The 52,827-nt window shown below is 60.1% G+C and carries 65 protein-coding genes and 4 pseudogenes; 46 read left to right on the forward strand and 23 right to left on the reverse strand.

Annotation, left to right across the window (positions count from 1 at the left end; genetic code table 11):
* Positions 1-229: 229 nt before the first annotated feature.
* The 8 genes from ACVWY5_RS07230 to ACVWY5_RS07265 all read right to left on the reverse strand — a co-directional run bounded on the left by ACVWY5_RS07230 (position 230) and on the right by ACVWY5_RS07265 (position 4,912).
* Positions 230-580, reverse strand: coding sequence for a hypothetical protein (locus ACVWY5_RS07230; RefSeq protein WP_152977397.1), 351 nt, complete (start codon positions 578-580; stop codon positions 230-232).
* A gap of 333 nt (positions 581-913) precedes the next feature.
* The gene (locus ACVWY5_RS07235) at positions 914-1,207 is read right to left on the reverse strand and encodes a hypothetical protein (protein ID WP_244481712.1); all 294 of its coding nucleotides are present in this window, start codon (positions 1,205-1,207) and stop codon (positions 914-916) included.
* A gap of 517 nt (positions 1,208-1,724) precedes the next feature.
* Positions 1,725-2,021 carry a hypothetical protein gene (locus tag ACVWY5_RS07240; protein WP_028337229.1) on the reverse strand — a complete coding sequence of 99 codons (297 nt, stop codon included), beginning with the start codon at positions 2,019-2,021 and terminating at the stop codon, positions 1,725-1,727.
* Between the two features lie 106 nt (positions 2,022-2,127).
* Positions 2,128-2,571: a low affinity iron permease family protein gene (locus ACVWY5_RS07245; protein WP_028337228.1), complete on the reverse strand. Its 444-nt coding sequence runs from the start codon at positions 2,569-2,571 to the stop codon at positions 2,128-2,130.
* A 48-nt stretch (positions 2,572-2,619) separates the two neighbouring features.
* Positions 2,620-3,711: a glycosyltransferase family 4 protein gene (locus ACVWY5_RS07250; protein ID WP_028337227.1), complete on the reverse strand. Its 1,092-nt coding sequence runs from the start codon at positions 3,709-3,711 to the stop codon at positions 2,620-2,622.
* A gap of 218 nt (positions 3,712-3,929) precedes the next feature.
* On the reverse strand, positions 3,930-4,289 hold the full coding sequence (locus tag ACVWY5_RS07255; RefSeq protein ID WP_028337226.1) for a PRC-barrel domain-containing protein: 360 nt from the start codon (positions 4,287-4,289) through the stop codon (positions 3,930-3,932).
* Positions 4,290-4,522: 233 nt separating this feature from the next.
* A complete protein-coding gene (locus ACVWY5_RS07260) occupies positions 4,523-4,681 on the reverse strand; it encodes a hypothetical protein (protein WP_431016697.1) in 159 nt (52 codons plus the stop codon).
* A gap of 36 nt (positions 4,682-4,717) precedes the next feature.
* Entirely contained in the window at positions 4,718-4,912 is a 195-nt protein-coding gene (locus ACVWY5_RS07265; RefSeq protein WP_028352355.1) for a hypothetical protein, read from the reverse strand.
* 686 nt (positions 4,913-5,598) lie between these two features.
* On the opposite strand from ACVWY5_RS07265, the gene ACVWY5_RS07270 reads away from it, so the two are divergent.
* Genes ACVWY5_RS07270 through ACVWY5_RS07300 form a run of 7 tightly spaced genes read left to right on the forward strand, consistent with a single transcriptional unit; the run spans position 5,599 to position 9,959 of the window.
* The gene (locus tag ACVWY5_RS07270; protein ID WP_028337225.1) at positions 5,599-6,576 is read left to right on the forward strand and encodes a hypothetical protein; all 978 of its coding nucleotides are present in this window, start codon (positions 5,599-5,601) and stop codon (positions 6,574-6,576) included.
* Entirely contained in the window at positions 6,563-7,105 is a 543-nt protein-coding gene (locus ACVWY5_RS07275; protein ID WP_028337224.1) for a hypothetical protein, read from the forward strand. The genes ACVWY5_RS07270 and ACVWY5_RS07275 overlap by 14 nt, the downstream gene beginning before the upstream one ends.
* Positions 7,102-7,497, forward strand: coding sequence for a phage holin family protein (locus tag ACVWY5_RS07280; RefSeq protein ID WP_028337223.1), 396 nt, complete (start codon positions 7,102-7,104; stop codon positions 7,495-7,497). Before ACVWY5_RS07275 ends, ACVWY5_RS07280 begins: the two co-directional genes overlap by 4 nt.
* Positions 7,494-8,264: a hypothetical protein gene (locus tag ACVWY5_RS07285; protein WP_051376328.1), complete on the forward strand. Its 771-nt coding sequence runs from the start codon at positions 7,494-7,496 to the stop codon at positions 8,262-8,264. The genes ACVWY5_RS07280 and ACVWY5_RS07285 overlap by 4 nt, the downstream gene beginning before the upstream one ends.
* A 25-nt stretch (positions 8,265-8,289) precedes the next feature.
* Positions 8,290-8,754 (forward strand): YidB family protein, encoded by a 465-nt coding sequence (locus ACVWY5_RS07290; RefSeq protein ID WP_028337222.1) that lies wholly within the window; start codon positions 8,290-8,292, stop codon positions 8,752-8,754.
* A gap of 27 nt (positions 8,755-8,781) precedes the next feature.
* Positions 8,782-9,042 carry a GlsB/YeaQ/YmgE family stress response membrane protein gene (locus ACVWY5_RS07295; RefSeq protein WP_028337221.1) on the forward strand — a complete coding sequence of 87 codons (261 nt, stop codon included), beginning with the start codon at positions 8,782-8,784 and terminating at the stop codon, positions 9,040-9,042.
* Between the two features lie 29 nt (positions 9,043-9,071).
* Positions 9,072-9,959 (forward strand): FAD-dependent oxidoreductase, encoded by an 888-nt coding sequence (locus ACVWY5_RS07300; RefSeq protein ID WP_028337220.1) that lies wholly within the window; start codon positions 9,072-9,074, stop codon positions 9,957-9,959.
* Positions 9,960-9,999: 40 nt separating this feature from the next.
* On the opposite strand, the gene ACVWY5_RS07305 is transcribed toward ACVWY5_RS07300, so the two are convergent.
* The gene (locus ACVWY5_RS07305; RefSeq protein WP_028337219.1) at positions 10,000-11,268 is read right to left on the reverse strand and encodes a DUF892 family protein; all 1,269 of its coding nucleotides are present in this window, start codon (positions 11,266-11,268) and stop codon (positions 10,000-10,002) included.
* Between the two features lie 370 nt (positions 11,269-11,638).
* Here ACVWY5_RS07305 and ACVWY5_RS07310 point away from each other — a divergent pair, with 370 nt between their 5' ends.
* Positions 11,639-11,791, forward strand: a complete 153-nt coding sequence (locus ACVWY5_RS07310) for a hypothetical protein (RefSeq protein ID WP_160321700.1) — start codon at positions 11,639-11,641, stop codon at positions 11,789-11,791.
* 57 nt (positions 11,792-11,848) lie between these two features.
* Here the strand turns inward: ACVWY5_RS07310 and ACVWY5_RS07315 are convergent.
* Positions 11,849-12,566 (reverse strand): annotated as a pseudogene (locus ACVWY5_RS07315) (YihY/virulence factor BrkB family protein).
* 310 nt (positions 12,567-12,876) lie between these two features.
* Positions 12,877-13,092 carry a hypothetical protein gene (locus tag ACVWY5_RS07320; protein ID WP_152977396.1) on the reverse strand — a complete coding sequence of 72 codons (216 nt, stop codon included), beginning with the start codon at positions 13,090-13,092 and terminating at the stop codon, positions 12,877-12,879.
* Positions 13,093-13,257: 165 nt separating this feature from the next.
* Here ACVWY5_RS07320 and ACVWY5_RS07325 point away from each other — a divergent pair, with 165 nt between their 5' ends.
* The 11 genes from ACVWY5_RS07325 to ACVWY5_RS07375 all read left to right on the forward strand — a co-directional run bounded on the left by ACVWY5_RS07325 (position 13,258) and on the right by ACVWY5_RS07375 (position 19,742).
* Positions 13,258-13,890, forward strand: a complete 633-nt coding sequence (locus ACVWY5_RS07325; protein ID WP_038377906.1) for a phosphatase PAP2 family protein — start codon at positions 13,258-13,260, stop codon at positions 13,888-13,890.
* Positions 13,877-14,482: a cupin domain-containing protein gene (locus tag ACVWY5_RS07330; protein ID WP_028337216.1), complete on the forward strand. Its 606-nt coding sequence runs from the start codon at positions 13,877-13,879 to the stop codon at positions 14,480-14,482. Before ACVWY5_RS07325 ends, ACVWY5_RS07330 begins: the two co-directional genes overlap by 14 nt.
* Positions 14,479-14,826 (forward strand): DUF3147 family protein, encoded by a 348-nt coding sequence (locus ACVWY5_RS07335; protein WP_028337215.1) that lies wholly within the window; start codon positions 14,479-14,481, stop codon positions 14,824-14,826. Before ACVWY5_RS07330 ends, ACVWY5_RS07335 begins: the two co-directional genes overlap by 4 nt.
* The gene (locus ACVWY5_RS07340; RefSeq protein WP_028337214.1) at positions 14,823-15,305 is read left to right on the forward strand and encodes a hypothetical protein; all 483 of its coding nucleotides are present in this window, start codon (positions 14,823-14,825) and stop codon (positions 15,303-15,305) included. The genes ACVWY5_RS07335 and ACVWY5_RS07340 overlap by 4 nt, the downstream gene beginning before the upstream one ends.
* 156 nt (positions 15,306-15,461) lie before the next feature.
* Entirely contained in the window at positions 15,462-16,523 is a 1,062-nt protein-coding gene (locus ACVWY5_RS07345; RefSeq protein WP_038377905.1) for an ROK family protein, read from the forward strand.
* A 656-nt stretch (positions 16,524-17,179) separates the two neighbouring features.
* Positions 17,180-17,341 carry a DUF2934 domain-containing protein gene (locus ACVWY5_RS07350; protein WP_080667266.1) on the forward strand — a complete coding sequence of 54 codons (162 nt, stop codon included), beginning with the start codon at positions 17,180-17,182 and terminating at the stop codon, positions 17,339-17,341.
* Between the two features lie 23 nt (positions 17,342-17,364).
* Entirely contained in the window at positions 17,365-17,919 is a 555-nt protein-coding gene (locus tag ACVWY5_RS07355) for a hypothetical protein (protein WP_028337213.1), read from the forward strand.
* A 22-nt stretch (positions 17,920-17,941) separates the two neighbouring features.
* Positions 17,942-18,163: an NAD-dependent epimerase/dehydratase family protein gene (locus ACVWY5_RS07360; protein ID WP_321177077.1), complete on the forward strand. Its 222-nt coding sequence runs from the start codon at positions 17,942-17,944 to the stop codon at positions 18,161-18,163.
* Positions 18,150-18,674 carry an NAD(P)H-binding protein gene (locus tag ACVWY5_RS07365; protein ID WP_321177078.1) on the forward strand — a complete coding sequence of 175 codons (525 nt, stop codon included), beginning with the start codon at positions 18,150-18,152 and terminating at the stop codon, positions 18,672-18,674. The genes ACVWY5_RS07360 and ACVWY5_RS07365 overlap by 14 nt, the downstream gene beginning before the upstream one ends.
* The gene (locus tag ACVWY5_RS07370; RefSeq protein WP_321177079.1) at positions 18,634-19,218 is read left to right on the forward strand and encodes a DoxX-like family protein; all 585 of its coding nucleotides are present in this window, start codon (positions 18,634-18,636) and stop codon (positions 19,216-19,218) included. Before ACVWY5_RS07365 ends, ACVWY5_RS07370 begins: the two co-directional genes overlap by 41 nt.
* Positions 19,218-19,742 carry a DUF2269 family protein gene (locus ACVWY5_RS07375; RefSeq protein WP_051376327.1) on the forward strand — a complete coding sequence of 175 codons (525 nt, stop codon included), beginning with the start codon at positions 19,218-19,220 and terminating at the stop codon, positions 19,740-19,742. The genes ACVWY5_RS07370 and ACVWY5_RS07375 overlap by 1 nt, the downstream gene beginning before the upstream one ends.
* A gap of 66 nt (positions 19,743-19,808) precedes the next feature.
* Here the strand turns inward: ACVWY5_RS07375 and ACVWY5_RS07380 are convergent, their stop codons facing one another.
* Entirely contained in the window at positions 19,809-20,033 is a 225-nt protein-coding gene (locus ACVWY5_RS07380) for a hypothetical protein (protein WP_283089628.1), read from the reverse strand.
* 540 nt (positions 20,034-20,573) lie between these two features.
* Here ACVWY5_RS07380 and ACVWY5_RS07385 point away from each other — a divergent pair.
* Positions 20,574-21,005: pseudogene (locus tag ACVWY5_RS07385) on the forward strand (alpha-amylase family glycosyl hydrolase).
* 53 nt (positions 21,006-21,058) lie between these two features.
* Here ACVWY5_RS07385 and ACVWY5_RS07390 read toward each other — a convergent pair.
* Positions 21,059-21,322, reverse strand: coding sequence for a hypothetical protein (locus ACVWY5_RS07390; RefSeq protein ID WP_321177080.1), 264 nt, complete (start codon positions 21,320-21,322; stop codon positions 21,059-21,061).
* 204 nt (positions 21,323-21,526) lie between these two features.
* Here ACVWY5_RS07390 and ACVWY5_RS07395 point away from each other — a divergent pair, with 204 nt between their 5' ends.
* The 3 genes and pseudogenes from ACVWY5_RS07395 (at position 21,527) to ACVWY5_RS07405 (ending at position 24,389) form a co-directional block, all read left to right on the forward strand.
* Positions 21,527-21,877: an alpha-amylase family glycosyl hydrolase gene (locus ACVWY5_RS07395; protein ID WP_456671768.1), complete on the forward strand. Its 351-nt coding sequence runs from the start codon at positions 21,527-21,529 to the stop codon at positions 21,875-21,877.
* A gap of 274 nt (positions 21,878-22,151) precedes the next feature.
* Positions 22,152-23,686: pseudogene (locus ACVWY5_RS07400) on the forward strand (FAD-dependent oxidoreductase).
* A gap of 211 nt (positions 23,687-23,897) precedes the next feature.
* Positions 23,898-24,389, forward strand: a complete 492-nt coding sequence (locus ACVWY5_RS07405) for a YciE/YciF ferroxidase family protein (protein WP_028337211.1) — start codon at positions 23,898-23,900, stop codon at positions 24,387-24,389.
* Positions 24,390-24,783: 394 nt separating this feature from the next.
* On the opposite strand, the gene ACVWY5_RS07410 is transcribed toward ACVWY5_RS07405, so the two are convergent.
* The 3 genes from ACVWY5_RS07410 to ACVWY5_RS07420 all read right to left on the reverse strand — a co-directional run bounded on the left by ACVWY5_RS07410 (position 24,784) and on the right by ACVWY5_RS07420 (position 26,988).
* A complete protein-coding gene (locus tag ACVWY5_RS07410) occupies positions 24,784-25,344 on the reverse strand; it encodes a DUF4142 domain-containing protein (protein WP_028337210.1) in 561 nt (186 codons plus the stop codon).
* A gap of 1,004 nt (positions 25,345-26,348) precedes the next feature.
* Positions 26,349-26,516 (reverse strand): hypothetical protein, encoded by a 168-nt coding sequence (locus tag ACVWY5_RS07415; RefSeq protein ID WP_160321699.1) that lies wholly within the window; start codon positions 26,514-26,516, stop codon positions 26,349-26,351.
* A 295-nt stretch (positions 26,517-26,811) separates the two neighbouring features.
* Positions 26,812-26,988, reverse strand: a complete 177-nt coding sequence (locus tag ACVWY5_RS07420; protein WP_160321698.1) for a hypothetical protein — start codon at positions 26,986-26,988, stop codon at positions 26,812-26,814.
* 377 nt (positions 26,989-27,365) lie between these two features.
* On the opposite strand from ACVWY5_RS07420, the gene ACVWY5_RS07425 reads away from it, so the two are divergent.
* The 8 genes and pseudogenes from ACVWY5_RS07425 to ACVWY5_RS07460 all read left to right on the forward strand — a co-directional run bounded on the left by ACVWY5_RS07425 (position 27,366) and on the right by ACVWY5_RS07460 (position 31,937).
* Positions 27,366-27,737, forward strand: a complete 372-nt coding sequence (locus ACVWY5_RS07425; RefSeq protein WP_080667259.1) for an Hsp20 family protein — start codon at positions 27,366-27,368, stop codon at positions 27,735-27,737.
* A gap of 79 nt (positions 27,738-27,816) precedes the next feature.
* Positions 27,817-28,140, forward strand: coding sequence for a hypothetical protein (locus tag ACVWY5_RS07430; protein ID WP_028337208.1), 324 nt, complete (start codon positions 27,817-27,819; stop codon positions 28,138-28,140).
* Positions 28,141-28,149: 9 nt separating this feature from the next.
* On the forward strand, positions 28,150-28,449 hold the full coding sequence (locus ACVWY5_RS07435; protein WP_321177082.1) for a hypothetical protein: 300 nt from the start codon (positions 28,150-28,152) through the stop codon (positions 28,447-28,449).
* The gene (locus ACVWY5_RS07440; RefSeq protein WP_244481704.1) at positions 28,446-28,583 is read left to right on the forward strand and encodes a hypothetical protein; all 138 of its coding nucleotides are present in this window, start codon (positions 28,446-28,448) and stop codon (positions 28,581-28,583) included. Before ACVWY5_RS07435 ends, ACVWY5_RS07440 begins: the two co-directional genes overlap by 4 nt.
* Positions 28,584-28,868: 285 nt before the next feature.
* The gene (locus ACVWY5_RS07445) at positions 28,869-29,102 is read left to right on the forward strand and encodes a DUF3606 domain-containing protein (protein WP_050383042.1); all 234 of its coding nucleotides are present in this window, start codon (positions 28,869-28,871) and stop codon (positions 29,100-29,102) included.
* A gap of 383 nt (positions 29,103-29,485) precedes the next feature.
* Positions 29,486-29,725, forward strand: coding sequence for a hypothetical protein (locus ACVWY5_RS07450; protein ID WP_028337207.1), 240 nt, complete (start codon positions 29,486-29,488; stop codon positions 29,723-29,725).
* A 342-nt stretch (positions 29,726-30,067) separates the two neighbouring features.
* A pseudogene (locus tag ACVWY5_RS07455) lies at positions 30,068-31,370 on the forward strand (tyrosine-type recombinase/integrase); the annotation flags it as partial.
* Between the two features lie 402 nt (positions 31,371-31,772).
* Positions 31,773-31,937, forward strand: coding sequence for a hypothetical protein (locus ACVWY5_RS07460; protein ID WP_160321696.1), 165 nt, complete (start codon positions 31,773-31,775; stop codon positions 31,935-31,937).
* 138 nt (positions 31,938-32,075) lie between these two features.
* Here the strand turns inward: ACVWY5_RS07460 and ACVWY5_RS07465 are convergent, their stop codons facing one another.
* From ACVWY5_RS07465 to ACVWY5_RS07475, 3 genes are all read right to left on the reverse strand, one after another.
* Positions 32,076-32,378 carry a hypothetical protein gene (locus ACVWY5_RS07465; protein WP_028337203.1) on the reverse strand — a complete coding sequence of 101 codons (303 nt, stop codon included), beginning with the start codon at positions 32,376-32,378 and terminating at the stop codon, positions 32,076-32,078.
* Positions 32,379-32,462: 84 nt separating this feature from the next.
* Positions 32,463-32,954, reverse strand: a complete 492-nt coding sequence (locus tag ACVWY5_RS07470) for an Hsp20/alpha crystallin family protein (RefSeq protein ID WP_028337202.1) — start codon at positions 32,952-32,954, stop codon at positions 32,463-32,465.
* 101 nt (positions 32,955-33,055) lie between these two features.
* On the reverse strand, positions 33,056-33,517 hold the full coding sequence (locus ACVWY5_RS07475) for an Hsp20 family protein (RefSeq protein ID WP_028337201.1): 462 nt from the start codon (positions 33,515-33,517) through the stop codon (positions 33,056-33,058).
* Positions 33,518-33,871: 354 nt separating this feature from the next.
* Here ACVWY5_RS07475 and ACVWY5_RS07480 point away from each other — a divergent pair, with 354 nt between their 5' ends.
* Positions 33,872-34,093: a hypothetical protein gene (locus tag ACVWY5_RS07480; RefSeq protein ID WP_051383918.1), complete on the forward strand. Its 222-nt coding sequence runs from the start codon at positions 33,872-33,874 to the stop codon at positions 34,091-34,093.
* 224 nt (positions 34,094-34,317) lie between these two features.
* Here ACVWY5_RS07480 and ACVWY5_RS07485 read toward each other — a convergent pair whose 3' ends face one another.
* The 4 genes from ACVWY5_RS07485 to ACVWY5_RS07500 all read right to left on the reverse strand — a co-directional run bounded on the left by ACVWY5_RS07485 (position 34,318) and on the right by ACVWY5_RS07500 (position 37,183).
* A complete protein-coding gene (locus ACVWY5_RS07485) occupies positions 34,318-34,965 on the reverse strand; it encodes an HWE histidine kinase domain-containing protein (protein ID WP_080667258.1) in 648 nt (215 codons plus the stop codon).
* Between the two features lie 247 nt (positions 34,966-35,212).
* Positions 35,213-35,848 carry a MarC family protein gene (locus ACVWY5_RS07490; RefSeq protein ID WP_051376325.1) on the reverse strand — a complete coding sequence of 212 codons (636 nt, stop codon included), beginning with the start codon at positions 35,846-35,848 and terminating at the stop codon, positions 35,213-35,215.
* 158 nt (positions 35,849-36,006) lie between these two features.
* Positions 36,007-36,615: an NADH dehydrogenase ubiquinone Fe-S protein 4 gene (locus tag ACVWY5_RS07495; RefSeq protein ID WP_321177083.1), complete on the reverse strand. Its 609-nt coding sequence runs from the start codon at positions 36,613-36,615 to the stop codon at positions 36,007-36,009.
* A 373-nt stretch (positions 36,616-36,988) separates the two neighbouring features.
* Positions 36,989-37,183: a hypothetical protein gene (locus ACVWY5_RS07500; protein ID WP_028337198.1), complete on the reverse strand. Its 195-nt coding sequence runs from the start codon at positions 37,181-37,183 to the stop codon at positions 36,989-36,991.
* Between the two features lie 322 nt (positions 37,184-37,505).
* Here ACVWY5_RS07500 and ACVWY5_RS07505 point away from each other — a divergent pair, with 322 nt between their 5' ends.
* From ACVWY5_RS07505 to ACVWY5_RS07570, 14 genes are all read left to right on the forward strand, one after another.
* Positions 37,506-37,853, forward strand: coding sequence for a response regulator (locus tag ACVWY5_RS07505; protein WP_028337197.1), 348 nt, complete (start codon positions 37,506-37,508; stop codon positions 37,851-37,853).
* 736 nt (positions 37,854-38,589) lie between these two features.
* Positions 38,590-39,483, forward strand: coding sequence for an RNA polymerase sigma factor RpoH (gene rpoH, locus ACVWY5_RS07510; protein ID WP_038377904.1), 894 nt, complete (start codon positions 38,590-38,592; stop codon positions 39,481-39,483).
* A gap of 520 nt (positions 39,484-40,003) precedes the next feature.
* Positions 40,004-41,629 carry a chaperonin GroEL gene (groL, locus tag ACVWY5_RS07515; RefSeq protein ID WP_028337195.1) on the forward strand — a complete coding sequence of 542 codons (1,626 nt, stop codon included), beginning with the start codon at positions 40,004-40,006 and terminating at the stop codon, positions 41,627-41,629.
* 290 nt (positions 41,630-41,919) lie between these two features.
* Positions 41,920-42,414: a transcription elongation factor GreA gene (greA, locus tag ACVWY5_RS07520; protein WP_028337194.1), complete on the forward strand. Its 495-nt coding sequence runs from the start codon at positions 41,920-41,922 to the stop codon at positions 42,412-42,414.
* Positions 42,415-42,626: 212 nt separating this feature from the next.
* The gene (locus tag ACVWY5_RS07525; RefSeq protein ID WP_028337193.1) at positions 42,627-42,983 is read left to right on the forward strand and encodes a PRC-barrel domain-containing protein; all 357 of its coding nucleotides are present in this window, start codon (positions 42,627-42,629) and stop codon (positions 42,981-42,983) included.
* Positions 42,984-44,772: 1,789 nt separating this feature from the next.
* Positions 44,773-45,087: a co-chaperone GroES gene (groES, locus tag ACVWY5_RS07530; RefSeq protein WP_028337191.1), complete on the forward strand. Its 315-nt coding sequence runs from the start codon at positions 44,773-44,775 to the stop codon at positions 45,085-45,087.
* Between the two features lie 48 nt (positions 45,088-45,135).
* Positions 45,136-46,761 (forward strand): chaperonin GroEL, encoded by a 1,626-nt coding sequence (gene groL, locus ACVWY5_RS07535; protein ID WP_028337190.1) that lies wholly within the window; start codon positions 45,136-45,138, stop codon positions 46,759-46,761.
* Between the two features lie 1,289 nt (positions 46,762-48,050).
* Positions 48,051-48,506, forward strand: a complete 456-nt coding sequence (locus tag ACVWY5_RS07540) for an Hsp20 family protein (protein ID WP_028337188.1) — start codon at positions 48,051-48,053, stop codon at positions 48,504-48,506.
* A 213-nt stretch (positions 48,507-48,719) separates the two neighbouring features.
* Positions 48,720-49,037 (forward strand): hypothetical protein, encoded by a 318-nt coding sequence (locus ACVWY5_RS07545; protein WP_321177084.1) that lies wholly within the window; start codon positions 48,720-48,722, stop codon positions 49,035-49,037.
* Complete coding sequence (locus ACVWY5_RS07550) at positions 49,034-49,213, forward strand: hypothetical protein (RefSeq protein ID WP_028337186.1); 180 nt, start codon at positions 49,034-49,036, stop codon at positions 49,211-49,213. The genes ACVWY5_RS07545 and ACVWY5_RS07550 overlap by 4 nt, the downstream gene beginning before the upstream one ends.
* Before the next feature lie 20 nt (positions 49,214-49,233).
* The gene (locus ACVWY5_RS07555; RefSeq protein WP_028352357.1) at positions 49,234-49,425 is read left to right on the forward strand and encodes a hypothetical protein; all 192 of its coding nucleotides are present in this window, start codon (positions 49,234-49,236) and stop codon (positions 49,423-49,425) included.
* Positions 49,426-49,612: 187 nt separating this feature from the next.
* Positions 49,613-49,834 (forward strand): hypothetical protein, encoded by a 222-nt coding sequence (locus ACVWY5_RS07560; RefSeq protein ID WP_028337184.1) that lies wholly within the window; start codon positions 49,613-49,615, stop codon positions 49,832-49,834.
* 830 nt (positions 49,835-50,664) lie between these two features.
* On the forward strand, positions 50,665-51,756 hold the full coding sequence (locus ACVWY5_RS07565) for an IS5 family transposase (protein WP_431016701.1): 1,092 nt from the start codon (positions 50,665-50,667) through the stop codon (positions 51,754-51,756).
* Positions 51,756-52,100, forward strand: a complete 345-nt coding sequence (locus tag ACVWY5_RS07570) for a hypothetical protein (protein ID WP_431016702.1) — start codon at positions 51,756-51,758, stop codon at positions 52,098-52,100. Before ACVWY5_RS07565 ends, ACVWY5_RS07570 begins: the two co-directional genes overlap by 1 nt.
* Positions 52,101-52,827 lie beyond the last annotated feature (727 nt).

Genomic DNA, 52,827 nt, shown 5'->3' on the forward strand with positions numbered 1-52,827 from the left:
GCCCAGCTCCCCCCGGTCGTGGGGGGCCTTTTTGGGAACAAAGCTGCAAGGAAGCCCTGCGAAGTGAGAGAACCCAAACGATGCCTAGTTCGGCAAGGAAGTCAAACCGACGGCCATCGAAACGGGATCACGTTGCCATCTGTAGCAAGTGAGACTCGAGCACTCGTTCGTAGACGTGCCGCCTGGAATGGGCGCCAGCGTTATGCAGATAGCTTGATCGCCATTTTCATCAGCGCTGCACAACAGGAGTAGTGTATGTGGAGTCGTTGGGAATCTGCGCTTCGTACTGCTTGGCTTTCTCAAGTAAGGCATCGCGAACTGGACCTTGCGGCAACAGTGCGGCCTGGTGGCGCGCCTCCCTCGCGCATTCAGCGAGTTTACTTGCCAGATCGTCGGTCTCGCGGCTCTTGGCCTCCCGGGCCAAGCGCTCCGCTTTCAACCTTTCGCGGTTCTCATAAAATGCCTCTTGCGCTTTAGCGTAATCGCTCAAAGCTTCTTTCGCTTCAGCCTCTCTGAATACCTTGCGGGCTTCTCTTTCCGCGCCTGAGGGTGTGCTCCTCCGCTCTCGAACGTTGACCATGTTGAACCTCCTTTTCGGGTTCAACAAACTCAACGCTCAGATAGGGATTTCGATCCTGTCGGCCTAGCCGGCTACTTGAAGCTAACGTGATTGCCGGCCCTTTCTTGGCCGGGAGTCCAGAAGGTCGGGCAACGATGTTAGCTCGGGGCGCGGTTCGGGACTTGTCTCGGCGGCAGGTTCGCCCTCGGCTTCAATCCCGCGGCGACGGCTGATCACAAGGCCAATTAGGCCGATCAGTACCAGCATGGCTCCGGCAAGTATAAGCCAATGCGGCAACTCCAACCGTGCTATCGCGGTTTTGATCATATCCACCACGACTCTCGACCCGCTGGCTCAAGTTGAATTTCGGTCGCGTCTGACCTTCTGAAATTCCGCCGGTCCTTTAATGAGCCGACGCTTACGACTGGCTTGGTCCTCTGGACTAGCTGCGGCCTCGGCCATCCCGCCGATCGCGTCTCCGGCCAATTCGCGGGCGCGTTGCTTCGTATCTTTGCGCTGTCGCCTGTCCTCGCTCTTTCGAGGGCTCTCGTTTTTTGCGCTCAAACCGATCTCGACCAGCCGGCGGATGGCCTCGGAGCGGGTCGGTTTATCATCCTGCCGAGCAGCCCAGTCGTCGAGTTGAGCCATGAACTCATCAGAAAGGCGAAACGTACGCGACGGGTCTTTGCCAGTCGCCGGGCGGCCTCGCCTTTTAGGTATTCCCTTTTTCATTGATCGCTTCGTATTTGTGCAATACCTTAAATAGGCTTGAAAAACGTGGCCCGCAGTGCGCTTGGCTTAGCGTTCGCATTTGTTTCCGATGGCTCCTTTCGAGGCGGTGCTGACCATTGGACGGCAGGTCAGCAAGGTCTTGCCGAAGGAGAGCGGCGAGAAGCTCGCCGGATCGCATCATGGTAACCATCGAACTTGAGCGCGAGGCGGGTCCGGCGATCCCAAGACAAGTCGTCGCCATCGAGGCCGCCAAGAATCCTGATCTCGTCATCGCGGAATTGCCGGTGATCTAGCCCAGGGGCTATTCGCCCGCTGCACCTCGGCGGTCGCACCCTGAAGAAGCCCATCTGGACGAGATCGTCCGGATGGTGAGGGAGCCCGGTGGCGAAAAGGGCTTGCCGACGAACGAGAAGATCCCTCTATCGTCCCCGCATCACTTGCGATCGGGCTCCTTGGCTGGCGGACCGCTCTTGTTTCCCGGCAGACCTGTGACGTTGGAGGTGTCCTGATGCTGGACGGTCGGATCCTGCTGGTTCGAGCTCGAGTTGGCGCCGATGGTCTCACCCGGCTTGGCGGCTGGACCATTCTTGTTGCCCGGCTGGCCGGCTATACCGGCACCCGAGTTCTGCGCGCTCGGATCGCCGGAGACATCCGGCTTCGTGGTCTGGGCAAGTGCGACGGGGGCGGAAAGCGCCAGAGCAAAGACCAGTGCGCTCGCAATGCACCTCATGGTGAATTCCTCCTCTGAATTCTGCGGCTACTTTCAGCTCGCACGTCGCATTGGCTCGTGCGTTCCTGGAATTGGCCGCGAGGCCGTTCTTTCTTGCGCTGGACCGTTAGCCATCGGCAGCGTCCTGGGCTCTGGGTGGGCGGCGCCTGCCTGAGCCTCTTCTCCCTGCGGCGACCACCCTGGCCCGCTCCTCGCAGAGGGCGCGCAGCTCCTCCAATTCGTCGGCGGAGAGGTGCTCGATGCCGACAAACGAGTTCTGGACGCTTCCGGTTCGGATGAGCTCATCCAGCTTGACCTGGATCGCAGCGCTGTCCCGGTTCTGTGAGTTCTGGATCAGGAAAACCATCAGAAAGGTCACGATGGTCGTGCCTGTGTTGATGACGAGCTGCCAGGTGTCGGAGAATCGGAACAGAGGTCCCGTGACGGCCCAAATGACGATTACAGCGCAGGCCAAGATGAAGGCCGATGCACGGCCGGCAGCCTGCGAGGCCTTGTTTGCGATGGACGCGAACCACCGCCGCGGGTGCCGCTCGCTTTCTTGATAGCGCATGCAATCCTCCTTCTATCGAACCCAAGCCAACGCCCTGATCAGCGCCGCTCACGGGACGAGCGGAGACGCGAGCGTACCGAGGCGTTCGGAGGCGACGGGCGGGTAGGCAGGCCTGCCGGCGGCGAGAAGCCGCCCATAGTGGTCCTCGTAGGTCCGTGCCATCCTGTCTGAGGTGAAGCGCTCTTCGAACCGCGCCCGAACCTTGCGCCGGTCGATCCGTGCCAGCTCCTTCACCGCGCGCATCGCCTCCGCTTCGTTCTCGACAATGAACCCGGTCACTCCTTCGTCGATGACCTCCGGCACCGATCCGGCCCGATAGGCGATGACCGGTGTGCCGCAGGCCATCGCTTCGATCATCACCAGGCCGAACGGCTCGGGCCAATCGATCGGAAACAGCAGGGCCGCAGCGCCGGACAAAAACGACTGCTTCCCCAACTCATCGACCTCGCCGATGAGCTGGATCCGATTCCCGTCGATCTCCGGCTGAATACGCTTTTTGAAGTAGCCGGTTTCGCCTCGAGGGACCTTCGCAGCGATCCGCAGCGGCATGCCGACCGCCCGCGCGATCCGGATGGCTTCCTCGGGCCCCTTGTCCGGCGTGAGCCGTCCGAGGAAGGCGAGGTACGACCCGGGCGCGTAGGATGGCCGAAACAGACCGGCCGGCAAACCGTGATGAACCGTCCCGCACCAGTTCGCGTCCTTGAGCGGAGCGCGCTGGCTGTCGGAAATCGAGACGAAGGACGCCTCCCGAAACTGCCGAACCACCTCGCCGATCCCGGGCAGGTCGAGGCGCCCGTGCAGGGTGGTGAGGAAAGGGATCCCGCACCGGCTGAGGGCGGACAGATGCAGCCAGTCGATGTGCGCATGGATAACGTCGAACTCGCAGGCGCGACGCGAGACCGCTTCGATCAAGAGCGTGCACGCCGTGTTCGGGTCGACGCGCGGGCGCCCGAGCCGCAGGGCGCGCGGCCACACCGCATGTAGCTCTCCGCGCGTCCTGGAATCGCCGCTCGCGAACAGGGTCACCTGGTGGCCTAACTCGACCAGCTCGTTGACCAGCCAAGCCACGACCCTCTCCGTGCCGCCGTAAAGTTTCGGTGGCACGCTTTCGGCCAACGGAGCGATCTGGGCGATCCGCATCGGCCTCCGCCCCTCAGCTCTCGGCGGCGCTGCACGAGGTTGCGCATAGCAGCAGAAGGCCGGCGACAAGCGCGACCAGGACCGCTGCCACCGATAACTGGGCATGTCCGTGCGCTTGTCGGCGACGCGCGAAAACCGCTCTCATGGTGCCTCGCAGACCGACCGCGGTGACGCGGCGGCTCCTTCCTGTGCGTAACGTGCGGTGTCCGACCGCCTCGCTAGGCGACCGGCACCCCATAGTAATCGTCAACCGAGCGCCTCGTTTGTGCGTCCCAATTCCAATTGCTCTCGTCGGCGTATTTGGGAGCGCCGCGGAGCTGGTCCTGGGTGACGCCGATGACGTATCCGCCGAGGTTCGTGTCGTACTTCAGAGTTTGCCAAGGCAGCGGGTAATGATCGTCCCCGATGCCGAACACGCCGCCGAAGCTGAGCACCGCGTAGGACACCTTGCCGCTGACCTTGTCGATCATGACGCGCTCGATGTAACCGGCTTTCTGCCCGTCGGGCCCGTACACGTCCGTGCCTTCGACCTTGTCGCTTCCAATGAGACTGGCGGTCTCCCGATCTTCCATGGCCATGTCGACCTCCTGGAGTTTGCTGTTTCGCGGTCAACGGAAGCGACATCGCATCCGTTCCTAAGGCGGCGACGCGGTGCGCCCGGGGGCGGTCCATGCAGCCTTCGAGGATTTGGCTGCCGGAATCGGCGCGGATCTTCATCGGCTGCACGTCTTAGTGCCGGTGCTACTTCCGGCCCGAGGGTACTTGGGCATTCGAGTTGTTCGGGTTCTTCGGTTGGCCTCGCGATGCCCGATCACGCATCCAGACGCAGCGCCAGGTTTGCCATGCCGGCCATATGGCCGGCGACTCCCCCGACGGTTGCGCCCTTGATGCAGCCCTGCTTCCGCCGGCGATCGATGCGAACGTCAAGAGCCACACCGCTGTCAGGATCGTCGGTGACCAGTCCCGGCAAGAAGACGAATTCCAGAGGATCGGCCCGGGATCACACTCAGGCCGCGTCCAGATTGCCCTTTGCCGAGACCGACAACGAGGCAGCACGTCGGAGCCGCCCGGTCTCCTCGCTGCCGCACCTGGAAAATCTGAAGGTGATCTGGGGCTGCGCGAGCATGTCCTTCTGAGAGCCGACGGCCATCGGCCAAGCACCGCATTTCGGACAGTTCACCAGATCATTCGTTTCGAGCATCGCGCGGCTCCTCAAGCTGCGCCTCGTAGCCCCGCCATGGGCGAGGCGCCTCAGTTCCCAAGATCGGCCTGTACTTCGATGAGTATTTCGAGTGCGGTTTTCGTCATTTGGGCGGCTGCAAGCCGGTCGATTGCAACCAGTCGCTCAGGTGAGTGCCCGTCTCGGCAACGCCAGCTCGCCTAAGCAAGCTTTCGCGTTCATGCTCCAGCCGGAAAGTGACGGTCCTGCTCTTTACCGCCGCGCGGTCAAGGAGGCCAAGAAACAGGCGCACCTGCTCCAACTGATCGGGATCGCAAGGCGTGGCTCCGGATCGCGCGGGAAGATCCCGTCCACTCCGAGGGCCAAGGCGAGGAAGCCAAACCAAAGGACTAACTCGCGGCGTCCACCATACCCGTCGAGGGGGCATTTCTGCTGCAATGCCCGCCGCACACCCCAATGAGGTAGTAGCGAGTTTGCCGCGACTCTAGCTCGCTCCGACGCTACTGCCGCTCTCTTCACGATCGGCCTGTCCCTTTGTCAGCGATTACGTTGGGGGGACGCCGAACTCGCGCGGTGGCACGCGCTGATCCAGATCACCCTGTTCGGCGCCGCGCTGACCAAGCCGCGCTCGCCGGCTGGCGGGTCGGAGGAACGATTCAATAAAGCGTGAGTTCGCTTTCAAACAACAATGACAAAGCAGCGAAGCCATGACACGATCCCTTGAGGAATTAAGGCGCGAGTCCGAGCGGAGCCGGGCGCAGCTTGCAGCGACTGTCGATCGCTTGAGAGAGCAGATCAGCGATACCACAGAAGACCTCCGCCACAAGGTCTCGCCCGAAGCCATTAAGTCTGAAGTCTCCGAGTTTGTCAGCCGCAAAACCCAGGGCTGGCTCGACAGCCTCAAGCAGCGAGCCCTGGAAAACCCGCTGCAGGCGATCGCGGCTGGGACTGCGGTTGCCGTGCCAGCCCTGCGGCTGGCACGGGGCCTCCCGCTTCCCCTCCTCATGATTGGCACGGGCCTCGCCCTAACTTCGAAGACCGTACGGGCCCGCGCAGCGGAGGCAGCGGCTCCGACGGTCGAAACGGTCAAGGAAGTGGCGGGTGAGGCTGCCGAACGTGTCCAGTCTTTTGGCGAGCAGGCCACCGACATCGCAGGGGAGGCTCAAGCAGGGGCGGCCGGAATGGCCGACGACCTGAAGGATCGGGCGGCGCGGACCACGGATAAAATGAGGGCCGACATCGATGCCGCCTCGGAAAGCGCGAAAGACAAGATCGAGCAAGTTCGCTCGACCGTTCGCGACAAGGCGGCCGCGGCTCCGGAAACCGCCCGGCAGATGATCCATGACAATGCTGCCCTGATCGCTGGCCTGGGGGTTGCGATCGGCGCAATCATCGCAGCTTCCCTTCCTGACACCAAGGCGGAAGCTGCCGCAATCGGTAAGGCCAGCGATAGTGCCAAGCGCGCTGCCGGAAAGGCCGCCCAGTCCGGATTCGAGACAGCAAAGGATAGTGTGCTCTCTGCGGCCGATGCTGCCGCAAAGAGCGTGTCCCAGGCGGATCTCGGCAAACACGCCAGTCGCATGACCCAGGATATGTCCGAAAAATTGAAGGAAGCGGCCGACGACATCGTCACGGCGGCATTCATCCTTCTCGAACCGAAGAGAAACCGTCATGAGCGAATTTGATACCCATATCCGGCAAGCCGCTTCTCAAGGGCAGGACGAGGCCTCCCCGCAAAATTTCAAGGATCAGATCGCCGATGCAGGCGCCGATGTCAGGCAACGCGCAGGTGATGCGCTGCGGGCTTCAACGGACGCCGCGCGCGACAAGTTCAAGGAGGCGGCCGACGTTGCCGCGGACGTGGCGGAGGGAGCGGCGGATCGCTTCCAGGACAAGGCCGAGGAGCAGCAGCGCTCCGGAGCGGATTTCGTAAACCGGCTCGCGGGAAATATCCGGCAAGCCGCCCATGCATTTGACAACGATGCGCCCTTTGCCGCGCGCGGCATCAACTCCGCCGCCGACTACGTCGAAGACGCGGCCGAGAAAATCCGCAATGGGACCTTCCGCGATCTCGTCGATGGGACGTCCGATTTTGCGAAGCGCCAGCCCGCCGCTTTCCTTGGACTGTCGGTCCTCGCGGGCTTCGCAGCCGTGCGTTTCTTTCGAGCCTCTGGCAAACCGACCTCATCCTCACAAGACGAGGATGCGTCATGAGCACCCAATCCGACCTTCGGACCATCTCAACCCTCTTGGGTGATGCGCTTTCTCAGTTTGCAAAGCTCTTCCAGAACGAAGTCGATCTCGCGAAAGCCGAGCTCGGCGAGAACCTTCAGCAGGTTGGTTGGGAGGTCGGCTTCTTCGCAGCCGGGGCGGTCCTGGTTGTTCCTGCACTCGTCATGGCCCTGTTCGCGCTGTCGGCCGCCTTGATCGCTAGTGGCTGGTCGCAATCGATCTCCTACCTTGTCTCAGCAGTGGTTGCCGCGGTGTTGGCGGGCGTCCTGTTTGCGGTGGGCATGAACCGCCTTGACGCCCGGAAGCTGGCGCCTCGCGAAACGATGCGGCAGCTCGAAAAGGACAAGGACACCGTGAAGGAAATGGTCCGATGAGTGCTACCGAAGTCAATTTCATGCAAAACCTCAGGGAAGCGGTTCGCGAGAATCCGCTTGCTGCTGCCCTCATCGGCGGCGGTGCGCTGTGGCTCTTGATGGGCCACGAGAAGCTGAAGAGCGCGGCGACAGCACCGCTCGCCAACGTCAGCGCCAATCCGCGGTCGAACGCACCTAAATTCACGAACAGTCCGCCGACCGCCCCGGAAATGGATCACGGATTGTCGCAGCACGTTGGCGACACCTTGCGCGAGAGCACGAGAACCGCGACCGACGCTGTATCGGGCGCTGCAGACATGATCAAGGACCGGTTCGACGAAGGCGTAGCTTACGCGCGGGAGAATTTCACCAAGGTGAGTGAGACGCTGCCTCGGAAGGAGACCATTGCACAAGTGCAATCGTCTTTTTCCGACCTGATCGAGAGACAACCGTTGATGCTCGGCGCCATCGGTTTGGCCCTCGGCGCAGCCGTCGCTGGCGCATTCGCCACATCGGGTCTCGAAGACAAATGGGCCGGCGAAGTCAGCGACAAAGTAAAAGAGGATCTCAACGCGCGCGCCGGAGCCGTTTCACAAAGCGTCCGCGAGGCCTCCGACACGCTTAAAGCCGAACTCGGTGACGTCGGATCCGAAGCCTTAGAGCGTCTGCAGGAGACAGGCCGTAGCGCCATGGATGCAGTGCGGGGGAAGGTGAGCGCAGCGCACCTCGAACCGACCGGCGCGCCGAACCGCGACAGCGACCTTCGCATAGTTGGCCAACAAAATTGACATCGGTCCTTTAAGGGAGAAAGCCATGAGCCGCGGAATGCCATCCTTGACGGCTTTGCTCGGTCTGCTCGCTATTGCTGGCTACCAGAACAGGGACAAGCTTGCGGAAATTCTCAGCGGAATCGGATCTGGCAACCAGACCAGTGGACAGCCGCAAGCCGGGTCGGGTGGAGGCCGGCTCGGCAACCTATCGGGCATGCTGGGCGGCGCTGGCGTGGGCGGTCTATTGAATAGCGGGCTTGGAGAGCTCCTCGACCGATTCAAGCAGAATGGCCAGGGGGATGCCGCTCAATCGTGGATCAACGACGGGCCGAACAAGGACATCTCGCCGCCTCAGCTGAAGCAAGCGATTGGACCGGAGATCTTAGCTACGCTGGAGCAGCAGACCGGCCTTCCGCAGGAAGAGCTGCTTGCGAGGCTTTCGCGTGAGCTTCCGGCGGCCGTGGACAAGTACACGCCCGGTGGCCGCCTGCCCGACCGGAATGCATAACCTTCCAGGAATCGCGAGGAGCACATGATGAGCGTGATATGGACGATAATTATCGGCTTTGTCGCGGGGGTCGTTGCCAAGTTCATCATGCCTGGCGACAATGAGCCGTCGGGATTTATCCTCACGACCGTCCTTGGCATCGTCGGGGCATTCGTTGCAACTTTTCTTGGGCAGTCGCTCGGATGGTACCGCCCTGGGGAGGGAGCTGGGCTCGTCGGCGCGATCGTCGGGGCGATCATCGTGCTGCTGATCTACGGGTTTGTCGCCGGAAGGCGCAGGACCATTTGAGCAACTCTGCCGCACGTTCGCAGGAAGAGGTGGACGCGTTGATTGTAGGCGCGGGCCCCGGTGGGCTTATGACCGCAATCTACCTTGGCAGGTTCAAACGAAAGGTCGCGATCATCGACGCGAACGCCAGCCGTGCAGCGTTGATTCCCGAGAGCCACAACCTGCCAGCATTTACACACGGAATTTCGGGTGTCGAATTGCTCGCGCGCATGAGGGAGCAGGTGGCGGCACTCGGCATTCACCTTGTCGAGGGCAGGGTAGATACCCTCTCCAAAGAGACGGGCGGCTTCGTTGCCTCTGTCCGCGGCACCAACATTCGAGCAACCAAAGTCGTGCTCGCGACCGGTATCGTCGATCGACATCCTCCCATGAAGGACTGGGTGAGTGCCGTCGCGCAGAGCCTGCTCCGTTATTGTCCGATATGTGACGCCTTCGAGTCGTGTGGCAAGAGGGTAGGAGTAGTCGGGCCGCTGGATCATGCCATCGGCAAGGCACGGTTTCTTCGCGGATTCACAGGGGAGGTCGTGCTCATTCCAATCAATGACATCCAGGAGGGGAAGGGCTCGTTGGTTGCCAAGCCGCACGAAGCAGAGGTGCAAATCACGGCAGCCTTGGCGCGCCTTGAAACGCGTGACGGCCAAATTGTTGCACGGTTGGTCGACGGTTCTTCGGCTGAATTCGACGTGATCTACGCCGCCATGGGGAGCGAGGTTCGTTCGGAGCTTTCGCTTGCGTTGGGAGCAGATCATACAGCGGAAGGATTTTTGACCGTGGATCAGAAGCAGCAGAGCACGATCAGCGGTCTCTACGGCGTTGGCGACGTCGTCAGCGATTTGCACCAGATATCCGTCGCCTTCGGGCACGCTGCCGTCGCAGCCTGCCACATCCATAATGAGCTGCCGCTGAACTATTCGTAGATGCCCGCGGGTATCTAAGTCTAGCCCCCGGCCGGCAATACTATTCCGCCTGCTCGAGTGTGGCGGGCATTCTTGCTACCGACATCAGCGATCGGGCGACCTGGTTGAGTAGCTGATCCGAATTCTCTTCTTCGGCCAGCGACTTCGACAACAACGCGACGACGGCGCTGTGGCGAAGTTGCTGGGCGAGGTTTTTCGCTGTCGTGTAAGCGGAGATCTCATAGTGCTCCACACGCTGCGCCGCGCCGATCAGAGCGAGGTCGGCGGCCGCGTCCTCCTTCTTTCTGCCCTCGGCGATGATCTCCTGGCCTTCCTCGACAAGCCCCATCATGCCCTTGCAAGGTTTCGCGCGCGCGGACTTGCCGAGCCGCTCGAAGCACTCATTGATACGCTTCACCTGATTTTCGGTCTCAACGAGATGTTGCTCGAACAGCTCACGGAGCTGATCGAAGCGAGCTGCCTCCGCCATCTTCGGGAGCGCCTTGGTTAGTTGCTTTTCTGCGTGCAGGATGTCGCGGAGCTCATCGACCAACAGGTCACTCAGGCCGGCCTGCTCGCTCGGGGACGAACTCTCCGCGACGATCGCTGTCGAGACGTCGGGGTCGGCCTGAATCGCCGGGGATTCCGTGAAGACCCAGCCGTTTCCTTCATTCCATGGCCCGCGGGCGTCGATCTCGCCGTGGTCGCCCGTGCCGGTGGAATCGTTGAAGAACTGATCGACCAGCCCGGGCGTCGGCGCGATGCGGCCGATGCTGAAGGCCGGCTTGCTCATGCTCTCGAGCGCCAGCGCGAAGGCCTTCATGTGGGTTATCTCGCGGGTCATCAGGAACTGCAAGGCATCCTTGCTGCCGGCGTCGTCGCAGAAATTGATCAGCCGCTCATAGACGATCTTCGCGCGCGCCTCGGCGGCGATGTTGCTCCGAAGATCGACGTCGAGCTCGCCGGTGATCTTCAGGTAGTCGGCCGTCCAGGCATTGCCTTGGGAATTGAAAAGGTTCACGCCACCGCCGCCCGCGATCGCAATCAGGGGATCGGCTTCGGCCGCCTGGCGATCGAACTTCGCCGGCTGAAGGTGCATGCGGGCGAGGGTGCCCACGATTTCGAGATGACTCAGTTCTTCGGTGCCGATGTCCATCAGCAGGTCTTTGCGGTCCGGGTCCTCGCAGTTCAGACCCTGGATGGAATATTGCATCGCGGCCGCGAGCTCGCCGTTGGCGCCGCCGAACTGTTCAAGAAGCATGTTGCCAAAACGAGGGTCCGGTTCGTCGACGCGGACAGTGAACATCAGCTTCTTGACATGGTGATACATGGAAGGCCTCGGAGTTAGAGGGGTTATCAGCCCGAACATTGGTCGCTGGCGTTGGTTCCTACTCACGACGGATTTGCCCTTCCGGCGATTTGCGCCGAGACCGGCCGGCGGTCGCGAAGAGTAGCGCAGAGTTCGACGGGAACATTGGCCCTGGAGGGAATGGTGAGAGTACCTCAGGGACACAGCTCAGTCGTCGCGGGTGCCATAGCCACGGCCCATTTCAAGGCCGGCGACGAGATTTTGAAGAATACTTTTGCGAACAACGGATTCGAGCACTTCCGACCTATAAGTCGCCGTTGACGTTCGGTCCAACGGCCGGGATGGATCCGGCCCGCGTGCCGCTCGAACCTCGCTGACGGAGGAAGAGCGCATGAGCGCCTGGATCGATGTCAATCTCGTAAAGGTCACGATGGAGTACGTGGGCACGAGCGACAGGCCGCGTCAGTACGTCCCAACATTTGATCGGATCGCCGAGTGGGAGTCCGGCGGTGGCAAGCGGCAGAACATACCAGCCGCTGGCTGACGGCACCATCCGCCCGAGGAGTGGCGGTCCGCCCATCCTCTGCAGAGCCGGAAGCCGTCAGTCGCTGCGCGCTGCTCCAAGCGTGACAGCCATTCTGGCGCCCCGCGCCCCCATCAGCTTCGGCGAACCGGTCGTGGTATCGCGCGCAGTCTGATGCTCCATCTCCGCGTCCAGCTCGGCTCCGATCAGAATGACGATGGCGGAGATCCAGAGCCAGGTCATAAAGCCGATCACTGCGCCGAGCGAGCCATAGGTCTCGTTGAATTTCCCGAAACCGGACGCATACCAGGAGAACAGGGCGGAAGCACCGAGCCAGAGCACCGCGGCTGCAGCGCTGCCCCAGGTGATCCAGCGCCAGCGCCGCGCCTCGCGGCTCGGTCCGTAACGATAGATCAGTGCCAGCGCCACCGGGCAGGAATCCGGAAACCTGGGCCAGATGCCCGGCGATGGCGGTCGGATCCTAGAACAGGCCGTAGATCGCGACCAGAGCCGCGAGCGCTGGAAAGATCGCCAGCAGGCTGTAATAGGTCATGCCCGCGGCCAGCGCCAACATCCGGTGCTCGGAGATGTTGGAATAGACCCGCAGCAGAATGTCCTTCCATCCGCGCGCCGGGATCTCGGAGGGCGAACTCGCCTGCCGGCCGCGGTCGCTATCGCCTGCCGTTTCGGGAGCAGCCGTGTCTCGGGACCCGTCTCGCGATGGATTTCTTCCTCCGGGGATTTCGACAGGGCGGCTTTCTTCCGGGATCAGTACGGCAGTCAGGGCCGCTGCCATCAGAAGAGCCACCCCCGAGATGATGGGTCCAACTGTCCGGCCCAGCCGACCGTTCTCGCTCGCCGGCTACAACGTGTCTTCCAATCTTGGCCGCAGTCGTCATTGGCTCGGCGCGGCCCAAGGCTGCCCCTTCGGGCAACCGCCGTCATGGCGGAACGTTCCGTTCCTCCGACCCACAGCTAGGCTGGCGGTCAGCTGGCGTTTGAGAAGCTGGGCAACCGCGGTGACGAGCTGAGTCAGTGCGAACGCTTGGTGAGAAGGATGCTGTGGGCCAGGCCGAACCTGGCCCGGTCCTTCGCAGCCGTTCCGGTCATGTACACCACGGGAGCGAGTCCCAGCTGGTCATAGCGCCACTGAGGTTTACGTCGGTCACGAGCGCCCGGAATATGGCGTCGTCGCCGTTGAGAAGCGTGACCGCGTACTCCGCGGAGGAAAGGACTTCCGGAACGAAGCCAACTTCAATCGGTGCGTCCTCCAGCATCTGCCGCACCAACAGGTCATCCTCCGCGATCAAGGCGTTGTTCAATCGCTGTCTCTCGCTCGACAGTCTACGCGGCAGTGGTCGGCCATGGCGCGAATTGTCGGCTCCCGCTTCGCTTTGCGCGCCCGGATCTCGACCAAAGGACAAAGGGAGGACCTTGTCGGCAGGTGACGCGTTGGAAGGGTACTTACCTTTCCGATCCTTTGAGACATGTTCAAAATAGCTAGCTTGTCAGCAAGGCGCCTTAGCCGTAGGCCAGGCTTTCCGGTCACTGTCCGGCCGACCAGATCGGATGTCGTCGTCGCGCGCTCTATCGCCCGCAACACCGCGCCGGCTCCGGAACTGGTGGCCCGCGCCCTGACCTGGGGCGCCGACGAGAAGGTTCTGCTGGCCCTGGCAGCCGTCGGGTGGCTTGCCTCCCGCGGGTGCGCGACGCCGCTGCGGCGCGCAGGTAACCACGCTTTGCTCGTTACAGTTGCTGCGTCACTGCTGCCCCATGGTTTGAAACTTGTGTTTGAGCAAACCCGGCCAGACCGTCGAACGGTGATTGGGCACGTCCACGGCGTCCCCATTTCCGGCAAACGAGAGGATGCTTTTCCCTCAGGTCACGCGCTGCATATGGGTGCGCTGGCATCGGGGGCCAGCGCGTTGCCGGCTGGCCCCCGGCGGGCGTTTCTGGCGCTTGCGGCCGCGCTGTCGCTGACGCGCATTGTGATCATGGCGCATTGGGCGAGCGATGTCGTGGCCGGCTTCGCGCTTGGCGCGGTGCTTGAACGGGCCCTCCGGCTGTGGACCGGCTACCCGAACGGCGTTTCAACGGAGGACGATCATGCCGACTCTTGAAGACCTGAAGGGATACGTGGAGCGCGCAACCGGTTTACAGCGCCCCGGGAAGCGCAAGGTTATGGATCTCGAGCGGGTGCGAAAACCTCACACTGTCAGGTTCAGGGATGACGGTCTCGTCCCGAACCATCCGCGATGGCCGCTCATTATCTATCGAAACGCTGTCGCTTTCGATAACCGCCTGGATGCCGCGGCGGTGATCGAAGACTTGTTTGAAGCGAACGGATGGGGAGACACCTGGCGGGACGGCATCTACGACTACGTGCATTACCACTCCAGGATCCATGAGGTGCTCGGCGTCGCGCGCGGCAAGGGCCGCGTTCGGTTCGGCGGCAACAAGGGGAGGATCTTCACGCTGAAGGCTGGCGACGTCGCGGTTCTCCCCGCCGGCATGGGCCATCAGGGCCTTGCAGCGGATGATGAGTTTCTCGTCGTCGGGGCCTACCCGCCGACCGGCACATACGACGAGTGCACGACCGTTGAAGACCGTCCGCGGGCGCTAAGGACGATTCCAAAGGTGCCGCCACCGCGCAAAGATCCAGTCTACGGGGCCGGCGGGCCGCTCGCCAAACTCTGGAAGCGAGCGAAATGACCGAGTACGTCATCCGCTTCCTCCTCGGGGGCGCCGTCGTATCAGCCTTCGCGATGCTCGGAGACCTTCTGCGCCCCAAGAGCTTCGCCGGCCTGTTCGGAGCAGCGCCCTCGGTCGCGCTCGCCACGCTTGGAATCGCGGTGTACCAGCACGGGGGCAACTACGCCGCCTTGCAAACCCAGGCGATGATTGCGGGAGCGATTGCGCTCGCCATCTACAGTGTGGTCGTCTGCCATCTGCTTGTCCGCGCAAAGCTACGAGCAGTGACGGCTACGTTGCTGTCACTCGTTGCTTGGCTGGTCGCCGCCTTCGGGCTGGTCATCTTCGCTGGAGTTCAGACGTGAGCCCGATCAGGTTTTCGCCGTCATCTCTCAAGGAAGGCCGCTGGTACGAATATCTGATCCGCTTCGCACTCGGCGGCGCTGCGACCGTCTTTACTGGCCTCGTCAGCAGCCGCTATGGAGCAGTCATCGGTGGCGTTTTTCTTGCCCTTCCAGCCATATTCTGCGCGAGCGCAACGCTGATTGAGAAGCATGAAATCCGCCGCAAGCGCGAAGCGGGTCTCGCTGGTAAGCGCCGCGGGCAAATGGCGGCCGCCGTCGATGCTGCTGGCGCTGCGCTCGGTGCGCTTGGCATGCTGGCCTTTGCGGTCGCATTTTCTTTGGCGGCGGACATCAGCATCGCGGCGGCCTTCCTGGGCGCATCATTTGCGTGGCTCGCTAGCTCGGTGGTGGCCTGGTACGTACGGCGCAAGACGCGCTCAGTGCGGAGTGCGCGGACCAAACAAAGAGCTAAGGAGACCCCGATTTCGCGAAGCCACTGAAGTTGACCTTACGAGCTTGGCATGACGCGACCGCAAGTATTCGAGCCGCTCCCGATCGGGATGCCGTGCCTTGCAACCGGCGACGGGGGAGGAACCGTGGCCAGTGGCGCGTGTTGGTTTAAGCCGCTTAGTTGCTCGCGGCTTGTAAGGCTCAGGATGGCGGACGAAACGAACACTGGCATTGCCGCTCACGGCGCCTCTCGCCTCCCGTGGGTCGAGATCGACAGTTTCAACCTCGAACTGAAAGATGAGGAAGAATTCTTAGGCGATCGCGCCAGCAAGGGTGCCTTTCGAGAAACTCTCGAAACCTGGCGAAAGCCGTTGCGCAAATCCGGCGAAGACCCATTCGGGAAGGAACGTTCTGAAGACGTCAGCAAGAAAGAGCTCGACGCTGCCCTCGGCGGAGACGACCCTGACGCCTCAGTAGTCGTCCATAGCGCCGTTGAGGACTTCGCAGAGGAGCTCGCTCAGGTAACGCGCCGCTTCCTCAATACCAGGGCCTGGGACAAAACCGAGCGCATCGTGGTGGGTGGCGGGCTTCGGGACAGCCGGCTTGGCGAACTCGCCATCGCACGCGCCGAAATCCTCCTCAAAGCCGACAACTTCAAGCTCGAGATGCTCCCGATCCATTGTCACCCAGATGACGCGGGCCTTATCGGCGCACTATATCTCGCTCCTTCCTGGATCTTCGAAGCTCACGATTCCATCCTTGCCGTTGACATCGGAGGCACGAACATCCGCTGCGGCGTCGTGGAAACACGCCGTAAGAAGGCGCCGGATCTCTCCAAGGCATGCGTGTGGAAGTTCGAGTTATGGCGGCATGCCGACGACGAGCCGTCCCGTGAGAACGCCGTGAAGCGGCTGGTCAAGATGCTCAAAGGATTGATCGCGAAGGCGGAAGACGAGGGTTTCAAGCTCGCGCCGTTCATCGGCATCGCGTGCCCCGGCGTCATCAAGAGTGACGGCTCGATCGAGAAGGGCGCGCAGAACCTGCCCGGAAACTGGGAGAGCAGCAGGTTCAATTTGCCGGCCAGTCTCGTCGAAGCGATCCCTAAGATCGGCGAGAACGACACGGTCGTCATCATGCACAACGATGGCGTAGTGCAGGGACTGTCGGAGGTCCCATTCATGCAGGACGTAAAGAGTTGGGGCGTACTGACGATCGGCACCGGCCTCGGCAACGCCCGCTTTACAAACCGAAATGGGCGCGAACGCTGAAGCTATGGCGAGAACGCTACTGAAGGCCCCCAACAGGCGAGCAAAGGTTAAGCTGCTGAAGGTTGCCCTTGAGTACGAGCAGCTTGTTCTCCGCTCCGAGAAAGCGCAAGCGCGACCTGAAACCAGCCAGAATGCGGTGCCAGCGCTATGAGAACAGTCGACGAATACCTTCAGCTCTCGCTGCACTACAGAAAAGCAGCTGCAAGCACCGCCGACAGACACGCGCGCTACCAACTTGAAATGCTTGCCCGGAGTTATATGACGCTGGCTGAATCTACGCGGGTTTTGGAGCAGACAGCGCCCGATCTGAGTCAGGACAAGTAAGGCCGCGGCAAAATAGAGCAAATGTCCTGACGCAAACCATGGAAGTTTGGATCTGGCCAGTACCTCGGCCGATCTTGCAGTGCCAGGCTGTTCCTCCTCTCGGCGAGGACCCGCGACGATCAGTATCTCGCGCTCGGTTCAAAGAAGTCGACTTACCGCTTGTTAGCGAGGTTTCAACGAAGGAACCCTGCGGACCTTCGCGGATTTATCACGGGAGCAAGGATTTTGCGCTCGGCGGAACGTACGCGTTCGGTAGCAGACGGCGTCGCTGGCTCAAACTGCGAAGAGGGCGCAGACGCTCACCCGATCCACAGAGTTGAAGGAGGCACGTGGTGACCCAACCGACTGAAAAGGAAATTGAGAAGCGCGCCTATGAGCTATGGGAGCGAAGCGGCAAACCCGAAGGCAGGGAGGAAGAATTCTGGCGGTTGGCGGAGCAGGAGTTGCGAAACGAGGACAAGTCATCTCCCCTCCGCACCCCAGACAGCCTGTAAACAGAGAAGAAGCGCTTAACCGGATGTCTCATTCCGCAGCAGCCGAAACCATATTGCTGTACTTTGTGCTGCCTCTTTGGTTACTCGCCGGCTTTGCTGATTACCTTTGCCATCGCGCTTCTCGGATTGAGACGACGAGCGGCTATAAGGAAACACTGCTTCATCTGTTGATGTTGATCGAACTGGCGATACCATTGCTGGCGGCAATTTTTTTGGAAATCAACGCTCTCATTATTGCGGTAATGGTCGTCGGTTTTGTTACGCATCAGCTGACAGCCCTCTGGGATACAACATTCGCCAGCCATAAGCGGCGCATCACGCCCATCGAACAGCAGGTCCATAGTTTTCTTGAGCTGATGCCTCTCATGGCGATGGGTATCGTCATTATCTTGAGCTGGCCACAATTCCTCGGCCTTTGGGGGCTGGGTTCTGAGCCCGCACGTTACGAACTCGTTCTGAAGCGAGAACCATTACCTTGGGCATACGTGGCGACGTTCTTGTTCGCAGTCCTGCTGTTTGAGGTCCTTCCGTACATGGAGGAATTCGTTCGAGGCTTACGGTCGCGGAAGAGGGCTTAACTCCGAACGCGGAGGACCATCAATGAAGGTTGCCGTCATCGGAGCGACAGGACTGTTGGGCTCCGCTATTGTGGCTGACCTATCCTCGCAAGGCCATTCAATTGTTTCGATGAGTAGAGCGCCGGAATCGGGTGTCCGGGCGCGATCTCGATCGATCTCAACGAGGCAACGTCGCCCTCTTACTGGCTGCCCATCTCGACGGCGTAGAAGCCGTAGTGAATTGCGCCGGGGTGCTCCAAGATAGCCCAAAAGATTCCACGTCGATGGTCCATCATCAGGGGATTGCGAATCTTTTTGCCGCCTGCGAGCAACTCAAAATCCGCCGCGTTATCCATTTCTCCGCAATTGGCGTAGACCGGCAAACCCCCAGTGCGTTTTCAGAAACGAAGTTATCCGGCGACAAGGCTCTGATGGCGCGTGATCTCGATTGGATCATCTTGCGGCCATCCGTCGTAATCGGTCGAGCGGCCTATGGGGCTAGCGCGCTCATGCGAGGCTTGGCGGCCCTCCCAATGCTGCCGGTGATGCGGAATACGGGACAGCTCCAGATAGTCCTGCTTGAGGACGTCGTTCGAACCGTGCAAGCATTTTTTACAGTCCGGAGCGCCCACACGGACAGTTGTCGAACTGGTCGGCCCGCATCGCCATTCTTTCCTCGAAGTCATTGCATTGATCCGGGGTTGGTACCGCTGGCCTCCAGCGCACGAGATCCGTTTGCCGAACTTTGTTTCGATCGTAATGTACAAATTCGGTGACATGATTTCGCTGTTGGGCTGGCGGCCTCCGGTACGAAGTACTGCCGAGCGGGAGATCAGGCGAGGGGCGGTTGGCGATCTTGAAGGCATGCAGCGGCTTGGGCTGCGTCCAAGAGGCCTCCCGGAGTTCTTCGCCTCCGAACCAGCTTCAGTGCAGGAACGCTGGTTTGCGCGGATGTATTTGCTCAAGCCAGCAATATTTATTGTGGTGTCTCTATTCTGGATCTCCACCGCCTTTGTCTCCCTTGGTCCGGGCTGGGGCTACGGTATGGGTCTCATGGGCGAGGGCGGCGTCGAAGGAGCCAGCGCGGCGCTCACGGTGATCGCCGGCGCATTATCCGACCTCGTGATTGGACTCGCCATTGCTTATCGGCCAACCAGCCGGTACGGACTCTACGCGGCCATCGCTATCTCCTTCACTTACGCGATCATCGGGACCATACTTGTGCCTCGCCTATGGGCCGATCCTCTGGGGCCGATGCTGAAAATCTGGCCGATTATCATCCTGCATTTCGTAGGGCTTGCTGTTCTTGATGATCGATAATGCTGTACTTCGTTCTCAAATACTTACATGTCGTCGGCGCCGCGGTCCTGCTTGGCACAGGATCCGGCATTGCGTTTTTCATGCTTGCAGCGCACCTCGGCGGAAAACCCTCCGTTATCGCGGGCGTTGCCCGAATCGTTGTGATTGCGGACTTTATCTTCACAGCCACTGCCGTCGTTGCACAGCCAATCACAGGCTCGCTGCTTGTGTTGCACGTCGGCTACTCCTTCTGGGAAGGATGGATCGTTTGGTCGATGGTGCTGTATGTCATCATGGGGGCACTTTGGTTGCCCGTCGTTTGGATGCAAATGCGCCTTAGGGATCTTGCCTCAATCGCGGCGACAAAAGGCTCGCCTTTGCCTCCTGAGTATCACCGGATTTTCTGGCTGTGGTTTGCCTTCGGCATTCCAGCTTTCATCGCCGTGGCCGCTATAGTCTGGCTGATGATAGCCAAACCTCAACTTGCTTTGTTTGATGTGGGAGTGATTGCTGAGCTATCCTTGACGCTCAAGTCAGTTGCGTAGGGTAGGCACGCGAGAGTGGAGTGGTCGCCGAGGCAAGGCGCAGGCAGGCCGGAGCATGGTCGAGTGCTAGGAGAGCATACCTGTTAGCTCGCCAATCATCTTCAGGAGCGCCTGGTGCTCGGGTGCACCCTTATTGTTGGCTAGAAAATCTGCAAGTGCGACTTTTGTAACGTGTCCCCCAGCAAGTGCATTCGCTTCATGTAAAACGAATACTCCCTTGCCGTCCTGACAAAGCCACCAGCTATCGCCGTTTTCACTTTGATGGATCTTGCGTTGTCGGCTCAGGGACATAGAGATCTCCCACTTGGCCAACCAGTTCAACGGAAATGCGTTCCTAACGGCGGCAGCGTGTGATCCCCGCTGGCTTTCAGTGCTTCATGTGACCTTTAATTCGACAGGGCACAGCCGTATAGGAGCGAACTGTTCATCGTTTCTGCCGCTCCCAGCGACAAGAAAACGGCTCCCGCAGTCGAAGGACGGAAGTTCAATGCGAGAGCCAGCTGCGCTGGCTGCGCGGTACTCTTAGGAACGAACGTCTCTCGCCGGAAATTGAAGAGCCGCCCAGATTGGGTGCGTTGCTGGTCTCGTCAAGGAGTCTGCTTTCCGCGAGAGTAGGGATGCGCCGCCAAGAATCCGCGCCTGTTTCGAATGAAACGTGGTGCCGTGCGCGGTCGTGTACGAGATCGCCGTGATGTCTTTTCAGGACAGTAACGGCGACGGGCAAGGGGACCTGGTCGGCCTTCTGCAGCGTGTCGACTACTTGGCTTGGCATCGGCGCGGTATGGCTGACGGCTATCCTACAAGAGTCCCAATCACGACTTCGGCTATGACATTGCCGATTTATGCTCGGGTGATCCCCGTTTCGGCAAGCTGGAAGATGTCGACAACGTGCTACGTGCCCTGCATGATTCGGGCATCCGGCTCATTCTCGACCTTGTCCCCAATCATACCTCCGATCAGCACGCCTGGTTCGCAGAAAGCCGCGCCTCGCGCGACAATCCGAAGGCGGATTGGTAATTGTGGGCGGAACCCGGTGCCCACGGTGGTCCGCCGAACAACCGGCTTAGCCGCTTCGGAGGAAGTGCTTGGGAGTGGTGTGAGGAGCGCCGGCAGTTCTACTACCATTCATTTCTGCCGAGTCAGCCGGACCTGAATTGGCGAAACCCCGAGGTCCGGGAAGCGATCGCGGCTGTGATGCGGTTCTGGTTAGAGCGCGGTGTCGATGGCTTCCGGGTTGATGCCAGCGCTGTGTTGATCGGATGACCTGCTGCGCGACAATCCGCCTGACCCGGAGGCCAACGACAAGACGCCGCCCCTCAGGCCAGCAGGCTCGTGTTTACGGACGACAGGCCGGAAGCGATCACTGCATCAAATACATCAGGGGCGTTTCTGGACGAGTTGCAAGGCAGACGGATCGGATCGGCCATTTCTACGGAAACAGCAAGCCGCGCCTGCACCTGCCATTGAACTTCGCACTGCTTGACTCGGAATGGCGCGCGATCTCGCTTCAGGCTACGATCGATGCCTATTTCAATGCGCTTCAGCAAGGTGCCTGGCCGGCCTTCGTGATCGGCGGTCATGACAAGCACCGGGTCGCCAGAAAGGTGCGGCAGGCTCAGGCTCAATTCTTGCGATGCTGTTAATGACCATTAGAGGGACGCCGTTTCTGTTCGCCGGGGATGAGATGGGCTCCGAGCAGGTGCAGATTCCATCGGAGAGGACCCAAGACCCCTTCGAAAAGCTCATGAAGGGATTTGACCTGTCATGACCCCGAGCGGGCACCCTTGCGTCGGGATGACACGGAGGGAAGCGGATTTGCCGGTGGCAAACCCTGGTTGCCGTTAAGCCGGGATCGCACCCGCAATATCAAAGGACAACAGAGCGATCGGAATTCGCTCTTGAACCTCTACCGTGAACTCATTGCATTGCGTCGGGAGGAGCCTTGCCTGTCGCAGGGAGAGTATCTGCCACGCCGCGCAAAGAACGACGTCTTTTCGTTCGGGCGCAGGATGAACGATACGGAAATCCTCGTTGGAGAACCACGGCTTTGGGAGCGGGAAGGCTGCGGCGTCCGATTGTTATCTACCGGGCTGGACTGCAAGCAGGAGAAGGTAGCGGGAGACCGATCCACCTGAAGCCGAACCAAGGAGTCATCGTCAAAGTAGGTCGTTGAGCCCGCCGTGGAGCCGACGGTCAGGCAATTGAAATTCCGGCAATGCATGGACCGACCAGAAGATGCGCCTCAGCGCTTTTCGCGGCGTCCCCGCATGCTGTCGTGAAAGAGGTTCTGAGGACAGATATGATCGGGGGAGACGCTGTCCGCTGTGGCCAAGTGGTGCAATCCCGCCGACCCTACCAATGGAACCCTTTTTCCGCCCTCTCCGTTGGCCCTCTTTGAGAGGATGCGTCATGAACGTGCGAGATGAATATACGCAATCGCTCTGGATGGATGTTCCGGTAGTCCAAGCTCCCAGCCTGTCCGGATCCGAGCGGGCGGACGTGGTTGTGGTCGGTTCTGGCATTGCGCTTCGGTGGCCTATGAGCTTGTTAGCCGCGGGCGTTCCGTGATCGTGCTGGATCGCGGCAGCATCGGCAGTGGCATGACAGCGCGCACGACCGCGCATCTCGCTACGGCGCTGGACGACTATTACAAGGAACTCGTTAGCGTGCGCGGCGAGGAATGTGCGCGCCTCTATTACCAGAGCGTCATGGCCGCCATCAGCCGAGCCGAAGCAATCCAGGATCTCGAAAACATCGACTGCGATTTTTGCCGGATCGACGGTCTTTGGGTCCCGGCACCGGAGACACCGAGGTCCCTGCTTGATGAGGAACTCGAGTGCTGCCAGCGGCTCGGAATTCCCGTCGAGGACCGCATGGCGCCGACGCCGTTTCACTCCGATGGCATGGTGCGTTCGTTGCGCTTCCCCGGGCAGGCGCGCTTTCATCCCACGAAATATCTCGCGGGTCTTGCAAGCGCCCTGCAGCGCGCCGGCGCAAAACTTTACGCCGACAGCTGTGTCGAGAGCATCGAGCACAAGCTGGACGATATCGTGGTGAAAGTTTCGTCCGTGCGGGCCACCGACGTAGTGGTTGCGACGAACTCTCCGGTCAATCTTGAAGTCGCTATTCACACCAAACAGGCGCCGTATCGCACTTACGTCATCGTGGGGAAGCTGCCGGGCGGCGTGCTGGCCGACGCGCTCTATTGGGACACGCTCGATCCCTACCATTATGTCCGCCTGCAGCCGCTCTCTACCGATGAGGTTCTCGTGATCATCGGCGGTGAAGACCACAAGGCCGGCGAGGCTGATGACGGCGAGCAACGCTTTGCGGTCCTGGAGCACTGGGCGCGCGAACGATTGCCCGACCTGGGTGCGATAACCCATCGCTGGTCGGGACAAGTCCTGGAGCCGATAGATTTCGTCGGCTTCATCGGCCGCTCGCCGGACGAAGAGCATGTTTTCATTGTCGGCGGCGATTCCGGACAAGGCATCACCAACGGTCTCGTCGCCGGCATCCTGATCGCGGACCTGATCACCAGCGGCTCCAATGCGTGGGAGGACGTCTACTCGCCGGCACGGAAGATCTACAAGAACCTCGGTGAATACATCAGCGAGAACATCACGCCGTTGAAAAATTTCGCGGAGTATCTTTCGGCGAGCGAAATCGCTTCCGTCGAGGCGCTGCGTTCTGGCGAGGGCTGTTTGGTGCGTAGCGGATTGCAAAAAGTCGCAGCATGCCGGGACCAGAAAGGACAGCTGCACTTGCATTCCGCCAGCTGCACGCATCTGGGGTGCGTTGTGCACTGGAATTCACTGGAGCAATGTTGGGATTGCCCCTGTCACGGATCGCAGTTCGCACCAGATGGCACCGCGCTCAATGGACCTGCAGTATCTCCACTTGCCGAGCTCGAGAAGCCGGCGCACCACCAGGCCGCGGAATAGCTCCGGTCGGCCACTGCAGGAACTCTAGTGGCGGAAGCCTGGTGTCTCCGACCATTGTTCTGGTGCTAAGGGCGGATGAACCCCTTAGTGAAAGGCCCTCGAAAACGGGGCCTTTTTAGTGCCGCCTATTGGTGAGTGATTAGCAGTACCATGCCTCTCGGAACCTTTGACGAAAGGCGCTGTTGGCTCGTGTCCAAACAAGGAGGAATCCATGCCGGGCCAGAATAAGACACTTGAAGACCTCTTCCTGGAGACCCTCAAAGACATCTATTACGCCGAAAGGAAGATACTCGTTGCGTTGCCGAAATTGGCAAAGGCCGCGAGTTCTGACCAACTGCGCGCTGCATTTGAAAAACATGCCGGCGAAACCGAGGGGCAAGTTCAACGCCTGCAGCAAGTTTTCAAGATGATGAAGCAGGCTCCCAAGGGCAAAACCTGCCCGGCGATCCTCGGGTTGGTCGAGGAAGAAGAAGTGATGGAGGATTTCGAAGATTCTCCGGCGTTGGATGCGGGCCTTCTCTCGGGTGCTCAGGCGGTTGAGCATTACGAAATATCGCGTTATGGCACGTTGATTGCCTGGGCTGAGCAACTGGGTATGAAGCAGGCAATCCAGCTCCTCGAGCAGACGCTTGAGGAAGAAAAGAAAACGGACGCTGCGCTAAACAAGCTGGCGCAAGCCGCGATAAATCGTAAGGCGGCTTAGTCCCCAGTCAGCTGGCCCGCTCCTGGGCCAGCCCAGGTGGCGCACGCGTCGTCGAGGCGGCATAGCTGTGCCGTGTCCTTCTCTGTGGGGCGCCAACCCGATTGAACCCGCTTGGCGTGGTGCTGGCAGTGGCCGAAGTTCTTCAACCGCTGCTGGTTACCTTTGCCAAAGCGCAAGCGGGCAACAAACCGCTGATGTTAGCGCTTGCCACTGCCGAAATAGCGGCATCGATACAGTTGCAGCTCTCGCTAAAAGGGCTTGAGAGCCGCCACTGTCCCCGCCAAGCGACGATCTCACAAATCCTAGAGTATTCAGTCCTCACAATGTCACCGGCCGTCTCGGCATCGGCAAGAAAACCGGGAGGGAGCTGCGGAACAGCGGTCCCCTTCTGCCGCTATTTCTTGCCCTCGCCGACCGTAGGGGCGGGCTTTTTGTCGAGATCCTGCGCCATCTCAAGGTGATGCTTCAGCGCGCGCAGGGTCTTACCGGCCCAACCCTTGAGGTCTGCGTTGTCGCCGCCCTTGGCGTAACGCTCGAACAGGTCGACGGCATCCTTATGAGCGCTGACCTGCATCGAATTGAACTCGGAGCTAAAGTCGTTACCGTTGGCACCGTTGAGCTTGTCGAGCTTGCTTTGATGCGATGAATCGAGCGCGCTGGGCAGTTCGGCTTTCACCTTGCCGCTGGAAACCAATCCCTTCAACTCAGTGCTGGTTTTGGTGTGGTCCGTTACCATCTGGGAAGCGAAGGTCTTCTCCGCCTCATTGCCCTTCTGTTGTGCGAGTTTGCTGGATTCGATTTCAAACATATCCGATATCGCGACCTGCTTGACAAAATCCACCGTCGAGGGGCTGACCCCGAGCACGGAATTGATGCCGGCCTTCTCGCCGACGGATTGCGCCAGTCCCGGCGTCGCCAGCAAAATGCACGCGATTGCTAGTACGGTTCGTCTCATGTGTATCTCCATCAGCTTGCGGTCTTTCAGTTGACGCCCTTGCGAAGCGCCAGGTGATGACGCGCGAAAAGAGAACTTTCCGAGGTGTTCGCACTGCGGCAGGGAAGTTCTGTTTTTCCATAGCATCTTTGATTCTAAGCAAAACGCTTACACGCGCGTCTATCCCTGCTCCTGCGGCAAGTGGATCTGGCAGACTAAAGTTCCTCCCGTTGGTTGGCCTGCTGTGTAGGTTATTTCCCATCACCAGCCAGGCTCTGCCCGTAGGCGTTGGTGGCTGAGAGACCGAGCGCGCTCCCGCCTGCACAAAAAGGGAGGCGCGTAATGGAACACGCGCAGCGCATTGAGGCGATCCAGGCTCGCATGGCTGAGCAAATCGAGACTATCGCACGAGTCGTTTGCGAGGATAAGGAGCCGCTGACCGCCGAACTAGTGCTTAGGGCGCTCGCTACCCAGATGGCGCATGAAGACGCGCGTCCAGCCGGTGTGGTCCTCGTTAAGACGCGCGAGGAAATTAGGACAGCTTGTGCTGGCGCACTTCCCCAGTCGTCATATTCAGCGTCGGAATATGCTCAGGGGGTAGCTGTCGCTAGCGCGCGAGGTCGCAGCGAGCCAGATTTGGACCCGCCGTCATCGATCGTCACGCGGACTAGATGAACCTCGGTCGCCTGTTGCATGAGCAATAAAAGCGGCATCGAGGGAATCGTTTCAAAAATCTTCACATAAGCTAGTGCTGGAACCTGGAATGGGACACTGCTCCTGACACGCTTAAGTAAATGCGGAGATCAAGACCGGAGCGCAACCTGTTTGCATGTTCAGGCTCACTCATCATGACGGTGTCGAATACAGCTTCATGGGTTGGCGGCGATATCGTTCGTAGCGCTCATCGTAGGCGTCGGCGCCCTGTTGATCGGATGAGCCTGTCATCTCATGGATGATCCAACCGCCTTGGCCTCAGCGTGTACCCCCTCGCTGGGGCCGTTCTTTATGTTGGCATGTCGGCGCGGTTAGGCGAACAGGTCTTTGCCCGGCTGCAGCATCCGCACAAACGTCCCGCTCTCATGGTACTCGAGCCAGCCCTGATCCTTGGCGTACTCCAAGCCGGCCCAGTACTCAGCCGGCGTCGCCTTGTCCTGGTACAGCATCGGATAGTTGATCTTTGTAGATCCGGCCATCCTGTACGGGCTCGAAAGCCGCGCGTGCTCCATGATCCTGCGGGCGGCCTTCTCGGGGGTTGGAGTAGGGGCGGTCGCCGATGTATTTCATGGCCTGTATATTTAGTCCGCTGATCGAGGCAGCTTCACATAAACACTACAAATTACAGCGATTGCGATAGGGTTTAGGCCCAAGACGATGATGCCCGAACGATATAAGATTTCAGCCATGGCGTGCCCCTGTGCGGTCGGCAACTCAGCTTTGGCTAAGAGACTTATAGCATAAGTTGCGCCAAGAGCGCGTGACCCAAATGAACTATCGATCCTTGTTGCGCCCGAAACGCTCTTTCGCCGCGTCCTGGTTTTGGTGCCAGTGCTCGATGCTCTTCGGGCTCAGGCCGGAATAGAACCGCTCCCAAGCCGTCCGGAACGCGGCTTTGGCGCTCTCCAGATCGGGCCCGCCGGTCGCGTAGGGCGGCACGGGCAGCGGCACCGCGATGCTATAGGTTCCAGAAGGGCGGGCTGCGCTCGGTTGCCAGCCTGATCCGGCCGATCCTAGAGCACCAGCGCCGGGTAGGGCGCTGGTGTTTTTTGTGAGGATAGAGAGTGCCGCCCAAAAAGTGACTCCTGTTATCGCATCGCTTGCGATGTTCCGCCATCGTGAGAGGTATGAAGGATCGGCATTGGAAATTGCTAATCATCCTTTTGGGTATGTCGTGGTGATAGCGGCAGCCGTTTATTTTGAGATGTAGGCGCTACCGCAAGAAGAAGCGCGGCCTATCGGTGCTGTTCTAGTTAGGGCGTTTGCGCGAAGGAAACTAGGACGGAAGATGCCGGCGCACTTTCCCGACCGTCATATTCAGCGAGGGGATGTGCTCGGGCGTTAGCTGTCGCTGGATGAGGCTGACGGCCCATCCTTCCGGGTACCAGATCGTGCTCGCGATCGCCGGTTTTGCCCCCGACGAAATTTCCGTCACGGCGGAGCAGAATGTTCTGACTGTCGAAGGCATCAAGGTCGAAAAGGCCGAGCGCGAATACATCTATCAGGGCATCTCGACGCGCAGGTTCAAGCGTCAGTTCAGCCTGGCGGACTACGTCGAGGTCAAGAGCGCGGCGTTCGACAACGGGCTTGTCAGGATCGAGCTGGCGCGCGAAGTGCCGGAGGCGATGAAGCCGCGACGCATCGCAATCAATGCTGCGTCGAACACGGCGCTCCGACAGCTGGAAAGCGTCGCCGCCTGACCGAAACGGCGAAGCCGCGTCCGACGAACAGGTCGCGGCTTCGTCTCTTCAGCAACTCGTCCTTCGAATGGAGGCATCCATGCGGCCGACGACCGCGCCTGCTCATAACGTTATTGGCTTTCATCTGCCGATTGGCGATTACCACCAATATGAGACCCCGCGCGATGTGGTGCGGGATTCTCGCTTGAGCCTCGCCGAGAAGCGCGCTCTCCCGGCATCCTGGGCCTCGGACGCCAGCGCCGTAGCGTCCAATCCCGCCTTGCGGGCACCCAAGGGGCTCAAAGCACCCGTTCCTGTCCGCGACATCCTCGAAGCGCTTCGCGCGCTCGACAACGGTCCGCCCCATCCGCCAGGCGGCCGGCCTGCGCGCCTGCGCTCCGTCGACCGCTGCCTGGCTGCATAGGAGCGCGAGATGACAGACAGGCTACCGAAGCAGGTTATCGATCGGATCGAAGGGCGCTGGCGGTTAAGATTTGGACAGGCAAGGCGCCGGAGCTCAGAACTGTTCGACCACCGGCTTGAACAGCTGCGCGCTCACCGCAACAATATTCATCGGTATCGGCGACTGCTGCAGACCCAGCTCTCCGACCTCGAGCGCGAATTCATCGAAAGACGGCTCGCCGAAGAAGTCACGGCGATGCAAGGCGTCGTGGCCGACATTCCGCCACTGCCCTCGATCGATCGCGCAGCTTGCGAGGAGATCACGTCATGACTGGTCTGCAGCAGTTGCTCATAAGAGGCAGCGAAAAAGTCATCGGTCACTATCAATTCCTGCTAGACAGCGCGACCTCGGAACAAGAGCGCGAGCGCTATCGACGGAGGATCGAGAAGAACGCCGGATACTAGGCCGGTTGCTCGATAGCGACGTTCAATCGACACGCGCAGCGTGAGGCATCGCGTTCGCGCCGGGCTGGCGCCGTTAGGCACGACTGTAGCGCTACTCGGCAGGTACAACCGGCTTTGTGGCGGGGCTGGCTACCCCTTTTTGCCTTGATGGATTTCGCGGGCGGCGTCTTGCCACCGCTCTGGATGCCCTGCGTCAAGGCGTCCGTGAGGTTGAACACGTTGCTTGAGGCGGGCTCGTTGTTCTCCGATTTGTCAAAACGGAACTGCGGCGCGCGATTGGGAGGCCTGAATGGCAAACAAAGCGAAGAAGCAGACCGCCGCGGTCGCAAGGATGACCGTGCGCGCGTCGCCGGCGGGCGTGATTACGAGGTGAGCTATAAGCTGAAGAAAACCCGGAAGTCGGCAGCGCCGGTGAAGAAGGCCGTCAAGAAGGTCGGCAATAGCCGCAAGCGAGTTGAGCGCCGGCTCGGGTCGGCGATGAAAAAGTCGTTAGCAACGGCACCGTCGAAGCGTCGTTAGCAATGCGTCGCTCGCGGCAGAGCGGCATTGGACGAAGGGACGTGCCCCGGCTCTTGCCCCCGAAGACTCGGGGCACTTTGTGATCATTTCCATTGGGACCGCTGCTTTTCCGACAAGGTTCACACGGGTTATTTCCGGAGCGGGTCGCCGTTTGGGATAATCGAAGCACAGGGCATAATTTTCATTTCGTACTTTTGGGGCCCTGGCAACGACGACCGCCGCTTCTCGGGGGACAGCGGTTCGGCGATTCAACTCGGCCCCAGCATGACCCGGATCCTAGCGCCTTTTGATTAGGAACGAAGGGATGCAGCGGGCAATGGTCGCCCTTCGCTGCCGCATCGCTACCGGCATTGAGAACGCCCAGTACACTGGCCCCAGCTTCTATGATCGCCGGGGCCGTTTCTTTTAAGGAACAAAGTTACAATCGGCGGCGTTTAGGCAGCGCTAGGTTTGAGTGGTTTCCTTGGCCTCAGCTGGTGCTGACCGCAGTCATGACGCAAGGACACCGAGATGATTGGATTCTCATCATCGTAGTTTTGGGCGTCATCGGCGCAGTGCTGGTGGTGGATCTATCTTTTCTTGATGCCAAGCGAACAGGTCTTGCCGGCTTGGTTGCGGTCTAGGACACTCGACAAATCAGACACTGGAAGAACCGAGGCTGCGGTCAGCCTCCGCCTGGCTCTTATCAGATGGCGGACATCGCTTTGGGATGGATCGGTGCCGCGACCGCTTGTCAGGAATCCGTAGACCCGACACGATTCGAACGTGTGACCTTTGCCTTCGGAGCAAGATAACGTGCCCGTCCTAAAAATACGATAGGGCACGCTACACTACGACATCCATCTGAAGAAGCTGGATATTCTCAACCACAGAAGCGACGTCCCTATCCGAAAACCCGCACTGATTTTCTCCCGCCTGCTTACGTCCTGCTACGCGAGAGATAGTGCTCGGAATGAAGGAATGTCATGGTCAAGATTACGAAGAGAGGCGTCGAGGCGGCGGAAGCCCAAGAAAAGGACTACCTGATCTGGGACGACGAGTTGCCAGGCTTTGGTCTCCGAGTCTTTAGTTCCAGCGAGCGCAGCTACGTCATCCAGTATAGAACACGAGGTCGCTCGCGTCGCTACACGATTGGACTTCACGGTGCCTGGGCGCCCGAGACCGCACGCCGCGAGGCGAGGGTGCAACTCGGCCGGGTCGCTGCGGGTGATGATCCCGTCGAAGATCGCCAACTCGATCACAAGGCCACCACTGTGAAGGAGTTGTGCGCCCGCTACTTCGCCGATTTGCAGGCGGGTTGATTTTGGGAAAAGGAGGCCGACCGAAAAAGCCTTCGACAATCATCACCGACACTGGCCGTATTGAGCGCCATATTGTCCCACTTTTAGGGCCCCGGCGGGTCAAGGATCTCACCAAGACCGACATCAATAAAGCCCTTAAAGACATCATGGCCGGCAAGACGCGGTTTCTGTAAGACCAAGAAGCTGCTCGGAGAGGCCATCGTACGGGGTGGCGCTGGAACGGCCACGCGCACCGTTGGTCTCCTTGGCGCATCCTCACCTACGCCGTCGAGGCGGGCATCATTGAAAGCAACCCAACCCATGGTGTCCGCAAGCCAAAGGACAATGTACGAAAGCGCCGGTTATCGGAGGCAGAGTACCGAATCCTTGGTCGGATGCTCCGCGACGCTGCCAAGCAGGAGAATACGTCACGATCGTGGACATCGTTCGCCAGCTTGCACTGACCGGCTGCAGGCGCAGCGAGATTATCGGCCTGAAATGGACCGAGGCGGACAAGGAGTCGAGCTGCTTGCGGTTGGAGGACAGCAAGGAGGGTGAATCCATTCGTCCCGTTGGATTGCCAGTCGTCGAATACTCGACGGTGTGCCGACGGTCTCGGCACCTACGTCTTCCCAGGGCAGGGTGAGGACAACGCGTTCGGCAGCTTCCCGAACCACTGGAAGTACATCTTCGAGAGCTCTCCGCTGTCGGATGTGACGCCCACGTCCTGCGGCACAGCTTCGCGAGCATCACCAACGATCGCGTTTTTACCGAGGTGACAATCGCGGCGCTGGTCGGCCATGCCAAAGGCTCAGTGACGAGCAAATACATCCATAGGCTTGATACCGCGCTCATCATGGCTGCGGACACCATCTCGGGCTACATTCAAGGGCTCATGGATGGCATAGAGTTCAAGCAAATCGCATACGCGCTGGACCGCGATTCACGAAAAGCTGCCTTGGCCCGCTTCCTGAAGAGGGCTTCAGGGAGCCCAGGAGGAGGCCGAAGAGGAGTGCCGTCTGGCGGCTTAGGGCCTACGCCTGGTATCGCCTGTCGCCAGTTGAAGCCGACTTCATCACCGATCCGGATGCATCGCTTTCTTGTCCGCGCAGTACCTTGCTGTCATTCGGCCTGCAATATTGCCCCCTAAGCCGGGGGGATCGGCGTCCAAAATTGAGGGGTCAAATTTGCAGGGCGATTGACAGGCTGAATCCATCGTGGCCGACCGGGCCGCGATCGAGAAGAGAGCCGAGGCCGAAGACGCCCGCTGGGACGGCGAGAAGGAAAGGCTGGCGGCGGCATTGCGGCTGGCCTGGGAACGATGAGGAACATCGCGGCGCGAGGTGCATTTTTACGATAGACCGGGGGGTGACGCGTGTTGGAGTGTGTCATGCGTGATGTCGCCGAACTACTTGAGCGGAAGCGCGTCCTGCTCGACCGGCGCGAGGACGCCGCACCGAACATCCTCGCCCAAGTCGAACGGGAGCTCAGGGAAATCAACGAGGAGCTTGCCCGGCTCGAGGACCTGACGGCCCCGGCCACTGCTACCCCTTAGCTAAGCGGACGGCCGGAGGCTTTGTTCCACCTAAGAGGGCGACAAAGGGCGCGACCCACGCCGCCGCCGTATTGCCAAGCAGCACCATGGTCAGAATGGTTTGCGTGAACATCATGCCGATCTCCGCAATGCGGCGGCCTATGGCCGCCGCAGGCGCATCGGGACACCGCCGGGGCGCGGCGGATCGTCGCCCTCGCCATCGAGGCGGCGCAGCGCCGCGAGGATGTCGGCGAGCCGGATCGGGTAATCCATGCCCGGGATCTCGCGCAGCGATGGGCAGGATTCGACCGCGAACATGTCGGATGCCCACGACGACAGGATGACCCGCTTTTCAGGCGCGGACAGCTTGTCGTCATTCAGGACCGCGTCCGGAGACGCATAATGCGCGGCCGGATGAAACAGGAAGTCGAGCTTGCCGGAGTTCGTGTTGGCATTGGTCATCTGTTGCCTCCCTTTACGCTCCTTTCGTGGGACGGTGTTGCAGATCGATGAGCCGGCGGCCGACGCCGCCGGCCGTAATCGTATCTATTGGGCCTTGATGGCGATGCGCTTGACGCCGGCCCGCGGGTTTTCGGACTTCGGCAGCGAGATCGTCAGGACGCCGTTCTTGAACGAGGCCTCCGCCTTGTCCTCCTCGACGCCTTCCAGCGCAATCTGCCGCTCGAAGGCGCCGTAGGTGCGCTCGGTGAAGTGCTTGCCTTCGTCCTTACGCTCGTCCTTCTTCTCGCCACGGATGGCCAGGACGCCGTTTGCGATTTCGATCTGCACGTCCTTCTCCGTCATGCCGGGAAGCTCGGCCGAGATCGTCACCGCCTTGTCGGTGTCGCTGACCTCGAGCTTCGGCCAGCCGAACCGCCCTTCCATCAGTGGGGACAGGCTTGGTGCGCCGAAGCCGCGGAAGGCGTCGTCGAACAGCCGGTTCATCTCGCGGTGCAGCGTCATGAACGGATCATAGGTGCCGCGCGAGGGCACAAGCTCCTGGCTTTTCGACCAGGGAACGAGATCACGAATTGCCATGGTTCTTCTCCTTCAGATGTCTTCTCTCCTTCATGCATGCGGCGAGGGAGCGCGGACGCGCATCGGCGCGCCGCGTTCCACCGTCATCACCTCGATCGCGGTCAGGCCGCCTGCTTCTGCTCGATCTGCGGCGAGGAGGAGTTGCCGGCCGCGATATTGATTCTGCGCGGCTTCATGGCCTCGGGCACCTCGCGGACCAGATCGATGATCAGGAGGCCATCCTGGAACGAGGCCTGCTTCACCTGGACGTAGTCGGCCAGGTTGAACACGCGCCGGAACGGACGTGCCGCAATGCCCTGGTACAGGTATTCGCCGGCGGCCTTCTCGGGCTTCCTGCCCTCGATGGTCAACGCGTTCTGCTCGGCTGTGACGGTGATGTCGTCGGCGCCAAAGCCTGCGACCGCCAGCGAGATCCGGTAGTGATCTTCGCCGGAACGCTCGATGTTGTAGGGCGGGTAGTTGTCCTCGCTCGTGTGGCGCAGCGCGCCGTCAACGAGGCCGGCCAGGTGATCGAAGCCGATGGTGGAGCGCCACAGGGGCGCGAAGTCGAAGGTGGTCCTCATACCAAGTCCTCCAAAGAGCAAGATGGTTACGAAGGAACGCTAGACGACAGGTCCGAAAACCGGACGCCCGGCGCCCGCACCGGACCCATGACGGCGTCCGATACACCGCTCCCGCGGCAAAAAACGACTTAGAAAAACGACAAGCCGATTCAAGAGGGACCGCGAAAATTTTTCGACGCCCTGGATGCCGCGCCGCATCATGGAGCTCGCGCAACGCAGCGACGTTAAGGGTTGCTTGCAAGGCAGGCGGCCGCCGCTTGACAGCGGGAGCGCCCTGAATAATTTTCTCCACCGGGAATTCATTCCGTTTCTCGAAACCGAAAAGGACAACAACGACCGTCTGGAGCGGCGACAATGTTCAACGAAGATATTGCCCGTATCCGCGCCCGCCGCGGTAACACCCGCAGGTATGCACGCCTGCTGAAGACCAGGCTTTCGGGCCTCGAGCGTCAGTATATCGAAGGTCGATTGTCAGAGGAGTGGGCCGCCTCGGGGCACTGGTCCGAAGCGTTCCCTGTCTCGTTTACCATGCCCAAACATCTCGGCGCACCCCCGAGCGCGGAGGCGTCATTATGACCAACTTCCCCTCTCGAACCGGAGACGACCGCTTCGCGGCATTCGACATCGTGCTGAAGAGGCGCGGCCGCGGCAGGTGGAAATGGTCCGTCTGTGCGGCCGGAGGAGAGACCATCCTATGCGGGTCGGAATGCAGTCGCCCGGCCGCGCGGTACAAGGCACAGAGTGCGCTCTTTCTCCTGCTGTGCGCCAGTGCCTCGCGTATTCCCGCGTTGCCGCCTGCGTCAGCATCGGAGATCTTCGAGGCGAGCGCTCGCAGGCCGCAGAGCCGGATCACGATCGAAGGATTGCGCCAGCCGAGAAAGTGCTCGGAAGATATCGAGAGGCTCCGTTCGGCCCATGCGGCCGCCGCTGCGTCCAAGGCGATGGCCCGGCGCCTTGTGCGTCGGACCCTTCGCCCATCTGGAGGCATGGGTGCATCCGAGCTCTAGGGAGCTCGGAGAGGCGGGGAGATCTACATCGAAGCCCGACGGTCGGGATGGCCTGTCGTCGGGGAAAACAGAGCTGGAGAGGACGGCCGACCGACCGAGACCCGAGGGATCGTCAAGGCTGCAGCGCGCGGGTGCTGCATCCAGTTTTCCGCCAGCGTATGGATGCAGCTCGTCTTCGACGACCTTCTTCGGACTGGCGCCGGTCCAGCGCGAGGCCGAGAACAGCCGTCGCACGTTCGTCAGCGCGGCGAGGCGACCGTGAAAGGCCGCCCGGAATTCATCGGCGGTCTCCGCTTTGGCCAGACGCAACTCGCCTGGATCACCGCAGGGAGATTGTTGGCGCGGTGGTCGACTTTGTGGGTGAGGAGCATCATCCTCTCCTCCGCTTGCTTGCGCGAGGTAATGTCGACCAGCATGTTGACCGCGCCGACCAGCCGGCATCGCGTCCCTTCCAGTTCTCCGCAAGGCCAACTCGGGTTTACGAGCGCTGCACTAGTCTAGAAGCCCAGCGCCGCCGGGGAGCTGGGAGCATTGCAGACGGATAAATGCGCGGGTCAGTGCTTCCCCCAAGCAATAGCCCCCAGAGCGCCTACCGGGTTCCAAAGAAGGCAGGATCCGTCTGGCCTCCCTACCGCCCGATCGTCCGCGACCGACATGAAGCCAATGTTGCAGCTGGCTTGGCAGCATCTCAGCCCGCTAATCCGGGCAATTCGCTCCGAAGGCCGGTCATAACAAAGTTCACGCCTATTGCCGCTACAATCGGCGCCATGATGCGCGTCATAACGTTAATTCCGGTCTTGCCGAGAAATCGCTCGATAGCAGCGGCCGTCCAAAGTGTCGACCCGATCAGGAATGTCGCGATGATCGACGCTGCACCAAGTAACGCGGTGGAGGACCAGCCAGGGTTGTCGTTGGAGAGTGTGATGATGATGCTGACTTCGGCCGGACCGACGAGCAAGGGAAATGCGAAGGGTGTTATCGCCCAACCGTGGATATCCACCTCACTGCGGTCGACTCCGCTGGGTGGCTGCACGAACTTCCCATACTGCGCCTGAAACATCTCGAGCGCGATCACCAGCGCGAGTAACCCGCCCGCGATACGAAAGTCGTCGAGACCAACATTGAAAAAATTGAGTATTTGCTTGCCAAGGACGGCTGCTCCAACAAAAAAGATCGCGACCGCAGTGCATGCCAAAACGATGATGCGATGGATACTGGCACTTCCCGCCTGTCGCGTGATCGTCAGAAAGATTGGAATGGCTCCGACGGGATTGGTCAACGCGTAAAGCAGTATCGTGATCCCAATGAATTGGTTCCAGAGCATAGCTGTGCCTACCCCGAGAAGCTCTGCTCCGCACTTCTCGTCGCAAGCTGCGCTCGACAACAACTCTCCGATCCGACGCCTCGGAGTGCGTCGCAAGATGCGGGACGCCCGTTCGACCCTCGTTTCGTATCCATGGTCAAAGTGCTTTGAGAAACCTCTCAGCGAAGTGTAGCTCGCTCATCACACATACGATTCGGAGCGGGCCCTCGGCAATTCAAAAGATCTAGAGACGTCGGTCCGGAAAGCCTGCTGCGGCTTGAGTTCCTCAAAGATCGGGGCATGATCCGGCGCATGCTGTAAGGTCGGCCAGCGCTCCCATATCTAAGAGGTTTCCGACGTGGATTAGAAATCACTGCGCAATCAACCTTGCAACGCGAAAATAGGCCGCCCTCTGCGCCGTCGGCTGGACAGTCTAGGAGTGTGTATTGCAGCTCTTGTCGGTGGGCGTAGGCGACTGCCGCTTCTGCCGAGGGAAACGAGAGTTCCAGTTGAGCGAGCGGATCGTCGTCCTCCGTCCAACCCATCAGCGGCTCGATCCTAAGCGGCGTGCGGCGCTCGAACCTTAGCCTCCATTCCCTTTTTTGCTTGAGCGCCGAAGTCATGACCGAAGGCGCCGCCTTGTATATGATCGCTTGAGCGCCAGCGAGAAATGTAGATGATGCATAGCCCGGCATTTTGTTTTTCTCCTCAAAGTCATTTTTGAGCCATATGTCGGTTTGTGCGTTTTCATTCATGGCAGCAGCGCAGCACGCGGGCGTTCGCGACATCGTATTCGAATGCGACAGACATCTTTATTTGCGTCAGGTCCGCGAGTTCGGACTGAAGTCGAGCAGTAACGTACTCAAGCCAGAGCCGATCTAGAATCGACCTCCGACGTTTCAAGTTTCGGTAACGCTTGCGAGGCCTGATCCATCAATTGATTGACCGTCACACTCGTTTGAGCGCGGCGCAACGAGCGCTTGGCATCAATGACACGGCCGGTGAAGCGGAATTTGACCAAGTTCCGCAGCGGCTTCTGTTTCAGCGTCTCGTCACCAGGATCGACAGCATTGGCATCCCTGGATGACGGCCGCCGCCGAGTAGGTCCGGCGGCGTCATCCGGGAATGCTTGGTAGCTTCCACCTCGCACCGTCCGAGGCGTCACTCGATGCCGCTTCTCAATAGAGCTCGCGCCACCTCGAGTTCGCTGATGGCCTGACGCAACGCTTGGCGGGCCTCTCCTTTGTCGCCTTCTGAGCAAGCAATGCTTAATCGCTTCAGATGTCGTGCTGCCGTTTCCGCATGCGCGACGATATCAGCGGCGCCGACGAAGCTGGAAGTCTTTTTCTTGTCCATGACCTACCTAGATCATCAAGGAGACACTCCGGTTAGGGAGAGCGGCGAGGCGTGCCGCGGACGCCAACTCCGCAAATGCCCGAGTCACAACCGTTTGGCTTGTGCGGCTATGTCGCCGACAGCGTGCCGGCTTCGTTCCACCGATCCGGCCAGATCGGTCTACGAAAGTCTCCGACGATGTGATTTGTTCTGCAGAAATTAGAAACGTCCCGGTCGGTTTCAAGTGCTTCTTGAGCGGAGAGCAGAGTATTGTTGGGAACGGCGCAGCGCTGAGGCGGTCTCTGCTCGTTGCGGAGAATATGAAAGCGTTGAGGACCGATAGGTGCGAATACTGGTCGTCGAGGATGATCCCCTGATCCGAGAATTGGTGGTCGATGTATTGCGCGCTGAAGGCCATAACGTCATCCAGGCCGCCGACGGCGAAGAGGCCTTGGTCTGGTGTAGCCGTAAGATTGCGGACGTGTTGATTACCGACATCCGGCTCCCTGTGGTTGACGGCTGGCAGATCGCCGAGCGGTGCCGCGAGAACGACCCGGATCTGCCGGTGATATACGCGACGGGATCCTCTCCGGTGACGCCGCGCCCGGTCTCCGGCAGCCTGATTTTGGAGAAGCCCTACCATCCCGACCAACTCGCGCAGGCCGTGAGGGACGTTACCGCATCGAACTAGATCTCACTCCAGACGGCCGGAAACCCGGCGAACGGCAGCCAAACTCGCTCATGTGGGATATTGTCTGGCTTAGGTTGGGCCGCCACGGGCGTTTCGTTCCGCCGGCCGTACCCTCGACCACATGTCTATTCGCCCTGGACCGGGAGCGACCTGCATGCGCGGCTGCCGCTCGACGAACCGACCATATCGCCCGGCTTTGCCTGCCCGGCCCATCCTGGGTTTACTGGCGATGCCCGACCCCGAATTCTGCGCCCCGTGTGGCAGCGGCTTCGTCGTTTGAGCCCGAAGCCAGCGCAGATAGGGCAGGCGCGAAAGCGTAGGCGCTGGCAATCCACTTCGTGGCTTTTCCTCCGAAGCTGTTTTGCGGAGCGCTCAGATATGCTTTGGCTTCGATCCGACTTTTAACTGGAAGCTCCGGAACAATTTCATTTCATTGAAGTTTTGGCATCGCCTTACCTGCCGTCGCTCGTCCGTAGGGCGCAGCAGTACGGGGATACTGTCAACCGGCTCTTGGGGGATTTGGCTATGGGCTCCATCAGCACTTCCCGGCGCTGCGGCCAGCGGATCGACCATCTGCTGGGTTCGCTCTATTGGAAATCCGGCCATCGCTTCGCGAGAGGCGGCATTAGGCGTCTTTCGAAATTGCGAAGTAAACTTAGGTCTGTTGCGGCAGGATGGCCGCAGAAATCGCACCCACGTCTCGATAGCCACGCGAATTGGAGAAGGAGCGATCGTCATGTCGAACGTCGCAACACTGCCGTCTCTCACGTCGGAGGAAGGGCTCTCTCGCTACCTCGTGGAAATTCGGAAGTTCCCGCTTCTCTCCGCGGAGGAGGAGTTTACCTGCGCGAAGCGTTGGCGCGAACTGGGCGACCGCGACGCAGCATACCGTCTTGTCACCAGCCACCTCCGGCTGGCTGCGAAGGTCGCGATGAAGTACCGCCGTTACGGGCTGCCGATCGCGGACCTCGTTTCGGAAGCCAATCTGGGTCTGATGCAGGCCGTCAAGCGGTTCGAACCCGATCGAGGCTTTCGGCTTGCAACCCTTGCCTTGTGGTGGATCAAGGCGTCGGTCCAAGACTACGTCGTCAGATCTTGGTCGCTCGTAAAGATGGGAACCACTGCAGCTCAAAAAAAGCTGTTCTTCAACCTTCGTCGGCTCAAGAACAGGATATCCGCTTTTGAGGAGGCCGACATGGCGCCCGACCAGGTAAACTATGTGTCCGAACAGTTGAAGGTGACTTCGCGGGAAGTGATCGAGATGGATCGGCGGCTGCGTGGCGATCTCTCACTCAACGTTCCAATCGGCCAAGAGGACACGCTGGCTGAGTGGCAGGACCGCCTGATCGATCCCTCGCCGAGCCCGGAACGCCTGCTGATGGACGAGGATGATAACCGCCGGCGGCTGGGCGCGCTCTCGGAGGCACTTCAGACGCTGTCCGCGCGCGAACGCGCAATTTTGCAAGCAAGGGTGCTCACGGACGAGCCGAAGACCCTGGACGAACTGGCACGGCAGTATCGACTGTCCCGCGAGCGGATCCGCCAAATTGAACAGCGCGCACTCCAGCGGGTGACGTACGCCGTGCGGGTGCGATTGACAAACGCTCCGGCGCCGACCTGCTGTCAGTGAGAAGGTCGTGTTGGAAATGGCGAATCTCAATAGCCGCGCATCGGGGTCCCTTCAACGTCCCGAATAGGAGGTCGTGCTCACGGAATAAGTGCTTGGTGCCATGCCGAACATCGGGGCTTCGGTATCATCGCCGGCGTTGTGCGTTGTATTCAATTGCGGGGCACCTACCGCACTTCGCCATGATGGCTTCTGACTTTTCTATCGACGTGACACGTACGTTCGGGTCCAACAATCGTCCGGTCGGCGCTGTCCAATCGGACGGAAGCCGTGTTGCGCGTTCGCGGCGCATCCCGCGCGCCAAATATTCGCGTGCTGAGGCTTGAAACCGACCTTTCCTCCCCTAGGTGGTTTGTCGCTGGGACCGTTCCGACTCAGTTCTGTGAGACATCGCAGACCTACGAAGGAGGAGGTGCATTCCGTCAGTGGGAGCGCGTGCCGACGCGTGGCATTGCCGCTAAGGAGGAGACGGAGGGCTGTAAACGGATCTTTGGAAGCGGAGGAGAAAAAGGAGGATCTCGCCATGGCTGCCAAGGAGGTGAAATTCGCTGCGGAAGCTCGCGACCGAATGCTGCGGGGCATCGATATCCTGGCAAATGCAGTCAAGGTCACGCTCGGTCCGAAGGGGCGTAATGTAGTCATCGAAAAGTCGTTCGGTGCTCCTCGCATTACGAAGGACGGGGTCACCGTCGCGAAGGAAATCGAGCTCGAGGACAAGTTCGAGAACCTGGGCGCGCAGATGGTGCGCGAGGTCGCGTCCAAAACGTCCGACGTCGCGGGCGACGGCACGACCACTGCAACCGTGCTCGCGGAAGCCATCGCAAGAGAGGGAGTCAGATCGGTCGCGGCCGGCATGAATCCGATGGACCTCAAGCGCGGCATCGATCTTGCGGTCGATGCGGTCGTGGACGACCTCAAGGGGCATGCCAAGAAGGTGACCGCCAACGAGGAAATCGCGCAGGTCGCTACGGTTTCCGCGAACGGAGATGCGGAAATAGGCAAGTTTCTAGCCGACGCCATGATGAAGGTAGGCAATGACGGCGTGATCACCGTCGAGGAAGCCAAGAGCCTCAACACAGAGCTCGAAATCGTCGAGGGAATGCAGTTCGACCGCGGCTACGTTTCGCCCTATTTCGTCACAAACGCGGAAAAAATGCGGGTGGAGTTCGACGACGCCTACATCCTGATCCATGAGAAAAAACTGTCCGGACTGCAGGCGATGCTGCCGCTGCTGGAGTCCGTGGTGCAATCGGGCAAGCCCCTGCTCGTGATCGCCGAGGATATCGAGGGTGAGGCGCTGGCCACTCTCGTGGTCAACAGGCTTCGCGCCGGCCTGAAGGTCGCCGCTGTGAAAGCTCCGGGTTTTGGCGAGCGCCGCAAGGCCATGCTCGAGGACATCGCCATCCTTACCGGCGGCAAGATGATCGCCGAAGATCTCGGCATCAAGCTTGAGAACGTCACAGTCAGTATGCTTGGTCGCGGCAAGAAGGTGGTTGTAGACAAAGACAACACGACCATCGTCAACGGCGCCGGCGCGAAAAAAGATATCGAGGCGCGCGTTGGCCAGATCAAAACGTTGATCGAGGAAACCACCTCCGACTACGACCGCGAAAAGCTTCAGGAGCGGCTCGCCAGACTGGCAGGAGGAGTCGCTGTTATCCGCGTGGGCGGCGCCACGGAAGTCGAGGTCAAGGAGCGCAAAGACCGGGTCGATGACGCGCTTCACGCCACGCGCGCCGCAGTCGAGGAAGGTATCCTTCCCGGCGGGGGCGTGGCGCTGCTAAGGGCACAGGAAGCGCTTAAGGGTATCAAGGTCGCAAACCCGGATGAGAAGGCCGGCGTTGACATCATTCGCCGCGCGATCCAGATGCCGGCGCGGCAGATCGTGCAGAATGCCGGCGAAGACGGCTCATTGATCGTCGGCAAGTTGCTCGAGAATGATCAATACACTTGGGGCTTCAACGCCGCCACCGGCGAGTACGAGGACCTGGTGAAAGTCGGCGTGATCGATCCGACGAAGGTCGTTCGCACGGCGTTGCAGGACGCCGCTTCGATCTCCGCGTTGTTGATCACGACGGAAGCACTGGTGGCGGACAAATCCAAGAAAGCCGAGGCACACGCGCCCACCGCGCCCCCGATGGACTACTAGGCGTCAGTCAGTGCGGGCATCTAACTCAAAGTCGGGAGAAGATCCGTGGCAGATCCCTTAGCGCAGGTCAAAATGGGGACGGAGGCACTCGCTCTCTGCATTGCAGGCGTCTTGTGCGAACGTGAGCCAGCCCTTTTGGCAGCATTCCGAGAGAGCGCAGAATTGCTCTATCGCGTCCTTGATGATCGCGGGGATCATGAGGCTGCGGCGATGGTTAGCGCATTTGGAAGAGCGCTGGCGGATCCCTCCTTTAAGCGTTCTGCGAACTAGTCGACACAAGTAACAAGGCGATGACAAAATTTCCAATAACTGCTGCGGGTCACGCTGTCCTTGATGCCGAACTCAGACACCGCATCCGAGTGGCTCGCCCGGACCTAGTTCAGAGAATTCGGCAGGCGATTGCCGACGATGCTAACCTGATCGAGAACTCTGAATATCAGGCGGCCCACGCAGAACAGGAACTGAATGAAGCGCGAATCGCCGAATTGGAGGACAAGCTCGCGCGCGCTGACATTATCGATGTATCGAAGCTGTCCGGCCATGCGATCAAGTTCGGTGCCACCGTGACGCTGATCGATGAGGACAGTGGCAAAAAGCTGATCTGGCAGATCGTTGGCGAGCCCGAGGCAAACGCAAGCGCTGGCAGGATTTCCGTGACTTCACCGATCGCCAGGGCTCTAATCGGTAAGAGCAAAGGTGAAACCGTTTTCGTTGAGACACCGGGCGGCGGTAAGACGTATATGATCCAAAAGGTCGAGTGGCTTGAGGGCGGTCGAAGCGAGTAGAGCGGCGCATGACCGACTACGTAGTTGCAGACTGCATTTGTCGGCATCGATGCCGAAAATCCGTCGTGCTGCCTGCTGTTGTCGAAGGGGCCTCGGCTGATGCGGTGCCTGCCACGAAACTATGGGTTCGCCACTGAACTCAAGAAGACAATGGGCGAGGATAACAGAAGCCAACTCATGCCAAAGCTTCATCTCAAGTGATGGAGGGCGAGATGATGGTCAAGGCCACGACTGGACCACATCAACTCATCGCAAGCGATCACGTCGTGGGCATGGCAGTGCGATGGCCCAATGGTGCCGTGCTTGGTCACATCGAGTGGTTGATGATCGACAAGGCATCGGGGAAATTGTTGTATGCCGTGCTCAGTGTTGGCGGGCTTTTCGGCTCCCGCACCAACCTGATTCCCTTGCCTTGGGGCCGGTTGCGCTACAATCCAAAGCTCGATTCTTGCGAGCTCGACATCGAGGACGACGAGTTGAGGCGCGCACCGTCGTTCCGAGCCGACGAGGATTTTGACTGGGGTGACCGCACGCAGGAAGCGGCATTGCACCGCTTCCACAAAGCGTAGCTCCATATTGGGAAGGCGCTTGAGGCGCACCGAAACCGCTCCCCTCGGCCTGCGCCAGCCATGTCAAACTAGCTCGGCGCGTGGTGCCGGATTGCACTCGAGTTGGCGATCCTGCCGTTGTTTCGTCAACGGCCGGAAAGACCTTCCGGTGCCGTTGACGGTCACTACCAATGGTGCCAGCGGCGGTGCCACCATGGCCGGCCGACGTAAAAGCCCGGGGGCCGATAGTAAACCGGGGGCGGCGGATAATAGGCGTAGGCGCCGTAGAACGTCGGACGCCACCAGCATCGGCCCACGGATTACAGATCCAGCGGACCTGCTCAGCGTTGGGCTTGCTCTTGGCAATCTGATGCGCCTGCGGCAGGCCATTCGGCATTGCCATTGCGCTCGGCGTGAAAGCCAAAGCCGCAATGGCGATCAGAGCAGCCTTCCCCTTCATAAGATCCTCCTGACTAAAAAGGCTACAAACGCCGACGCGCGCCGGAGGTTCAAGCGGATGGCCACTTTTCACGTTTTTGAACGAGCGTTTAAGCGGCAGATTGAACGGACATCGTTCGCTTCCAACGGCGCGCCTGCAAATATCTCGAACGATCATCGCGCGACCAAATCCGCGCGATGAAACTGCGCTGCCCATGCTCGCAATTTAGGACGAGCACCCCCTGCAAATATCGCGGATCAGGTCCTTCGCGCGGAAATCCGATGTCCCGTTGAGGCGCTTCGCATCGATCCTCCGGCGAGCGATCGTTCCGTCAGACGGCTGGCGCGAAGCGTTGCGGTGGGCTGAACTTGCTGCTTCGGGAGCGCCCGTTCCTTGCCCGCAACCTGAGTGATGCTAGACGCTGCGGCCAAGAGGGCGGACGCAACGAGCCAACGACGCATAGCTTGCCCTCCCGGTTAGCGTTTGCTCTTCCAAGCCTGAAGCCTGGTAAGCCAGTCTTTGAACGAACTGGAGAGCCAGCTCAGCTGCCTCACCATGCCTGGGATGATCTCGTTCCAGTGGGGCCAAGACGGCAAATAAGGGGTCTTCATTGTCCCATCCTCCTGCAACTAACATTGTGCGAGGAACAAATCCTCGGAGCTCGCCAATCCCACATGGGATTCGGCGGCGATCGACTTAGGAGAGCTGGCCCATTTTTCAAGACCGGCTCGCAGTAGAGCGTCCGGCCGGGCGGCGGCGCGCGGCCTGAGGCAGATCATCTCTACGACGCCCCAACAAGGTTGAGGTGCTTTTGACCCAGCTGTTGCCGATCGTCGCCGGCAGCAAATCGAGGAGCACGACCTCCTGAAGGGTGCCGCCGGTCAGGACAAGGAAGATGCTCCTCGTCCAAGGCTCAAACCACATGAAGATCCACGGAGGGGACGAAGTACGTTGACGAACCGTTTCTGTCCTGCTCTCGGTCCACAGCCGGAATTGCCGGATTGATGGCAGGATCCTCTGGACGAATCCATGAAGCTCGCCCGGGTCGGCGCCCAACTTCACGCATCGGTCCTCAGGCACGCCTTGCACTTGTGCGGAAAGCTTCCTGAGCTTCTCAAGCCGGGCAAGCCGACCCTCCGGACTACTTGGAATGACGGTCGTTTACAGTTTGCACGAACCTGCGGCAGCGGTGAGGCGTCGCGAAGCGTCGAAGGTCGCCATCGATAGTAGTTTAGCAGTCGACCAAATGGACTGCCAAAATTTTTTGACCGCCCTCTTGAAGCCCCCTGCCACGAACCTAATTCCTTTCCCGCCGGGGGCCGGTTCCGGCCCCGGTCTATGACATCGCTACACCCATTAAGGAGGATGTGCATCCATTTCCGTCCATTGCACGACCGCGTGCTCGTGCGCCGCATCGACGCCGAGGAAAAGACCGCCGGCGGCATCATCATTCCCGACACAGCAAAGGAGAAGCCGCAAGAAGGCGAGGTCATCGCCGCGGGTCCCGGCGGGCGAAACGAACAAGGCCAGTTGGTCCCGCTCGACGTGAAGGTCGGAGATCGAGTCCTGTTCGGCAAGTGGTCAGGCACCGAGGTGAAGATCGATGGCCAGGATCTGCTGATCATGAAGGAGAGTGATCTTCTCGGCGTCGTCGAACACCACGGCAAGCTGAAGAAGGCGGCGTAAGGTCGCAAAAGAAGCTGACAGTCATCGAATAGAAAGGAGATCAGGATCATGGCTGCCAAGGAAGTCAAATTTTCAACCGAGGCCCGCGAGCGCATGCTGCGGGGCGTGGACACGCTGGCGAATGCGGTGAAAGTCACCCTCGGCCCGAAGGGGCGCAACGTGGTGATCGAGAAGTCATTTGGCGCGCCGCGCATTACCAAGGATGGCGTTACTGTCGCCAAGGAGATCGAGCTCGAAGACAAGTTCGAGAACATGGGCGCCCAGATGGTGCGCGAGGTTGCGTCGAAGACCAACGACCTCGCCGGTGATGGCACGACCACGGCGACTGTTCTGGCGCAAGCCATCGTCAAGGAAGGCGCGAAATCGGTCGCGGCCGGGATGAACCCGATGGATCTCAAGCGAGGCATCGATCTCGCGGTCGACGCCATCGTCAACGACCTCAAGACCCACGCGAAGAAAGTCACGTCTAATGACGAGATCGCTCAGGTCGGCACTATCTCCGCCAATGGTGACAGCGAGATCGGTCGTTTCCTGGCCGATGCGATGCAGAAGGTGGGCAATGAAGGCGTGATTACGGTCGAGGAGGCCAAACACCTCAACACCGAGCTCGAGGTGGTCGAGGGCATGCAGTTCGACCGCGGTTATGTCTCGCCCTATTTTGTTACGAACACCGAGAAAATGCGTGTCGAGCTCGAAGATCCCTACATCCTGATCCACGAGAAGAAATTGTCCGGCCTGCAGTCGATGCTGCCGCTGCTCGAAGGGGTGGTCCAATCCGGCAAGCCGCTCCTCATCGTGGCCGAGGACGTTGAAGGCGAAGCCCTTGCGACGCTTGTCGTCAACCGTCTACGTGGCGGACTTAAGGTCGCGGCCGTGAAGGCGCCGGGCTTCGGCGATCGTCGCAAAGCGATGCTTGAGGATATCGCGATCCTCACCGGCGGCACCGCAATCTCCGAGGACCTTGGCATCAAGCTCGAGAACGTAAAGCTCAACATGCTCGGCCGCGCGAAGAAGGTTGTGATCGACAAGGAGAACACGACCATCGTCAACGGTGCCGGCGCCAAGAAGGACATCGAGGCGCGAGTCGCGCAGATCAAGGCCCAGATCGAGGAGACCACTTCCGACTACGATCGCGAGAAGCTGCAGGAGCGGCTGGCGAAGTTGGCGGGCGGTGTGGCGGTCATCCGCGTCGGCGGCGCAACCGAAGTCGAGGTCAAGGAGCGCAAGGACCGTGTCGACGATGCCCTTCACGCGACACGTGCTGCTGTTGAGGAAGGCATCCTTCCCGGTGGCGGCGTGGCGTTGCTGCGTGCGCTGAAGGCGCTCGATGGTATCAAAACGACAAATTCGGACCAGAAGGCGGGCGTCGACATCGTTCGTCGCGCGATCCAGGTCCCGGCCAGGCAGATCATCCAGAATGCGGGTGAGGACGGCTCGCTGGTCGTCGGCAAGCTCCTCGAAAGCAGCAGCTATAGCTGGGGCTTCAATGCGGCGACCGGCGAATATCAGGACCTCGTGAAAGCCGGTGTGATCGATCCGGCCAAGGTCGTGCGAACCGCCCTGCAGGATGCGGCTTCGGTGGCCTCGCTGTTGATCACTACCGAAGCGCTGGTGGCCGACAAGCCCAAGAAAGCTGAGCTTGCTTCAACGGCCGCGCCACCAATGGACTTCTGACAGGAGCCGCGCCCGGCCGCTTGCGTGGCGGCTGGGCGCGATTTTTGCCGATCAAGGAAACCGAAGATAGATAGGAGGGCATACAGACGCCGCTGCTCGCACGCGGTCTCAAGCTTCGTAACCATCGCATGGGTTAATATTAACGACAGGAGGATGAGATGATCATGGATCACACCATTGGCTCCGCTCGTGCGGAGAAGCGCAAGAACTCCACACAGCGCTTATGGCGCCGTCTTCTGACGGCGTCGCTGGCATCGGCGCTGGCGATGCCATCTCTGGCTGCTTGGGGGCTGAATAGTCCGCCCAGAACGACCGCAATACCCGCTGACGTTCGGCCATCGCCGCCGATTGCGTACCTCGAGTCAATCCGCTGAATGCAGTGGGAAACGAAAGCTCCAAGGCTGAGGATCGACATACTGATGTCGCCCAACGTGACGCCGTGGAGCATCCTGCAACCTGGGCAGGATCGGACCCAACGATGTCCGACCCTTAGCTGACCGCCGTTGAAGTGGAAAGTAGCGCAGGAACTTTGGGCAAAGACCCTGTGCTATTAACCTGTGGTGATGCCGACAGAAGTCGCGCGCCTTTTGAAAGGCCAAAGAGCTTCGGCGACAAGCCTCTGAGATTGCGATAGCGCGGCCAAGGGTCGGTTGTTGACGCTCGCCTTGGACTGCGAGACGAAGGCTAACGAACTGCGAAGCCGGCTGGCAACCTCGCGGTCGGCCAAGGATAAATCGTCCTCTTAGACGATGTTGTCGCCTCGTGTTTTGGCAGGCTGGCAAAGGAATGTTGGTCGCTGTTTATGGTTTCGCGCGATCGCGTCTAGGCGCATGATCGCGTCCAAAACCTTCGCTTGGTCATGCCGGTCTTTGCAGCGAGCCGTAGCTGGCTGTGACGGGCCGGTATGCTTCTTCTCGGTCGCCATGATCGCGCCAGCTCCGAGCGCAAGCGAGCACCTCTGAAGTATCGAGAAGGGAAGTTTTCAGCTCTCAGCAGGGCATCGATCGGATCAGGAAGGGGCGGCATCCATGCGGCCTATTGCATCGCGGTAGATCGGCGCGGCAAGGTTTCTGGAGCGCCGCCAACGGAATCATCATGAGTGGCCGGCGAGGATCACCAATTTTTTTTCTGAGTGGCTCTTGACGCGATCAATCTGCTGCCTAATTTTTGCCGCGCCACCCCAACTTAACGGGGCGGTGTTTGGGTGCCAATCCGGACCCAGACCAGACGGGCACCGGTCGTGTCCCCGGTGCCGTTCATATCCATCTTGCTCCCTGGAGGATTTGGCTATGCGCACATACGACTTCTCTCCTCTCTTCCGGTCAACCATCGGCTTCGACCGTCTTTTCGATCTCGCCGAGATGACCAATCGGTCGGGTGAGGAGGACAACTTTCCCCCCTACAACATTGAACGGCTGGCGGAAGACCGCTATCAGATTGCACTCGCGGTCGCAGGCTTCTCGTCCGACGAGATTTCGGTGACGGCCGAGCAGAACGTACTTACCGTCGAAGGAAACAAGGTCGAAAAGACCGAGCGCGAATACCTCTACCGTGGCATCTCTACCCGGAGGTTCAAGCGGCAGTTCAGCCTGGCCGATTACGTACAGGTCAAAGGCGCCGCATTCGACAACGGGCTCCTCAAGATTGAGCTTGCGCGCGAAATCCCCGAGACCATGAAGCCGCGGCGGATTACGATCAATGCAGCGCAGACGAGACCGCCGCGACAGCTCGAATCTGCGGCCTGACCCGGCCCGAGCTGCGTGCCGGAAATCGGTACGCAGCCTTCACATCGATATCGTCTACAGGACGGAGGCAGCCATGCGGCCGACGACCGCGCTTACCTGTCTGAATGATCTGAAGCCATCATTCCAAAACCAACGAAAGTTCGAGCATCCGCTGGGAGATAAGCGCCTCGCATGCGCTCGACAATGCGTCGCCTTGCAGCCTAGGAGCCTGCCATGACCGATATCAAGCTACCAAAGCAAGTCGTGGACAGGATTGAAGCCCGGTGGTCGTCAAGTTATTGCTCGAAGGAGACGCAACATTCCAGATTGATCGACCAGCGCCTTAAACAACTGCGAGAGCACCGAAACAACATCCGCCGTTATCGCTGGCTTATGGGTACGCAGCTCTTCGACTTGGAGCGTCAGTTCATCGAGAGGCGCCTCGCCGAGGGGCTTGATGTCATGCAATGTGTGGCATCTAGCGTCCCGCCTCTCGGCGCACGCCCGATGTCGATCCCGGCCGCCGAGACATCGGGAGAAAACCACCCATGATCGACCTTCAGGCGATACTCATTCGCGGTAGCGAGAAGATCATCGGTCATTACCAGTATCTCCTTGATACCGCGACCTCGGAACTGGAGCGCGAGGGCTTTCGCCAACGCATCCACGAAGAGCAGCAACTGCTGGACAAGCTTCGCCAGCCTGAGCTGCGCGCCCGCGCGGCGTGATGGAAGGATTGTTCGGCAGTATGAGTGAGCTGAAGAGTTTACCCTTGGACGAGGCTATCCGACTTCGCTGGGTCTTGCGGGATATTCGCGCCAAACGCTTTGTCGTCAGTCCGCTCGATCCTGCCGACGTTCAGAAGCTCAATCAGATGGGGTTCGTCGAAATTCAGGATACGCTCCCTGTCCTGACGGCCGCGGGTATGGCTGAGATTTGAAATGCAAAAGATGACCCTCCGCGATGAGCGGATTGCGGAGGTTGAAAGATACACTTGCTTCGCTACTAACCGTCGTATGGAAAGATACAAAGGTGCCGAGCAACTGTGATGGAGTAGTAACTGCGCGCATCGTTGGTCTGCGGCGGAGAATATTGATCATCGACCTGCGCAGGCTCAGGAGTAAAAGATGTCGATCTACCTGCAGACGCAAATCCGCGAAATGAAGCCAACAGAGATTAGCCGTATCGTGACAGCTTACGAACGAACTTTGCATGCACTCTGTGTCAAAGACGGCGACGACCCACTGACGGAAATGATCGCGAAGACGGTCATCAAGGTCGCACAAACGGACATTGCGGACCCTTCGGAAATATCCGCCCGGGCGATCAAGGTACTGGAAATCCGGTAGTGGATGCGAAGCCGAACCAAAGGGAAGTGTCCCGCATGATACTTACTCACGCTTCGGCGATGCAGGCTTGTCCGATATGTGCTCCGTTAAGCCAAGCCGACTGTCGCCCAGTAACGCTGATGGTTGATGAAAATCGTTCGACTGCGTAGCTTGGTCCGCAGCTGACTCTGTTCGGATGCAAGACTTTAATGGCCAAGCGACGCATTTTGACAATCCGACGAGAAGTCTTGTGTGGCCGCATCAAACGATGCGCTGCTATCGCCTTAGAACTTCCGCTAGGCAGCGTGCGAACAGCTCTAGAGAATCTCGAGCGGGAGTATCTGCGTGACCTCGACGCACTGCAGCAGCAGGAGATCTCGCGACGCACTGCAGCATCGGGAGATCTCGCTCCAGCAAACGGGCAAGAGGTCGATACCATTTCGAACCGAAGCGGCTCGCTTGAATCTTGCCCGCGCAGCGAGGCGACGAAGGAAGGTGACGCACCATCACTCGGCAAAAAGTGGCACGGACATTACTAAGCTCGGGAAGGGTAGTGCAGAAGGTGATCGCTGACGCGCCTGCAAATGCGCTGTCGTGCGACCTGAGGGCTGAACACGCTCATGGCCGGCAGACCGCCCACAAAGCGGTGACCAGAGAGTCAGATCTCCCCGCTTGGGTCGAAACAAGCCGAATAGAGCTAAGACCTTCTATGTGGGCGCTAACATGGTCTTGCGCGGCCGAGATGAGAGTTTCTACGGCGGATCGATTGCACTAGCAGGCTGTTGAAAAAGGCGTTCGCCGTGGACCCGTGACCGTGATTCATTGGCTCCGACGGGATTCGGAGATCATGCGTGCGCGGCGGCGACAATCGAACGGGCGAGCTGTTCAGCTATGTTGATCTGGAGGCGCGGGTGCGGCGTGATCATCCGCTGCGAGCGATCCGGACGATTGTGAACGAGGGGCTGTCGGCGCTGGAGCGCGAGTTTGCCGCGCTTTATTCGCCGATCGGACGGCCGTCGATCCCGCCGGAGAAGCTGCTGCGGGCGATGCTGTTGCAGGCGTTTTATTCGATCCGCTCGGAGCGGCTTCTGATGGAGCGGCTGGAATACGATCTGCTGTTCCGGTGGTTCGTCGGAATCGGTATCGACGACGCAGTCTGGGACCATTCTGTGTTCTCGAAGAACCGCGACCGGCTGCTGGAAGGCGACATCGCGGCCAAGTTCCTGGCGGCGGTGCTGGCGCAGCCCAAGGTGACGAAGCTCCTGTCGAGCGATCACTTCTCGGTCGATGGCACGCTGATCGAGGCCTGGGCCTCGATGAAGAGCGTGAAGCCGAAGGACGGCTCTGGCGAGCCGCCGGCGCCAGGCGGCGGGCGCAATGCTGAAGCGGACTTCCACGGCCAGAAACGCTCCAACGACACCCATGCTTCGACCACCGATCCCGATGCCAGGCTGTACCGCAAGGGTAAAGGCAAGGAGACGAAGCTGTGCTTCATCGGGCATGGGCTGATGGAGAACCGCCACGGCCTGCTGGTCGACGCCTGCCTGACGCTGGCGAACGGCCATGCCGAACGGGTGGCCGCGCTGCACATGATCGAGCCGCGTGCCGACCGGCCGACAGCGATCACACTTGGCGCCGACAAAGCCTATGATGCAGAAGACTTCGTCAACGAGCTGCGCTCGATGAACGTGACGCCGCATGTTGCGCAGAACACCAGCGGCCGCAGCTCCGCGATCGACGGGCGAACGACCCGGCACAGCGGCTATGCCGTCAGCCAGCGCATCCGCAAGCGCATCGAGGAGGCATTCGGCTGGATCAAGACGGTCGCCGGGCAAGAAAAGACCTGCTTCCGGGGCCGTGATCGCGTCGCATGGGCCTTTACCTTCGCTTCTGCCGCCTACAATCTGGTGCGGCTGCCCAAGCTGATAGCGGAGGACGCCTGATGGCCAAGGTGCCTGGCTTCGCCAAGGCCTTTGCCGGCCGCTGGCGCATCGCCGACATGGACAACTGGGACAGCGACTTCCTCGATCTTGTCGAAGAGGCGCATCTCACCTTCCAGGGTAAGTCCGACGGTGAAATTGCCTTCGGTGCGCTAAAGGGCTTTCTCGACGTCCGCTACGGCGCGCGAGACGGTTCGGCCTGCGCGGAGTTCTCATGGGAAGGGCACGACGAGAATGACCCCGTCTGCGGTCGCGGGTGGGTTATGATCGGCACTGCTGGCAGGCTCGTTGGCCACTTCTACATCCACAATGGCGACGATTCAGGCTTCGTTTGCGAACGCGGCTGAGTTCTTCAACAGCCTGCTAGGGATGCTTCGGATTTAGGTGCAAGCCAGTTTCGATGATCATCACCTGGGTAATCCCGTCTTCAGGGCGGACTCACGATCCATGGAAATCGCTTGGTCCGATCATGGCCACCCTTGGCGATCACCTGGACGCGATCTCGGTCGTGCACGAGACGCAGGCGATAGCCGTCATACTTGATCTCATGAAACCACTAGGGCCAGGCCGGAACCAGTTTCCAACGTCAGCAGTCACGAATTTAAGCATGCTAGGTGCTGAGGGACAGTTTTGCGAGTTAAGCCCCGTCCTCTCTTGGAACTTTTCCGCTCATTCGGTTTTCTGCATTTTTGGTACATCAACGTCAGCTTTGGAGAGAGGAGCTATGAAGCGGCGGCGCAGAGTAAAGCAGATATACCCCCTTGAAGAACGCCTTACCAAGGAAGCCAGAGAGCTACGTAGACGGGCTAAGGCACTCCCCCCAGGTCGAGAGCGCGAGTCGCTGCTAAGACGAGCGAGGCACGACGAAACCACTGCCCATTTGGCGGAGTGGCTTCTGTCCGCAAGCCCGCGTGCGCCGATCTAAGGAGGCCACACCATGCAAATGGATCACCACCATTTCGATGGCGTGGAAGTCGCCTTCGTCTGCGCTGCGGCGGTGTCGTTTGCAGTGCTCATCGCCAGTATTACTTGGCTTTTCATGCGATGAGATCTCCCCGATTTTCCGGATAGGAT

The organism is Bradyrhizobium sp. USDA 3256, assembly GCF_054058275.1.

Excerpts from the sequence above, each read along its gene's own strand:
- ACVWY5_RS07440 (WP_244481704.1), top strand. The coding sequence starts at position 28,446 with ATGACTGGTCTGCAGCAGTTGCTCATAAGAGGCAGCGAAAAAGTCATC.
- ACVWY5_RS07275 (WP_028337224.1), top strand. The coding sequence starts at position 6,563 with ATGAGCGAATTTGATACCCATATCCGGCAAGCCGCTTCTCAAGGGCAG.
- ACVWY5_RS07525 (WP_028337193.1), top strand. The coding sequence starts at position 42,627 with ATGATGGTCAAGGCCACGACTGGACCACATCAACTCATCGCAAGCGAT.
- ACVWY5_RS07265 (WP_028352355.1), bottom strand. The coding sequence starts at position 4,912 with ATGCTCGAAACGAATGATCTGGTGAACTGTCCGAAATGCGGTGCTTGG.
- ACVWY5_RS07345 (WP_038377905.1), top strand. The coding sequence starts at position 15,462 with ATGGCGGACGAAACGAACACTGGCATTGCCGCTCACGGCGCCTCTCGC.
- greA (WP_028337194.1), top strand. The coding sequence starts at position 41,920 with ATGACAAAATTTCCAATAACTGCTGCGGGTCACGCTGTCCTTGATGCC.
- ACVWY5_RS07450 (WP_028337207.1), top strand. The coding sequence starts at position 29,486 with ATGATCGCCGGGGCCGTTTCTTTTAAGGAACAAAGTTACAATCGGCGG.
- ACVWY5_RS07305 (WP_028337219.1), bottom strand. The coding sequence starts at position 11,268 with ATGTATCACCATGTCAAGAAGCTGATGTTCACTGTCCGCGTCGACGAA.
- ACVWY5_RS07500 (WP_028337198.1), bottom strand. The coding sequence starts at position 37,183 with ATGGACAAGAAAAAGACTTCCAGCTTCGTCGGCGCCGCTGATATCGTC.
- ACVWY5_RS07280 (WP_028337223.1), top strand. The coding sequence starts at position 7,102 with ATGAGCACCCAATCCGACCTTCGGACCATCTCAACCCTCTTGGGTGAT.
- ACVWY5_RS07410 (WP_028337210.1), bottom strand. The coding sequence starts at position 25,344 with ATGAGACGAACCGTACTAGCAATCGCGTGCATTTTGCTGGCGACGCCG.
- ACVWY5_RS07560 (WP_028337184.1), top strand. The coding sequence starts at position 49,613 with ATGTCGATCTACCTGCAGACGCAAATCCGCGAAATGAAGCCAACAGAG.
- ACVWY5_RS07325 (WP_038377906.1), top strand. The coding sequence starts at position 13,258 with ATGTTCAAAATAGCTAGCTTGTCAGCAAGGCGCCTTAGCCGTAGGCCA.
- ACVWY5_RS07460 (WP_160321696.1), top strand. The coding sequence starts at position 31,773 with ATGCGTGATGTCGCCGAACTACTTGAGCGGAAGCGCGTCCTGCTCGAC.
- ACVWY5_RS07360 (WP_321177077.1), top strand. The coding sequence starts at position 17,942 with ATGAAGGTTGCCGTCATCGGAGCGACAGGACTGTTGGGCTCCGCTATT.
- ACVWY5_RS07480 (WP_051383918.1), top strand. The coding sequence starts at position 33,872 with ATGTTCAACGAAGATATTGCCCGTATCCGCGCCCGCCGCGGTAACACC.
- ACVWY5_RS07235 (WP_244481712.1), bottom strand. The coding sequence starts at position 1,207 with ATGGCTCAACTCGACGACTGGGCTGCTCGGCAGGATGATAAACCGACC.
- ACVWY5_RS07285 (WP_051376328.1), top strand. The coding sequence starts at position 7,494 with ATGAGTGCTACCGAAGTCAATTTCATGCAAAACCTCAGGGAAGCGGTT.
- ACVWY5_RS07570 (WP_431016702.1), top strand. The coding sequence starts at position 51,756 with ATGGCCAAGGTGCCTGGCTTCGCCAAGGCCTTTGCCGGCCGCTGGCGC.
- ACVWY5_RS07555 (WP_028352357.1), top strand. The coding sequence starts at position 49,234 with ATGAGTGAGCTGAAGAGTTTACCCTTGGACGAGGCTATCCGACTTCGC.
- ACVWY5_RS07435 (WP_321177082.1), top strand. The coding sequence starts at position 28,150 with ATGACAGACAGGCTACCGAAGCAGGTTATCGATCGGATCGAAGGGCGC.
- ACVWY5_RS07375 (WP_051376327.1), top strand. The coding sequence starts at position 19,218 with ATGCTGTACTTCGTTCTCAAATACTTACATGTCGTCGGCGCCGCGGTC.
- ACVWY5_RS07255 (WP_028337226.1), bottom strand. The coding sequence starts at position 4,289 with ATGGCCATGGAAGATCGGGAGACCGCCAGTCTCATTGGAAGCGACAAG.
- ACVWY5_RS07390 (WP_321177080.1), bottom strand. The coding sequence starts at position 21,322 with ATGACCGCCGATCACGAAGGCCGGCCAGGCACCTTGCTGAAGCGCATT.
- ACVWY5_RS07380 (WP_283089628.1), bottom strand. The coding sequence starts at position 20,033 with ATGTCCCTGAGCCGACAACGCAAGATCCATCAAAGTGAAAACGGCGAT.
- groL (WP_028337195.1), top strand. The coding sequence starts at position 40,004 with ATGGCTGCCAAGGAGGTGAAATTCGCTGCGGAAGCTCGCGACCGAATG.
- ACVWY5_RS07465 (WP_028337203.1), bottom strand. The coding sequence starts at position 32,378 with ATGACCAATGCCAACACGAACTCCGGCAAGCTCGACTTCCTGTTTCAT.
- ACVWY5_RS07490 (WP_051376325.1), bottom strand. The coding sequence starts at position 35,848 with ATGCTCTGGAACCAATTCATTGGGATCACGATACTGCTTTACGCGTTG.
- ACVWY5_RS07355 (WP_028337213.1), top strand. The coding sequence starts at position 17,365 with ATGTCTCATTCCGCAGCAGCCGAAACCATATTGCTGTACTTTGTGCTG.
- ACVWY5_RS07430 (WP_028337208.1), top strand. The coding sequence starts at position 27,817 with ATGCGGCCGACGACCGCGCCTGCTCATAACGTTATTGGCTTTCATCTG.
- ACVWY5_RS07245 (WP_028337228.1), bottom strand. The coding sequence starts at position 2,571 with ATGCGCTATCAAGAAAGCGAGCGGCACCCGCGGCGGTGGTTCGCGTCC.
- ACVWY5_RS07415 (WP_160321699.1), bottom strand. The coding sequence starts at position 26,516 with ATGGCCGGATCTACAAAGATCAACTATCCGATGCTGTACCAGGACAAG.
- groL (WP_028337190.1), top strand. The coding sequence starts at position 45,136 with ATGGCTGCCAAGGAAGTCAAATTTTCAACCGAGGCCCGCGAGCGCATG.
- ACVWY5_RS07330 (WP_028337216.1), top strand. The coding sequence starts at position 13,877 with ATGCCGACTCTTGAAGACCTGAAGGGATACGTGGAGCGCGCAACCGGT.
- ACVWY5_RS07295 (WP_028337221.1), top strand. The coding sequence starts at position 8,782 with ATGAGCGTGATATGGACGATAATTATCGGCTTTGTCGCGGGGGTCGTT.
- ACVWY5_RS07290 (WP_028337222.1), top strand. The coding sequence starts at position 8,290 with ATGAGCCGCGGAATGCCATCCTTGACGGCTTTGCTCGGTCTGCTCGCT.
- ACVWY5_RS07485 (WP_080667258.1), bottom strand. The coding sequence starts at position 34,965 with ATGCCGGCTGGTCGGCGCGGTCAACATGCTGGTCGACATTACCTCGCG.
- rpoH (WP_038377904.1), top strand. The coding sequence starts at position 38,590 with ATGTCGAACGTCGCAACACTGCCGTCTCTCACGTCGGAGGAAGGGCTC.
- ACVWY5_RS07425 (WP_080667259.1), top strand. The coding sequence starts at position 27,366 with ATGTGCTCGGGCGTTAGCTGTCGCTGGATGAGGCTGACGGCCCATCCT.
- ACVWY5_RS07550 (WP_028337186.1), top strand. The coding sequence starts at position 49,034 with ATGATCGACCTTCAGGCGATACTCATTCGCGGTAGCGAGAAGATCATC.
- ACVWY5_RS07240 (WP_028337229.1), bottom strand. The coding sequence starts at position 2,021 with ATGAGGTGCATTGCGAGCGCACTGGTCTTTGCTCTGGCGCTTTCCGCC.
- ACVWY5_RS07335 (WP_028337215.1), top strand. The coding sequence starts at position 14,479 with ATGACCGAGTACGTCATCCGCTTCCTCCTCGGGGGCGCCGTCGTATCA.
- ACVWY5_RS07310 (WP_160321700.1), top strand. The coding sequence starts at position 11,639 with ATGAGCGCCTGGATCGATGTCAATCTCGTAAAGGTCACGATGGAGTAC.
- ACVWY5_RS07470 (WP_028337202.1), bottom strand. The coding sequence starts at position 32,954 with ATGGCAATTCGTGATCTCGTTCCCTGGTCGAAAAGCCAGGAGCTTGTG.
- ACVWY5_RS07545 (WP_321177084.1), top strand. The coding sequence starts at position 48,720 with ATGACCGATATCAAGCTACCAAAGCAAGTCGTGGACAGGATTGAAGCC.
- ACVWY5_RS07495 (WP_321177083.1), bottom strand. The coding sequence starts at position 36,615 with ATGTCGCGAACGCCCGCGTGCTGCGCTGCTGCCATGAATGAAAACGCA.
- ACVWY5_RS07540 (WP_028337188.1), top strand. The coding sequence starts at position 48,051 with ATGCGCACATACGACTTCTCTCCTCTCTTCCGGTCAACCATCGGCTTC.
- ACVWY5_RS07250 (WP_028337227.1), bottom strand. The coding sequence starts at position 3,711 with ATGCGGATCGCCCAGATCGCTCCGTTGGCCGAAAGCGTGCCACCGAAA.
- ACVWY5_RS07270 (WP_028337225.1), top strand. The coding sequence starts at position 5,599 with ATGACACGATCCCTTGAGGAATTAAGGCGCGAGTCCGAGCGGAGCCGG.
- ACVWY5_RS07405 (WP_028337211.1), top strand. The coding sequence starts at position 23,898 with ATGCCGGGCCAGAATAAGACACTTGAAGACCTCTTCCTGGAGACCCTC.
- ACVWY5_RS07475 (WP_028337201.1), bottom strand. The coding sequence starts at position 33,517 with ATGAGGACCACCTTCGACTTCGCGCCCCTGTGGCGCTCCACCATCGGC.
- ACVWY5_RS07230 (WP_152977397.1), bottom strand. The coding sequence starts at position 580 with ATGGTCAACGTTCGAGAGCGGAGGAGCACACCCTCAGGCGCGGAAAGA.